Here is a 57,671-nt window from a genome sequence, read left to right as displayed (position 1 = left end):
AATTTAATAATTAGGGTTTATATTGTTAAATTTTAATAGTATTAATGGCTGAAATTCTCAACAGCTTTAGGATCGTGTTTATGTTTAAAAAACAAGGCAAATAGAATTGCAACAATCAATGCATATAATGCAAAGGAAAGCCATATTCCATGCCAATCTTTTCCAGTTGCTGAAGTATAATACTTATCAATAACAAAACCACTAATTTTACTACCCAAATAAGCTCCAAAACCATTGGTCATCATCATAAATAATCCTTGCGCACTCGATCTTATTGAGGGGTCAGTTGTGGTCTCAACAAACAAAGAACCAGATATATTGAAAAAATCAAACGCCATTCCATAAACAATACATGAAACAATAATCATCCAGAACCACTCTGGTGATGGATTGCCGTAAGCAAATAGCCCAAAACGCAACACCCAAGCTATCATACTAAATAGCATTACCTTTTTAATGCCAAAACGACTTAAGAAGAATGGTATGGTAAGAATAAATAACGTTTCGGATATTTGAGAAATGGACATTATAATAGTAGAATACTTTACTACAAAGGAGTTAGCATATTCGGGTATGAGACTAAAGTCATTTAGAAATGAATCTCCATACATATTTGTTAGCTGAAGCGCACCCCCAAGAAACATTGCAAAGATGAAGAATAAAGCCATTTTAAGGTTTGCAAATAATTTGAAAGCTTTAAGTCCAAGCATTTCCAGAATGGAAGCATCTTTTGAAATAGATTTCTGTGGTGGGCACTTTGGAAGTGTAAATGAATATATTCCAAGTCCAATTGCTATAACTGCTGCTATAATAAATTGGTTGGCATTTGCTTTACTTCCCGAAAGATTTGTTATCCACATTGCAACAATAAATCCGATTGTTCCCCAAACTCTGATGGGAGGAAAGACTGTAACTATATCAAAATTATTATTTTTTAAGATGTTATATGATATTGAATTTGATAGTGATATCGTTGGCATGTAGAATATCATAGCAAGAAAGATAACGTAATATAACGTGCCAGGATCATTTACCTGTGGTACAAATAAAAGAACTACACCGTAGAGAATATGTAGAATTCCATACAATCTCTCAGCGTTTATCCATTTATCAGCAATAATACCTGTAATTGCAGGCATAAATAGCGAAGAGAGTGCAAGCGTCGAAAATATGGCTCCGAATTGTGCACCAGACCAACCTTTAGCGTTAAAGCAGTAAGTACCTATTGTTATTAACCAAGCTCCCCATACAAAGAACTGCAAGAAGCTCATTGCTGTTAATCGTAACTTAATATTCATAAAGCTTTATGTTTTATTTTTCGAATAATTGAATTTCTAGTGGGTTTAAAAGTAGTAAGAAAAATAGATTCTAAAAGAGATTGCATTTTATTTTGTGAGAAAAAGCAAAATCAGATTATAGTAGGGTATAACAGCCTATTGACTATACGATTCAAATATATTTATGTAGAATTTTGTAATAAAAACCTAATTAGGATTTAAATTAATTTTACTTCAGATTTGAAAAGACCTGATTAAGCATTCTTGAGAGTTCTTTTATCTCTATTGGGCTTAATCCTTTTAGTTCATATTGGCTAAATTGAATTGCAGTTTCTGTGGCTTTTGATTTCAACTCATTTGCTTTACGGGTTAGGGCAATTTTTGAACTTCTTTTATCGCCAACAACAGAAAGTCTTTTTACCAGCCCTTTCTCTTCCATAATATCAAGTGTTCGGGACAGGGATGCTTTATCGCGACTAACCCTTTCAGCAAGGATATTGTGAGAGAGGTTATCTTCCTCCCAAAGAACAGTTAGAATAAACCAGAAATCAGCATTAAGATCTTCACCAAAAACCTGATTGAATTCTCTATTCAATTCATTTCTGAAAGCAATGGCACAGCGGTAGAGAACAAATGCAAATGAGGTGATATCCTTTTCGTGGTTAAACATTTCTTTGTGATTTATTGATATTTACTCAAACTCCATTATCTACAAAATTAAACAAAGAATTTTATGATGTTTCAGATTGAGGTGATTAAGTCCAAAAAGTAACGGGGTTAAGAATGCACTTGGCTCACCAATGAATAATGGTTATTCTGTTTTACTTGTAGATGTCTTAGAACTCCCAGTAGAAGGCTTAAGCCAAACGCCCATTGCAAATGCCCATTTAGCAGTAAACCTAGCTCACTACGGCTAGGTTTACTATTTGATGTTTGGTTTGTTTTAGCACGGATTATGCTTTGCTAACCGAGCGTTTTTTGCGAGTTGGATGAAGTTAAATCCGCGCTAGAAGGAGAAATGTCAAAACAGTTTGTTTATAATCAATTTTAAAAACAAAAAATCTAATAACTTGAGCAAAAGAACCCTAAATTTTCAAATCCACATTTGGAAGTAATCTTAAATTTTAACCAACAGATATTTAAAAAAACTTTTTGTTGAGTTAGCAAATGATTTTTTACCTTGTTTATTCACCTAATCCTGCTCTTAATCGGGCGGCTTTGCGGGCTGCCTCTTTCATTTTTTCTTCGACTTCCATGGCTTTTACAAGAAGCCTAGTTGCACGTACACTGTCTTTTTCATAATCTGCCAGACGCATTAGCACCCTAAGTTTGCTGGCTAGACTTGCTGCTAACTCTTCCAATTCAAATATTCTTTTCCCAATCTTTAATCCGAATCTTGCAATCAGAGCAAGTAATTTAAGTAATCTACCCATAATAATTATAGTTTAATATTTTACTTAGGAATTGATAATCCATGTTTTTTAAAAATCTCATCTTTCATTTCGCAATTCGATGAGTTGTACAAATCTTTAAGTGCTTGTTCGTACCTATCCGATTCTCTAGATAATCGATAAATTAAAATACCAATATCAGCTACAATTGTTACTACCCAAATTGCAAGTGCCCAAGGTCCAATTCTTTTTAAAAGTTGAGGAACTAAATCTTTGAGCCCTACCTCTTGTAGTAACTTTATTAACCACCATATAGCAGCAGCAATGTCTAAGTTTAGAAGAGCGTTTAAAATATCAGTCCATTCTGCACCACGAATTTTTGTAATCAAAATGTCGTAAAGCCAATCAAGATTGAGTAATCCCAATAAAAACCGAATGAAGATTTGTTTTTTAATTTCAGAATGTGCTCCAATTTCAATGGTCAAATCCTGATCTAATTCTGTGCATGGATCCATAGAAATATTATATAAATTTCGCCTACTCTTTATCGGATTTTCGGCTACCTCCGAATTCTTTTTTTGCATAATTTAACTCTTTTAGAGGTCTCTGAAAAACAACAGGCTTTAAAATTTTCATCGGAAGTCATTTTTTTGAATATTGTTATTTGGGAATATTGATGGAGCATGTACTACACTAGATTTTTTTAAAATTCTAATCTTTTAATACCGTAAAAATCTATAAGTTGTCTGCTATTATTTTGATTTGGTTGGAGTTGTGTAATTGTGCACAATAGATGACCTTTGACTAATGTGCGGTAGTTGTTAGTTATTTGGTAATTCAATAATGGTTATTCCATATTTCTTTGTGGATGTCTTAGTTTAAGGCTAACGCCTTAATGGCGGCATTGCAAATGCATATTTAGCATTAAACCTAGCTTATTACGGCTAGGTTTAATGTTAGATGTTTGGTTTGTTTTAGCAAGAAGGATTATTATTTTGAATTGGTGCGGTCAGGAGACCTCTGTTTAATTACGAAGTAGATACGCTTCGCTAACCGAGCGTTTTTTGCGAGTTCGCTGAAAGCAATCCGTGAACAGCAGAAGATTTAAGGCTAACGCCTTAATGGCGGCATTGCAAATGCCTATTTAGCAGTAAACCTAGCTCACTACGGCTAGGTTTAGTATTTGGTGCTTAGTTTGCCTTAGCACGGATTACGCTTTGCTAAATCCGCGCTATCAGGATATTATTCATTTTTTCTTGAAATAAGCATTGTGTTAAATTCTTCCACTTTCCAGTCATTTCCTTCCTTTATTAATGTTAATTTTGAGTATGCTTCACATTCGGAATCTCGATAATCTCCTTGTGCTAAGGGTTTGACATAAATTGGCTCAAGATTATTTTTTCTTCCAATTTCATCTATCAATGAAAATCTTTTAGAAACCAAATCTCTATATCTCAAAATCTTAAAACAATTATTTACATAGTTGGCTATTTCAATAGAGTCTTTTATTATATAGTGTTTTGGCAATTCTATTACAATGTCGTGCTTCAATTTCTTAATTTGTTCTGCAGATAATACATCTTCAATAGGTCTTGTAATTAGTGACTCAAATTCTGACAAAATTGGTCGAACATCAGAATATTCAAAATAAACAAAATACTCAACTTTTGAATCAGAAACATTAATAGGTATATATAATTTACTGCTGTATTTATTTAGCATACGATAATGATATTTTAAAAAATCTGGACCTGAGGGTGCTAAATAGTTTTGCATATAAGAACTGAATGTAGAATAAGCCTCAATCCATTTTTCGTTTTTTAAACTATTTCTATTTGATTCAAAAACTTTTATTGCAGGCGTGTTTTTTATTCTATTTTGTAAAGAAAGAAAATCATCATCGATCATCTCAATAGGATAATTATTCTTTTCAGATTTAAAAGTTAGTTTTGCATAGTATTGACCTAGTGAAAAAGAACCTATTAGGATACTGAGTAAAAATGATAATATAGATACTATACTTCCTAGAGAAAGATTTGTTATCCCTCGGATCAAATCTTTAACTTTTAATTTATCAATGTCCATATTTTACGTTTTTTAATTTTCTTTAATTCACTTAATATTTTCTGGCCGATTCATCAAAATAACTTAAAGTTCTACCTTTTATATTTTTATAAAAGTATAGTATTCTGTTTAAACTATCAAACAATTCATTTATCATTTTAAATTTTAAAACTCACACGTATCCAAGTTCATTCTCGCTTAATTGCTGCATATCATTTTGTGTGCTTTGTGACTGCTTTGTGTGTTTTGTGGAATATCTATTACACGAAGGTTCACAAAGTGTTACACGAAGTTGCACAAAGATTTAAGAACAAGGAACAACGAATGTTGATTTTAGAAGTTTGGTTAAGTGGACAAACTCTGATAAGTTCTTCGAACTCTATCAGGTTATGCTTCAACGCATGACCTTTCAGAGTCGATAGACCTGAAAGAGTCTAATATGGATTTACAATCCTAACTCTAAACATTAGAGTTTTATATATCTTTATTCCGAAACTTTAAGCCTTAGATTGAACATGAAAACCTCTCTGAAATTCCCTATAATACTGCTATTCACAAGCATCATTCTAAATAGTTGCACCAAATCTCCCGAGAACGGCGTGTCACTTCAGCTGGCAAAGGAGCGGAAGGAGTTGATTAGTGGCGTTAGCTACTCGCTGCACTTTTATATCCCTGCAAATAAAGCGGGAAAAGTTAAGGGTAAGGTGGATATAGCGTTTAACGCTAAGGAGAGGAAGGATATTGTGCTGGATTTTAGGGAGGATGAGTCGAATATCAAGGCGGTAAGTATTGATGGGGACGAGATAAGGTATGGTTTTGGGAATGGTCATATTATTATCCCGAAGGGGAGGGTGAAGCAGGGAGCGAACAGCGTATCCATTGATTTTACTGCTGGCGAGGGCTCTTTGAATCGGAAGGAGGATTTTCTGTATACCCTTTTTGTTCCCGATAGGGCTTCAACCGCTTTCCCGTGTTTCGATCAGCCCGATTTAAAGGCTATCTACCAGCTTTCGCTGGATATCCCTAAATCGTGGACAGCCGTAACGAACGGAGCATTGATGCAAACTACCACTAAGGATTCTACTAAAACCCTTCTATTCGGGGCAACAAGGCCATTAAGCACCTATCTTTTTGCTTTTGTTGCGGGTAGGTTCGATACCATTAGTAGCAAACAGGATGGAAGGTCTATCACTCTTTATCATCGCGAAAACGATAGCCTTAAAGTTCGACGTAACCTCGATGTAATCTTTAATTCGCATTTCCATTCGCTTGACTGGCTAAAGGATTACACGGGTATCGAATACCCTTTTGGGAAGTTGGATATCATCCTAATTCCCGATTTTCAGTACAGCGGAATGGAGCATCCTGGGGCTATATACTACCGCGATTCGCAGCTGTTTTTGGATGAGAATCCATCGGTGAATCAGAAATTGCGCCAAGCAAACCTTATTGCCCATGAGGTTTCGCATCAGTGGTTTGGCGATTTGGTCACCATGCGCTGGTTCAACGATGTTTGGCTAAAGGAGGTTTTTGCTGGTTTTATGGCCGATAAAATTGTGAATCCGCAGTACTCCAATATCAATCATCAGCTGAATTTTCTGCTATCGCACTACCCACAGGCGTATTCGGTTGATAGGACTGAGGGGGCAAACCCAATAAGGCAGAAGTTGGATAATCTCCTGTTTGCAGGATCGCTCTACGGCGATATTATCTACAACAAAGCACCAATTATGATGATGCAGCTTGAGTTACTGATGGGAGAGAAGCCATTCAGAAAAGGTCTTAGACAATATTTGCAGATGTACAGCATGGATAATGCGGATTGGGAGGATTTGGTATCGATTCTTGATCCGCTTACATCTCAGAATCTTGCGGAATGGAGCAAAGCGTGGGTAGATATGCCGGGAATGCCCCAAATTACTTCGAATGTTACCTTTGGCAGCAATGGGAATATCAACTGTTATAGCTTGATTCAATCGAAGGTGGGGAAGAAATCATCGAAAATGGGCATGAAACTTAGCGTTACCCAAAATGTTGGAAATGAAAGGCATGTGTACAATGTCGGTATGACGGGCGATACAGCGGTTGTTGAGCTTCTTAGCAATAAACCTCTAAACAGCTGGATTCTCCCTAATTCCGATGGTAAGGGGTATGGTACGTTTTATCCCGATTCGCTATCGCTGCAAATGCTGCTAAACGGGGCATCTACAATTAAGGATAATCTTACCCGCGCCTCGTGGTTCGTGATGCTCAACGAGCTCTTCCTAAACGGTAGGATTGATGCCAGTAAGTACTACACATACCTATTTTCGAGCCTGATGAGAGAGACTGAGCCGCAAACCCGCCAGTATCTGCTTAATACGCTTGAGGTGGTGTGGTGGAAGTTTTTTACGGAGGAGCAGCGGCAGAAGAATTGTACCCACTTGGAGGGCTGCTTTTTTTGGCTTTTGCATTCCAGCAATATCGGTGATGATGAGCGAAAGCCACTATTCAAAACCTTTACAAGGATTGCCCTAAGCGATGTGGCAAAGCGGCAGATTTTTAGGGTTTGGAATAACGAGATGCCGCTTAAGGGCGTTAAGCTTGATGAGCAGGATTATATGACGCTTGCCTATGAGCTGGCTGTTCGAGGTTTTGGAAATACGGATAGCATTCTTAATGCTCAGGAGCTGAGGATTAAGAACGCTGATCGTTTGGCTAAGTTCAGGTTTGTGAGGAATGCGGTTACACCTGATATCGCAAAATGCGATATATTTTTTAAAAGCCTAGCAAATGCTGCAAATAGGAGACCTGAGCCTTGGGTTATTGAGGCTCTTCATTACTTACATCACCCTTTAAGGGCTAGCTATTCAATAAAGTACATTAAGCCATCGCTTGATCTTTTGCCCGAGATACAGAGAACGGGTGATATCTTTTTCCCAAAATCGTGGCTTGAGGCTACCTTCTGGGGTTATAGCTCAAAGGAGTCTTACCAAATTGTTGATTTGTGGTTAAAGGATAATCAGGAACTGCAAAAAACCTTAAGGGATAAGGTTTTACAATCGGTTGATAATTTGAAAAGAGCCACTGGGATGTAGTTGGGAATATCGCAAAATGAAATATTGTATCGCAAAATGCGATTAATTGAGTTGAGATGCTAGTTTGGTGATTTACAGTATTTAATTTTACGAGGTAACATTTTGTATCAATCCAAATATCACATAAATAACAAGATGTCTTTTTAAACAGATAGCTTAAAGTGCTGCTGTTTAATATTTTCAATGGATTGTTATTTTTTTAACGACTGTAAATGATTTTTTATCTATCTTTATAAAGGATATTCTGGTGGGTTTAATTTACAAGCATGGTTAATATGAAGGTATTTAAGAGCGTAGTAATTACTACCACTTTCCTTATAATTTATACAAATTGTATCTCTCAGCCCAAGGGCTTTTTTGTTCCTATAAACATTCAGAAGGCTTACTCAAAGATGACCCGATCTTATGATGGTAAACCGGGTATTATTTACTGGCAAAACCGTTCGGATTATAAAATAAATGTAAGCTTTAATCCCAAATCATTACTAGTAAAGGGAGAGGAAACCATAACCTATTTGAATAATAGCCCCGATACGTTAAAGCGTATTATCTTCCATCTTTTCCCCAATATGTACAAAAAGGGAAATATGCGCGATTCTGATGTCGATCCTGCGGATGAATCGGAAGGGTTAATTATTGATAGAATGGCTGTTAACGGTAAAGAAGTCCCCATTAATCTTAACAGCGATTTTGTTTATATTGAGCATACGCTCCTTCGCTTAAGCTTAGCTACACCGCTAAAACCGCAAAAACAGGTTTCTATAGATATTAGTTGGCACTATACACTTAATAGAGGCTCTCATATAAGAACTGGAATGGTTGATTCTACAAGTTTTTTTGTAGCCTATTTTTTCCCCCGAATTGCAGTTTATGATGATATTGATGGTTGGAACTATTACAAGTACACAGGCGATTCGGAATTCTATAATGATTTTGGAAACTTTGATGTTTCTATATCAATGCCTAAAAACTATTTGGTTTGGGCTACAGGTATACTAAAGAACCCCGAGGAGGTGCTTAACGATAAATATCTTAATCGTTTTAAAGCAGCTAATCAATCCAATGTTATAATGCATATTGTGGATACTGCTGATTTGAAACTTCGTGATTTTACAAAATCAAACGATATTAATACTTGGAAGTTTAAAGCCGAAAATGTTACCGATTTTGCATTTGGAACAAGTGATCATTATTTGTGGGATGCCACTAGTCTTATTGTAGATAATAAAACAGGCAGGAAACTATTTCTTGATGTTGCCTACAATAAGGATTCCAAGGATTTTTATAGCGTTATTTCAATTGCCCGCCAAGCGGTGGAGCTGATGTGTAATTCATTCCCAGGAGTTCCATTTCCTTACCCAAAGGAGACTGTTTTCAATGGCTTAAGCGAAATGGAATACCCAATGATGGTTAATGATAGATCTTCTGAAGATATTCATAGTACAATTGATTTAACATCGCACGAAATTTTTCATTCATACTTTCCATTCTATTGTGGTTTTAACGAGGTTAATTATGCGTGGATGGATGAAGGGATAACCTCCTTTGCTACATATCAGATGCTTTCTACAATGGATTCTGGCTATGAGAAGGTTTGTTATATCGATGAATATCTATCCTATGTGGGTACAAATATTGATCTCCCAGTATTTACTAATTCAAATTCTATTAGGAGGCCTGCTTACGATTTTATATCATATCCTAAATCGGCATTATTCTTTATTTTTCTGAAGGATGTATTGGGGGCAGATCTATTTAATAAATCATTCCAAGAGTTTATTTCACGATGGAATGGAAAACATCCAACGCCCTACGATTTATTTAACACCATATCCAACGTTTCGGGTCAGGATATTAGCTGGCTAATTAAGCCTTGGATATTTGAGTTTGGATATGTTGATTTAGGGGTGAAAGATATCTTTGCAAGTAATGGTAAATATTTAATTACCATTGAACGAAAAGGTAGTTATCCTGCTCCAATAAATCTCGAAATTACATTTGATGATGATTTTGTGGAGAATATTCATCATTCAGCGACAGTATGGAAGAATGGGGAAGAAACCTATGCTATTGAAAGGCCAACTTATAAGAAGATTAAAAAAGTTGAACTTATTGATGAGTTTGGAATTGATGTAAATCAATTGAATAATTCATATACCTTAAACATGTGGAGATTGAGTGGTAAATGATATATATTACTCTCCGCTTTCTTACCTGAATTTATTATGCTCTGAAAAGGCAAACTATTATAGCCCATGGCAACGCCTTGGGTCAATTTGTCATGGTGTTTTGGCGGGCTGAAAGCCCAACTTAATCTTCCCTTTTAGGGCGAATGGAGAAATTTATGAACCCAATCCCAAGTCAACGCTTCGCTTGCCATTGAGCTAAGATAAACTAGGCTTACAGCCCGCTAAAACAGGTCCGAGAATATTCTCAAACTTGCTTTAATCTCTATTTACCTAACCAGAATCATTTTTTTAACCTGATGAATTTTTCGAGTATCAAGTATTATAAAATAGATTCCTTCATGCTCATTCTGAGGAGTCCAATCTATGGTATAATTTCCTGCGGGTTTAAATCCTTTAAACAGAGTTGTAATATTATTCCCAAGAACATCTTTAACCTGCAAAAGAACATCTGCATTTTCGTTTAAATTATACTTAATTGAAGTATACGAGTTAAAAGGGTTGGGTGAATTCTGCTCAAGTGCTTCGGCAAATTGAATATTAGGATTTTGCTCATCAGATGTTGTGGTAAGCGAAGGTTTTCCAGCTTGAACCCAAGCAGTATAGATTAGCTCAGTCAACGCGTGTGATGCATTCTTAAATAGTTTTGTTGTAAAGTCATTTGTTTCGTTCCATAATGCCAATGTGTAATTTGATTGGGTATTGGCATAGTTATCGGCAATTAAAACAGAATCTTTGTATTTGTAGTTTACATATATATAGTCGAAAACATACTGGTTAACGTTAGTAATAACGCTAATGTTTTCACCAGTATAGCTAATTTGGCTACTATATGTATTAATCATAGTTGATTCATAGCGAGAATGAATACCATTATTACCTGTTAGCTGCCCATCATAGTTTTTGGTAAGATGTAGTGGCATATAACCATCAGCCACATAATGTCCTAAATCGGCTGCAAATTGTTTTGCCTTATCAATATCGTGTCGTATTAAACAATTCCTTAGCGAGTCGAAGGCAGCAATTGTAGCCCAAGGTAGAATACCTTCGCTAGTTGATGGGTAATAGGTTTGGTTTATTTTTCCAGTAGTAGTGAATCCTGCAAAATTTTCAATATCAATATAATGCTTTGGAGCTTCAGTTGGATCATTTGGTTTTCTCGTATCTGCATCAGAAGCATGATCACGAAGGTAAGTTGTCCAAGAGCTAAATATGCTCATCTCAGAATTATATGAGAGAGATGCGTTGAAGTTGATCTTTCTATGCCCCGTTCCTCCCCAACTTACAAGAATAAGCGAAACGCCTAGAATTGCAGAAATCTTTAAGATTTGTTTTATCACAATATCACCCTTTAAGTAAAGAAAGCATTCAAGTTCACAAATATATATACTTAAACGAGCTAGAGGGGTACGGGTTTAATCTAATGACCAAACTTAGGAAAAAGAACTAATATTTTGACCCTTTTTGGATATTTGTTATGGAAATTATTATTTATTCATACTTTAACTACTTAACCTAAGTTGCTAGTTACTGGTTGCAAGTAGCTGGTTTTGTGATTTACAGTTTTTTAATTCTTTTGGCATTTAACTTAGTTTTAATGGATGAAGTTTGTATTCATTTGAATATAAGATAAATAACAAGATGTCAGCAACTAGCATCTAGCAACTTGATTAAATTTACATTCAATCTACACCTATTTCATCCTTTCAATAAATATGGAGCCTAAAACAGCCTTATCAATTTTTTCAATTTTAGTAACTCTATAGTAAAGGTCAATAATATTAGTGGAATTGTTTGAGGTTGTTTCCTTGAGTTGCTTTTGCTCTACAATATTTTTAATTAGCTCAGCATCTATGGATTTATCAATTGAAGTATAGATAGTAACACTCACTGGACAGCCAAATTCAGTGGTAAATCCATATATAAATTGATTGTGCTTTAATAGTTGAGTTAGGTAAAATGTATCATAAGGATCAAAAAAATTATCAACCTTTAAATTATAAACACTTATACTATCAGATGCAGATATGGTTGTATCAATGGGAACTTTAGCTGGAACAAAAATCGATTTTTGTATATTTAGTGTATCTATAATACTTGGGTTGAACCATATTTTTACCGAATGAGATCCTACAAAGGTAGTAACCCCTTCAATCCCTTTAACCCTTCTCATTTTGTTGGCAAAACTTATAGAACTACCGTAACACTTAATGTTTTTTAAACCAGATTTCTCATAAATACTCATCTGTTCTTTTGTAGCATTATCTCCCCAGTATTCAGCAATTGTAGGAACTTCGAACGATTGACCAATTATAAATCCTATAACGATTAGAATAATAAGTATAATAGTAGGTAACCATTTCTTCCCTTTTTGGTTAATGGCGAGGGTGTCCTTTTCAGGACATACATGTATACAGTCGCAACACATATTGCAATCAATATGCTTAATAGTTTTTTGAGAAGCAACATCAATGGCTTGTGGACAATTTTTGGTGCAAAATTTACAATTTGTACATGTGTTGATATTTCTTGTAATCTTCAGTAATGGAAATACTTTGTTGTTAATACTTAATAGCTCTAATATATACGCAGCAAGGCTGAGTATAGCAAGTAGCCAAACAAAGTTAAGATGAATGCCAAATAAAAGAATTACCAAATAAATCCCTATAATCCCTATAAACATTAAAAAGAACCTGAATATATTAGATAATGCACCAAGGGGACAGATATATTTACACCAAAATAGCCTTACATAAAATGAACCTATAATAACTAAAGCTATTGCAACAATTCCCATAATTATTGATACATCAGAGTCAAAACCTGTCACTGCGGCATAGTATGGATCAAATTTTTTACAGAAAAGTTCACTTGAGGAGATTGTAAAGTAAACTGTAATGAATAGTAATATGTACTTTAATGACCTGAATACTTTATCGGCGATACCAGTAATTGTGTATCGCATAGAAAATCTTTCACCCAATTTACCTAGCCATTCGGAAACGGTTCCAATGGGGCATATATATGAACAGAATAGTTTACTTACAATTATTATTAATGCAATTAATGCTAAACCCATTACTATCTGCAAACTTGTCATTGAGCATGCAAGAGTATTGTTTACAAAATAGCTTGAAAGAGCCTGAATTCCCCCAAATGGGCAGTAAGCCTCATAATCGGGGAAATAGTTTTTATCAACAAAATACCGAATACCCATATAGGCTAATAGAGCCAAAATGGCTAATTGAAAGAATAACCTGAAAGGATTTGTTTTTAACTTTTTCATCTGTTTAAATCAACCTAACTATTTGTTTTACAACAGTATTTATATTAAGTATTAACATAAAATTTATTGTTACCTCAGATGGAATGTCCATAATTTAATTATTTCTTTTGGTGTACTCTTGCTCATGGACATTTCATAATAAAATTTAATAAAAAACCCCAGCAAATAAATGCACTGGGGCTTTTTAACTTTAATTTAACCTAACTAACCTATTTTTTTTCGCACTTTTTCTTGCACTCTGATGATTGAGGACAAGTTTTAGTTTTGTCGCATTTTTTCATGTCTTTGTGCTCACAAGAACCAGCACATGATTTTTTTTCTTTACATTTTGATTGACATGTAGTAGATGTAGAATCTTTTGAATTGGTTGCGTCTAAGCATTTATTTGCCTCCACACACTTTGAATAGCTAGGGCACTGTTTGCATTTTTCAGGAACTTTTTTTTCTGTTTGCTCAGTGGTTGCATTCTTTGAATTTGGACCACTTTGAGCATGTATCCCAATAGCTACAATAAAAGCAAGTACAACTACGCTTGCTGAAACAATAAGTAATTTTCTTTTCATATAATTATCTTTAAGGATTTTCTAGGAACAAAAGTATCCTTATTAGAACTAAGATAATGTTATATTGGGGTTAATTCATGTTATAGAAATGTTAAATATTAGATTCAGAAATAAATCCTTTTTACTTTTGCTGTATGAAGAAAACTAAAATTCAGCTTGTATTACTTATCATTACTGTAGTTTGCCTCATTACTTTGGTGGGAATTCAAATTGCTTGGATTTTGAAAGAGGCAGAACGGCAGGAGAATCAGTTTAATCACAGTGTTGGAATGGCTTTAAAGCGTATTGAAGATAATCTTGCTAAATACATGAATTGTACTTATTCAGGTAAATGCACTTCGTGTGTACTATTAACAAATACGTTGAAGCAGGTTGCAAACCTCGATTCAATTATCAAAAGTGATTTAAGATATTATGGAATTGATTTAAACTATGAGTATGGTATTATTGATGTAAAGAAAGAAAACACTAATAATCCATCAAGAGGAACCTACTTTACAAATAGTTTAGCAGAAAAAATGCATCAGGCAGGTTATGAACTTAAGATAAATTTTCCTAAAAAAAGAGATTTTATTATTGCTCAAATAGGATTGATATTTATTTTTTCAATAGTACTAGTTGTGCTTGTTACGGTTTCATTCTTGCTAATTTATAGGTATTATAGTAGGGAAAAGCTTCTTTCGGATCAAATACGAGACTTTGTTAATAACATGACCCATGAATTTAAAACTCCTTTAACAAATATTGGGTTTGCAAATAGTATGCTTTCCAAGAATGCACTTATTGCAAATGATCCTAAGTTATTGTCATACACTTCAATAATAAGAACAGAGCATTACAGGTTGAAGGATAGGGTGGAGGAGTTGCTAAGGACTTCGCAGAGCGATTCTATTTTATCAGTCTACACGGAAATAGTGGATTTGTACAAGATTATTGAAGATGTTGTTGAGTCATATCAAGTTCAGATTCAAGAGTGTGATGGAACCGTTTCTTTAGGAAGGATTGGAGAGGATTTTAGCATTACAGCTAACGTTGACCAACTTTATATCATTATTGGAAACCTTATAGATAATGCCATTAAGTATTGTACCAAACAGATGATCATTAAGATTGTTGCAAAATCTTTTAATGATAAATTAATTATTGAAGTTACTGATAATGGCGTTGGAATTCCTAGCGAACACCTTCATGGTGTATTTGAAAAATTTTATCGCATACCCCAAGGCGACATGCATAATATTAAGGGTTTTGGGCTTGGACTATTTCATGTTAAGACTATTGTTGAGAGAATGGGTGGGAAAATTTCAGTTTCAAGTTCTGTGGGAAAAGGAAGCACTTTTACAATTGAATTTCACAAAAACAAAGTTTAATCAATGGATCATAAAACAAGAATATTGCTTGTTGAGGATGATGTAAACCTTGGCTTCCTTTTGGTTGATTATTTAGAATCGCAGGATTTTGATGTCAAAATTTATAATGATGGTATTTCAGGGTTAAAAGGTTTTCAGCTCAACCATTATGATTTGTGTATTGTAGATATTATGCTCCCTAAAATGGATGGGTTTACCTTAATTGAAAAAATAAAGGAGATTAATAAGAAGGTTCCAATAGTAATACTTTCTGCTCGTTCGATGAAGGAGGATAAGATTAAAGGCTTCTATATAGGTGTTGACGATTATATCACAAAGCCATTCGATGAAGAGGAACTACTTTACAGGATTAAGGCGATACTAAATAGGATTAAGCAAAATGATGATCAAGAAGAATCGGATGAAAAGAAAGTATTCTCATTAGGCACCTATGAATTTGATTTTGAATTACAGGTTTTAAGTCAAGGTGATAGCCATATTAGGTTAACTAACAAAGAGGCAAATATCCTTAGAATTCTTTGTCAACCCAAAGGACGGTTGGTTAAACGTGAGGCTCTGATGGTTGAAATTTGGGGTGATTCCGATTACTTTACAGGTCGAAGCCTAGATGTGTTTATCTCAAAACTTCGTAAATACCTAAAAAACGATCCAAACGTACGAATAACTAGTATTCAAACAGTGGGGTATATTCTTGAGGAGTTGAAGGATGGAAGATAGAGGACGGGAGTCCGAAGACGGAAGTGGGAAGATAAGGGATCTAAATTTGAAAATTCAAAGAAGAATTAATTATCAATTAAATCCCGTATTACAACTGAGGCAATAAAGCATCCGAATATTGGGGGCATATAGGAAATTGTTCCAACAGTAGTTTTCTTGTTGGGTTCTCCTTCGCAAGGTCTGGTTACCTCATCGGGTACTTCCTCTGCCGAGAAGACTACTTTAAATCCTTCTCTTATTCCTAGCCTATGAAGTCGTTTACGAAGAATCCGAGCCAGTGGACAGCTGTGCGATTCGGAGATATCGGTAATCTCAATTAGTGATGGATCAACCTTACCTCCAGCACCCATTGAGCTTACAACTCTATGACCATATTTAAGGCTATCGTGAATCAGAAAGATTTTTGGAGAAAGAGTATCAATTGCATCCACAACATAGCTATATGGTTTAGTTATAATCTCCCTCATTCGCTCATCGCGAATATACTCCTGAATAATATGTAGTTTAAGATCGGGATTGATATCGAGTAGTCTTTTACCCATAAAATCAGCTTTGGGTAAGCCAAGTGAACTTGTTAATGCAGGCAGTTGACGATTCTTATTTGTAATATGAATGTTATCACCATCAACAATTGTCATTTCCCCAACACCTGCACGGCATATCTGTTCAGCTGCATACGCTCCAACTCCACCAAGTCCAACGATAAGTACATGGCTGTTTTTTAATTTTTCAAGTTTATTCGCACCAAGAAGCAGTTCAGTACGCTCTAACCAATTCATATAATTGTTCGTTGATTGTATTCGGAAAGTATTTAATGTTTCATGAAAATAAAAAAAGATTAAGCGATTGTTTTATCGAGAGATGCGAAATTAATAGTGAGTTTTGTGTATTACAATCATGGAACACCCATATTTTATTCATCGCCTTTTGCATTAGCCTGTAACATGGGTGTTTCATCCGACAACTATAGGGACTCACTTGAAACTTTCCACTTTCCACTCTCCACCTTTCTAAAAAACTCTGCAAAATTAAAATTTATCTGCTCTTCGAGGTTGCGAAATTTTATCTTTTTTATTTTTGATACTGTAGTGTATAAATATTTCAATGAAACATCAGCTTCATCTGTCTCAATAAAAAAGCGGTTTAAGGGTACTGTTCTGATTGTTTCCTGTAATATATCCGATGCATTTAGAATTGCTGATCCAAACGAAATGTACATATCATTATCAATCAATTGCTTGGCTTGTTCAAATTGTCCACGAAAACCATGTATAGCCCAAGGCGTTGTTGGGTTTAATCGTTTTTTCGATTCAAGTAGTTCCACCCACGCTCTTACACAATGAATAACAACGGGTTTTTGGTATTTCTCTGCAATCTGAACCTGCTTTTCAAAAAGCTCAATTTGCTTTTCGAGAGAAGCTCCTCTTGATTTATCTAAACCGATTTCCCCAATAGCAACAACATTTGTTAATTTTGCGATTCTCTCAAGGTCTAAGAGTTGTTTTTTTATATCAATATCTGCACTATACCAAGGATGAATTCCAACACTAAAAACACCTTGTTCGGCTAGTTTATCGACTTCTGAGATTAGTAGGCTACGAATTGCGGGACCCATTTCACGAGGTGGAAGATGTGTGTGGAAATCTATCATTTTCTGTTATTTAAATTAGAATCAAAGGTACTACAATAAACCCCAAAAAGCTACTTTATGTTCAAAAATGATATAAAAAATAAAGAGCGGCTTTTAGGCCGCTCTTTATAACATGTAAAGGCTTTACTTCGAAGCGTAAAGTTCAATTATCTTAAGCATCACCTCCGATGCTTTTGCCATACTATCAACAGGGACAAATTCGTATTTACCGTGGAAGTTTAATCCACCCTCAAACAGATTTGGACATGGTAAACCCATATAGGATAAGCGTGCACCATCGGTACCTCCACGGATTGGTTTTACTAAAGGTTTTACACCAACCTGTTCCATTGCTTTAACGGCGGTATCAACAATATGGTAAACGGGTTCAACCATCTCACGCATATTGAAGTATTGATCTGTTAGTTCAAGTTTAATTGTACCTTCTCCATACTTAGAATTGATAAATCCAGCTACTTTCTCAATATAATCTTTTCTGTTCTGGAATTTTTCACGGGAATGATCGCGGATAATATACTGCAACGATGCATTCTCAACGCTACCTTCCATTTTAATTAGATGGTAGAATCCTTCGTAATCCTGTGTATATTCTGGGCGTTCGGTTGCAGGAAGAAGAGAGTTGAATTCCATTGCAATGTGCATTGCATTCTTCATCTTGTTTTTGGCATAACCAGGATGTACATTTCTACCCTGAATAAGAACCTTTGCCCCTGCGGCATTAAAATTCTCATATTCTAACTCGCCGATCATTCCTCCATCAAGGGTATAACCGAAATCAGCATTGAACTTCTTAACATCAAAATGGTCAACACCATGACCAATTTCCTCATCAACAGTAAAACTAATTCGTAATTTACCATGTTTAAACTCAGGATGGTTAACCATATATTCCAATGAGGTCATAATTTCGGCAATACCTGCTTTATCATCAGCACCAAGTAGGGTTGTACCATCGGTTACAATAAGAGTTTGCCCAATATAATCCTTAAGTTCAGGAAAATCCTTAACGCCAAGGATTACATTATTCTCTTTGTGTAAGATGATATCTTTTCCATCATAATTTTCTATGAATCGAGGATTTACATTGGTTCCACTCATATCAGGAGCAGTATCCATATGGGCTAAAAAACCAATTGTTGGTATAGGTTTGTCTGTATTAGCGGGTAATGTTGCCATTACATAACCCCACTCATCAAGGGAGATATCTTTTAATCCGAGCTCCTGCAACTCCTTAACAAGTAGATTCGCTAAATCGAACTGTTTCTTAGAGCTTGGAAAGGTAGTAGAACTATCATCGCTAGTAGTATCGATTTTAACGTATCTAATAAAGCGATCTATTAAGTTTTGTTTATTTATCATAGTTGTTCCTTTAATTCTGTTTACTAGTATTTGTTCACACTTAGATCTTCCAACTTCGATCTTCCGTCTTCTGACTTCTAACTTTAATCTTCCACCTTCGCTCTCATCGATTCCCAAATAATATATCCGCAGATAATTAAGAACATACCAAAACCAATAATACCAGCAGCATTGGATTCAAACCACTCCTGATTAATGAAGTTTATTCCTCCAAATTTGAGTAGTGCGCTGAAAACGCCCATCAATGAACCTCCAGCAATAAATCCCGATGCAATTAAAGTTCCACGCTCTCTGCGTGCTTTATTTACTTTAGCTTCTTTACTTCTTGTTGAAACAATATGAGCAATAATACCACCTACCAATAATGGAGCGGTTAGCTGGATTGGTAAAAACATACCTAATGCAAAAGCTAAAGCAGGAATACCTATCATGGTTAATGTAAGCGAAAGGAATGCTCCAGCTGTATAGAGTAACCAAGGAGCAGGTTTGCCCGACATCATTGGTTCAATTACAGCAGCCATTGCATTGGCTTGAGGTGCAACAAGAGCGTTATTTCCGGTAAAACCATAAGTTTTGTTGAGTAGAATTATAACTCCACCAACGGTGGCTGCCGAAACAAATGTTCCTACAAATTTCCAGGTTTGCTGTTTATAAGGTGATGTACCAAGCCAGTATCCAATTTTAAGGTCGGTGATGAATCCACCAGCCATTGAAAGAGCCGTACATACCACACCGCCTATTATAAGCGCAGCAACCATCCCCGAAGTACCCGAAAGACCAACAGAAGTAAGTATGATAGATGCGATTATGAGAGTCATAAGCGTCATTCCCGAAACTGGGTTAGTTCCAACTATTGCAATTGCATTGGCGGCAACAGTTGTAAATAGAAAAGAAATAACCATAACAATTGCAAGACCAACTAGAGCTTGAGTTAAGTTATGAAGAACGCCAAATTGGAAAAAGATAAAGATAACAACCATTGCAAGAAGTATACCACCTGCAATAATAGACATCGGCAAGTCCCTACGGGTACGAAGTTCTTCCTTAGTAATCGATTTGTTTTTACTGAAAATTTCGGTAACAGCCAAGCCAAATGCTTTCTTGATAATCCCCGAAGAGCGAATAATTCCAATAATACCTGCCATAGCAATACCGCCTATACCTATAGGGCGAACGTAGTTTGCAAAGATTTCTTCGGCTGACATGGCTGAAAGGATGCTAGTAGTATTGAAACCAACTGGGATTGTCATTCCAGGTGCTAAGTAGTTGATAATTGGTATCAGAACCAACCACGCTACAAATGAACCAGCGGCAATAATAGCGGTATACTGTAATCCGATGATATACCCAAGACCCATTACAGCGGCACCCACGTTTAGTTTAAATACAATCTTAGTTTTATCGGCAATTTGCGCTCCAACTGCTACAACCCTTGTAGTAACTACTTCACTCCACCATCCAAAGGTTGCAATGATAAAATCGTAGATACCTCCAATTAACATACTTACTACAAGAAGTTTTGCTTGATTTCCACCCTTTTCGCCAGAAACAAGAACCTCTGTTGTAGCAGTTGCCTCGGGAAATGGAAGTTTACCGTGCATATCGGATACAAAATATTTTCTGAAAGGGATAAGGAATAGAATACCCAAAACACCACCTAATAGCGAGGCAAGGAATACTTTGTAGAACTCAGCATCAAGTTTAAGGATATATAATGCGGGAAGAGTAAAAATAGCCCCTGCTACAATAACCCCAGAGCTCGCACCAATGCTCTGAATAATCACATTCTCACCAAGTGCTCCTTTACGTTTAAATACGGTAGATAGACCAACTGCAATAATCGCAATTGGGATTGCCGCTTCGAATACCTGACCAATTTTTAATCCAAGGTATGCTGCCGCAGCAGAGAATAGTATAGCCATAAAAAGACCTAATGTTACAGACCATACATTTATTTCTGGTACATTTTTGTGAGGCGACATTATAGGCTGGTACTCTTCACCCTCCTTTAATTCAGTATAGGCATTATCGGGTAGCCCTTTAATTTTTTCAACTGGTTCTTGAGACATATATTGGTTATTTGGTTTATTTTTAGGGTTTGATTGGTCTCAAATGTAGGAAATTTAGTTTATAGTGTTTAGTATTTAGTGTTTGGTTATTCGTTATTGAGTTATTTGTTATTAGGTTATTTGTTATTGAGTTATTAAATCTGTTCACTTTTTGCTGACCACTTGCCAATTTTCACTATTCTCTTTTCACTTCTCATTTTCCCCTGTTCACTTAATCATTATTGCTGCTCCAAATCGCCCCAAATCACCTGCACGTGCTGAGAAGAAGAATTTGTTATGACATTTTGTACAAAGGCCTGCAATTTCAATATTTTTGGGTTTAACGCCAGCCTCAATAAGAGTTCTACGATTAGCTTCCCAAAGATCAAAAACTGGCTTGACAAATTTATCATTAGGTAAAATAAGTCCTTCCGTTGAGCCAAAAGCATCATTTACCATCGATACAACTTCATCGCCAACCTCGTAGCAGCATGAGCCAATGGATGGACCAATTCCAACAACGATATCCGAAGGATTTGAGCCAAATTCTAAAGTAAATGCCTTAATCACCTCCGCAGGTATTTTGGCAACCGTGCCCTTCCAGCCTGCATGAGCAGCACCAATTGCCTTTTTTACAGGATCGAAGAAGAGAATTGGAACACAATCTGCCGCTTGGGTAACAAGACAAATCCCTTTCCGATTGGTTACCATAGCATCAACATCACACAGGTACGATGAGCGTTCAAAAGCACCCTTGCCTTTATCTTCTTCCTTAACAACAGCAACTATTTTACCATGCACCTGCGATGCAAAAACGTACGAATTGGGCGAGAACCCAAATTGCTCCGCAAGCTGTTTCCTGTTGCTGAGCACAATCTCATTATCAATAGGCCCATTTAAGCCAATAGTGAAATAGTTTTGGGTTGATGGTGGTAGGGATTGATTCCTTGTTGTAACAAAATGCTGAATTGAACTGTTAAACGCTTTTAAAACCTCGAATTGAGCAAAAGGAATGCCTTGTGAATTGTTAAAAATCATTTGGTTTTCTATTTGATATCTAAGAGACAAAGAAAGGAAAATGGTTTAAAAGTAATGGGCGAAATTTTGGAATGTTAATGGAAAGATGATAACTATTCAGAACCTTAAAAATGCTCATGATAAGTCATAAAGTCTCGAAATAAGATTTTATATAAGAGACTCACCCCCCGACCCCCTCTCTATTCTAGGTATTAACATTAAGCTTTTCTTATGCGAATGTTTTTTTTATTCACTATCTATCGAATAGAGAGGGGGAGATGGTGATCTAGTAAGATTTCTGGTAATTTCACTCTCCTCACTCTAGCTCAGAGACAGGAGTTGGAGGAGATTAAGTTTTGGGTAAAATTCATTAGGTATTCTAAAAGATATCGAATATAGAAATGAAGAAAAATGGTGAGTTATACCAAATTGAAATATATAATAGTCCAAAATGGGTTTGAAATAATGTAACTGTACGCTCCTATGCTCATGACCTCTTTTTTTGTTATCGAGCATGAAAGGTTGCAGAGGTAAGCATCCAGCTCATCAAGGGTTTTGAACAGCCGGTTGGTAAAGTCACGCTTAAGCTTAGCCCATACCTTTTCGGCTGGATTCAGCTCCGGGGAGTATGGAGGGAGGAAAATAGGAATGATGTTATCCGGGATTTAAGCTTCATGGCTTTGTGAAAGGCGCCATTATCCAAGACCATCAGCTTGAGTTCATCGGGGTCCTGCTGTGAGAACTCATCAAGGAATACCTGAAAAAGATCGGCGTTGCACGATGGTAGCTCCAGCATAAAGTAGTCCCCATTTACGGGCGAGAATGCGCCGTATAGGTAGAGGGACTTAAAAACCTGATGAAAGGGGCAGATGGGCTTGACGCCTTTGGCCGTCAACGCCTTACCATTCCTGGTGAATAGGCCAAAGCGACTTTCATCCTGGAAGAAAAGGTTCACCCTCTCGAACCGCCCCCCTTTGCTGGCAATCGCATGGCGGCAGGTTTTAGCGAAGTTTTTTTAAAAACCTCAACAGCCGCAGCATCCTTTCTGATATGGCTCTTGCGAGCAACCTTGACGGATGAGCCGAACTCGCGTACGCAGTATTTGTAGAGGGTATTGTAGCTAACGCTCCGATGAAACTCCTGCTCAAGCCAGCGCATCAGCTCCGTGTACCCCCGAATGCCGCTCTGTGGGTCTCTGAGCTTGCGATCAAGGGCTGCATGCTCCTGCTTTGAAATCTTGGTCGGCTTATAGCCCGTTTTCTTGTGAGTCATCAGAAGCGCTACCCCTCCTGACAGGTATAGATTCCGCCATGCTTGGATGCTGTTGTGATTTACGCCCACCAGCTCAGCCAGTGCCCGCTTAGACACACCCACATCCTGCGCCTTTTTCATCTCGATAAGCATCCTAACCCGCGGAGCCATAAAGGGGGTGGTCTTTTTTAAAAGACCCCTCAGGTATTGAAGGCTTTCGCCAATATGAACGACTTTGGGTGCTGACATATTTGAATTATATTATAGTCCAAATATACAAAAAAAAACGACATTAAATATATTGGACTATTTTATATTTCAAGATGGTATTAGAATGCTGCTGGTTACTTCACTCCCCTCTCTCTTGCCCAGAGAGAGAGGTTGGGGGTGAGTAAGTTAACCGAAAACCACTATTCTAACACATTACGAATCTTTTCTAATAATTGATCTAAATTGTCCACCTCCTCATTCTTGATACGAATTACCCAATAGCCTTTAGTTTCCATTATGAAATCCCTTTTTTGATCATGATCTTTTTGGTAATCGTGAATTTTACCATCCAGTTCAAGGATTAGCTGTTTTTCGGCACAATAGAAATCGGCAACAATAAAACCAGGGAGCGGGTTATTTTTGTCATAAACTATAGGGTGTTGTCGAAGGAATTTAAAACCACCCAACTTACGATTTCGTAAGGCTTGCCATAGTATTTCCTCTTCGGGAGTTTGATTTCTTCTTAATTCTCTTGCTATTTGAACAATGGTAGAAGGTATAAACATAATTAAGACATTTAAAATGCAAGATAATGAAAATATAAATAAAAAAAACTCACCCCTCGACCCCTCTCTATTCTTGAAGTTATGATTACGCATTTCTTGAGCGAATGTTTTTTTCATTTACAAACTATCGAATATAGAAATGAAGGAAAATGGTGAGTTAGAATGCTGCTGGTTACTTCACTCCCCTCTCTCTTGCTCAGAGAGAGGGGCTGGGGGAGAGTAAGTTTGGATAAAAGAGACTCACCCCCCGGCCCCCTCTCTATCCTCGAAAATAACATTATATATTTATTTGAGGTTTGTTAGTTACTATTTACTACTTGTAGGATAGAGAGGGGGAGGAAGATGGTGATCAAGAGAGTGTATCGTCCTAAAAAAAGTTGACAGAATTTTCTAACCCTAAGCTGAGTTGACAAAACATAATTTTCGGGTAATGATGAGCCGGAAGATAGTTTTGCTTCAGCCGGATGGGGCTGGGGGAGAGTAAGTTTGGGAAACAATTCATTAAATATTCTAAAAGTAATAGAATATAGAAATGGAGAAAAATGGAGAATTGGAATGCTGCTGGTTACTTCGTTCCCCTCTCTCTTGCCCAGAGAGAGGGGTCAGGGGTGAGTAAGATTTCTAACCAATAATCCCTAACTTTACCCTATAAAAATATAATAAACCATTTATGGAAAAAATACTAATTGCCTTGCTCATAGGCATTATAGCCGGGTTAATTGATGTTACACCCATGATTATTCAGAAATTAGATAAAACCGCTTGTTGGTCGGCCTTTGTTCATTGGGTTGTACTGGGATTGATAATTCCATTCGTTCACTGGGAAATTCAACCATGGCTAAAGGGCTTAATAATTGGCGAACTATCGGTAATACCAATTATGATTATAGTCTTGGCTAAAGATAAAAAAGCACTTATTCCAATGTCCATTTTTTCTGCAATTTTAGGCATTGGAGTGGCTGTTGCTGGTTCAATATTTATAGGATAGTCGATTCTCTTTATAAACTAAAACCATGGAATACTGGGAATCGCGATTTAAGAACGAAGGCGCAATGTGGAAATTTGAACCATCAGACTCCGCAATGGTTGCAGTGGATCTATTCAAATCAAACAAAATAAATAAGATATTAATACCCGGTTTTGGCTATGGTCGTAATGCCAAGCTATTCTGCGATAACGCATTTAGCGTAACAGGCATTGAACTATCGCATTCTGCTATAGTTTTAGCTAAAACCAATGGGATAAACTGTACAACACACCATGGCTCTGTAACATCCATGCCATTTGATAATGAGTTATACGAAGGAATTTTCTGCTATGCGCTAATCCATCTACTCAATAAAAATGAAAGGCGAAAATTTCTAGAATCATGCTGGAATCAATTGAAAGAGGGAGGGATTATGTTCTTTTTAGTTGCATCAAAGCAAATGAGCATGTATGGAGGTGGAAAGTACTTAAGTAAAGATCGATATGAGATTTCAAAGGGAGTTAAAGTATACTTTTATGATTCCGAATCGGTTTCAAAAGAATTTGCAGATTTTGGAATAGATGAATTTAAAGATATCGAAGAACCCGTAAAATTTATGGATGCCCAAGAACCAATTAAGCTTATACAGGTAATTTGCAGGAAGTAGATAATTAAAGTTCCTAGATACTTGTTGCTGATTTCTAGTTATTTATTTAATAATTATATTGAAATAAATCTTAATCTCTTTGAAACAGGGTGAAATCCATAATGAATAAGATGCTGTAAAACAATAAACTAGCAACTTGTCTCTAGCAACTAGCAACTTAAGTTAAATACCCCCCTCATTAAATTTGACAAAATCCCATTTGAAAAGGCAGCCATTTTGATTAAGTTTGCAGACTGAAAATGAAAATCTATAAATGAAAAGTTAAAAGCTATCGAAATAAATAGCTGAAAACTGTTAACTGTCAACTATTTCTACAAGATATGTTTGAGAATTTATCCGAAAAACTTGAAAGATCCTTTAAGCTATTAAAGGGTGAAGGAAAAATTTCTGAGATTAACGTAGCCGAAACCCTTAAGGAGGTACGTAAAGCCCTGCTCGATGCCGACGTTAACTACAAAATTGCCAAAACCTTTACCGATGAGGTAAAGCGCAAAGCATTAGGTCAAAACGTGCTTAACTCCGTTAAGCCGGGTCAAATGATGATTAAGATTGTACACGATGAGCTTACCGAGCTCATGGGTGGAAAAGCTACCGATATCAATTTAGGCGGTAGCCCAACAATCATCCTAATTGCAGGTTTACAAGGTTCGGGTAAAACAACATTCTCGGGTAAGCTTGCAACATACCTTAAAACCAAAAAGGGTAGAGCACCTTTGCTGGTTGCGGGCGACGTTTATCGTCCTGCGGCTATCGAACAGCTTATAGTTTTAGGAAATCAAATTGGAGTTCCTGTATTCACAGTAGCAGGAAGTACTGATCCTGTTGCAATTGCAAAAGATGCAGTTAAACAGGCCAAAGCATCGGGCAGAGACGTTGTAATTATCGATACCGCTGGTCGTTTAGCCGTTGATGAGGAGATGATGAAAGAGGTTGCTGCAATCAAAAAGGCAGTTGATCCTCAGGAAATACTCTTCGTTGTTGACTCAATGACAGGTCAGGATGCCGTTAATACAGCCAAGGAATTTAACGATAGGCTCAACTTCAACGGTGTTGTACTTACTAAGCTCGATGGTGATACCCGCGGTGGAGCAGCCCTTTCAATCCGTTCAGTTGTCGACAAACCCATTAAGTTTGTTAGCACTGGCGAGAAAATGGAAGCCTTGGACGTTTTCCACCCCGAACGTATGGCCGACCGTATCCTTGGCATGGGCGATATCGTTTCGTTGGTTGAACGTGCACAGGAACAGTATGATACTGAGCAAGCCCGTGAACTTCATAAAAAGATTGCAAAGGATAAATTCAACTATAACGACTTCCTCGATCAGATTGGACAAATTAAAAAAATGGGTAACCTTAAGGATCTTGCAGGGATGATTCCCGGTATGGGCAAAGCCATTAAGGATGTTGATATTGATGATAACGCATTTAAAAATATTGAAGCCATAATCCACTCCATGACACCTTTAGAAAGGGAAGATCCTTCGGTTATGAATGGTGGTCGTCGTAAGCGAATAGCCGATGGTAGCGGTACATCAATTCAGGAAGTCAACAAGCTTATAAAGCAATTTGACGATATGCGCAAGATGATGAAGATGGTATCGGGTAGTGGTGGCGGTAAGAATCTTTCTAGAATGATGGCGAATATGCCTAGGAGATAGGGGGAAGTTGGAAGACGGAAGTCCGATGACAGAAGACTGGAGTTCAAAGTCAAATTATCGCAGTTTGCGATTAAATTTAGGAACACTATTAGCAATAATAAGTGATAAGAGGAAAGTGAAAAGTTAAAAATTAAAGGAATTGTTTTACAAATTATTGCAATTTGCGATTAAATTCAAGAACACTTTTTGTATTATAAGAGAATCCATCCACTTTTCATTTTTCACTTTTAAATTTTCACTTTAATTATGATACTACTTGATGGAAAGGTAATCTCCGAGCAAATGAAGGCTGAGATTTCCCAAGAGGTTGAGAACATCAAAAAACAAGGAGGAAAAGTTCCCCATTTAGCGGCAATCCTAGTTGGACACGATGGTGGTAGCGAAACTTATGTTGGAAATAAGGAGAAATCCTGCAATCAGGTTGGTTTCCGTTCAACAGTACTTCGTTTCGAGGATACTATTACCGAAGCTCAATTACTGGAAGAGATAAACAAGCTCAATAATAACCCTGAAATCGATGGCTTTATTGTTCAAATGCCATTACCAAAGCATATCTCCGAGCAAAAGGTAACCGAAGCCATTGATCCTAAAAAAGATGTTGATGGCTTTCATCCCTTGAATGTTGGAAGAATGACCATTGGAATGCCAGCATACATCTCCGCTACACCCGATGGTATAGTTGAATTACTGCGTAGATATAAAATTGAAACATCCGGAAAACATTGCGTAGTGCTGGGCAGGAGCAATATTGTTGGTCGTCCTATATCAAACCTACTATCATTAAAAGGTTATCCGGGCGATTGCACAGTAACCGTTTGCCATAGCCGCACAAAGAATATCCCCGAAATTACCCGAACAGCCGATATCCTTATAGTTGCCCTTGGGCAAGCCGAATACGTTACAGCCGATATGGTTAAGGAAGGAGCCGTTGTTATTGATGTTGGTATCAACCGCTTTAAATCCGATAAAACCAAGAGCGGCTGGAAGCTACTAGGCGATGTTAAGTTCGATGAGGTTGCACCCAAGTGCAGCTACATCACACCCGTTCCTGGTGGTGTAGGGCTTTTAACAATAATATCGTTACTGAAGAATACCCTAAAAGCTGCAAAGAGGGAGATTTACGGGTAGAGAGGGTTTCACACAAAGAACGCTAAGGAGGAAACGCAAAGGCCGCAAAGTATTTTTACTTTGCGGCCTTTGTGTTTTAGTTGAGACGCTTTCAGGTCTATCGACTCTGGAAGGTCTTGCACCTTGGAAAACCCAGTAGAGTTCGAAGAACCTGCTGGCGTTTGGCTGGTACTTCCATACACTTTTATCCTTACCAGGCTCTTTCAGGTCTTTTAGACTCTGAAAGGTCATGCGCATTGGGAAACTCTGCCGGGTGGAGTGTTAAAAAATGATAGCCTATTCAAAAAAAATGTTCGTCCTTTTATAGCAACGTAGTTGCGTAATATTGGTAGAAAAGAACCACATTATGTATTTAAGCTCCGTAGGAGCGACATATAAATCAACGCATATGTCGCTCCTACGAAGCTTAGAATTATACATTATCTATTTTCTACAAATATTTCGTTCCTACGGAACTATTTATTGACGATAAATAGAATTAAAAAGTTTGAATTCATAACACCCCGCTTGATAAGGCTAATACCCTTCAAAGAAGGAAGTATCAAACCCTAAACCACAACCAAGTATACTATCGCAATTTGCGATAGGGGGTATATGTATGTGTACTGAGTTTATACATGCAATCAAAACAATTTATTCCATCTATATAAAATAATACTGAGTCCTAGGGAATATTATAATTTTACGGTTAAACCACTTCTAAACAAAAAAGACTGCTAATTAGCAGCCTCTTTTGTTTGATTTAAGGATGTTCTTAGAAATAGGTCACAAGCCCAGTTTCAAGGTGATATTTGGCACCTATAACTTTAACCTTGGATGTTTTTATAAGCTCCTCAATTAATTTGTCCTTCTCAAGAATTGAAACGTTTTCAAGAACATTTTGATCGATAACCTTATCGGTTATATCATCTTTTGCGCCTGTACCTTTAACTATCTCAATACTTGGTTCAATTCTTTTCCCTATTGCTGGCAATGAACCGGGTAGTTCACCCCCTTTAACTGCTGCGGCAACAGCTCCGCAACTTTCATGTCCAAGAATTACAACTAAAGGAACATGAAGATGCTCAACTGCATACTGAATGCTACCTATTCCCACAGAATCTAAAACATTACCAGCAACACGAATTACAAATAAATCGCCTAAACCTTGATCGAATAGAAGCTCGGGAGCGACCCGCGAGTCGGAGCAAGTAACAATTACTGCAAAAGGTTTTTGACCTTTACTCTTTAATAATTCTCGCTTAGTTTTACCAATATTATCATCAAATGCTGAATCTGATACAAAGCGATTATTACCCGCAATTAGAAGATTTAGTGCCGAATCGGCTTGGGTTACAATTTGAGTTCTGTCATAAATCGGATGTTGCTTTTTAGATTGATCAACAGAACATGAAATAGTTCCAATTGCATAGGCAATACTTACAAGAATGATGCTTTTAAAGTGTTTCATAGATTTAAAGTATACAAGTTAATGAATTAGATTTTTGACACGTTGTAAAAATAAAGTTTATCGCCATAAATAAATGTCCTATTATTATGATATTCATCACTCTATTGCTATCAAATAGTGTTGCGTTCTAAAAAATAAAGCGTTTCCAGATATTGCGGGACTTGCCATGCATACATCTTTCATCTCATTTTTTGCTAGCAGCTTAAATTCTACTCCTGCTTTAATAACATAGATAGATCCATTCTCCGATGAGTAGTATATTTTGCCATCAGCCGCAATGCCCGATGCGGTAAAGGCATCTTTTAGATTCTCTTTATATTTTAGCTCGCCAGTTTTTGCATTAAAGCAGGTAAGTTCGCCATTGTTGCGGAGATTGTATAGGTAATCGCCATAAATCAAAGGGCTAACCATATATGCACCGCCTCGTTTTATGCTCCATACAATGTAGCTGTTTTTGGTGCTATCTGGTGCAAGTGTAATATCGCCAGTAGCATCAGGTTTAACGGCATAAATAGGGGAGAATTTCCCATGGGCATTGCAAATGAAAATAAGATCGTGAGCAACAACGGGGGTTGTAGAAGGGACATCGCCACCGCCACTCATCTTCCAAATCTCTTTTCCTGTTTCCAGCTCATACCCACCCATGTACTTGTAGCCGTTAACGATTACCTGCGATTTACCATCCTTTGTATATATGGTAGGTGTTCCCCATGTTGAGACCTCATCGCGTGTGGTACGCCAAATCTCTTTTCCATTCTCAACATTGAATGCAGTGAGGTACGAATCAACATTTTTATCACATTGAATAATAACGTAGTTTTTAAAGATAATCGGTGAGCTTGCTTGTCCCCACTCAACACCCGGTTCACCTGGACCTGGATTCATTATCCCAAGGTCTTTTTGCCATAGCAAATTACCTTTCAAATCGTAGCAGTATAACCCCTCGGAGCCGAATAGCACAACCAGATGCTTTCCATCTGTTGAAGGTGTACAGTTAGCCTGAGATGATTTTGTATGTCGCTTCGATTTTGGAATGCCTTTATGGGTAATCCTTTCCCAGATAATCGATCCAGTATTTTTATCGAGGCAGTAAACCTTAAACTCCAGAACACCGTTATCATCTGCCATATCAATATCGCCATAGAGTCCAACTTTAAGCGACTCATTCTGCTTTTCGCTACTTGCCGTAGTTATAAAGATGTAATTATCCCAAATGGTAGGGCAGGAGTGACCTAATCCAGGGATTGGGGTCTTCCACTTGATATTCTTTGAACTATCAACACTCCATGTAGTTGGTGTTTTAGCATTTTCAATATACCCACATGCCCAAGGGCCTCGGAAACTTGGCCACTGCTGATTGTATTCAATTTGTGCAAAAAGTTTTTGCTGACCAAAACATAGGAAAGTACCTAATAGAATAAAATACAATGAGATTTTCTTCATAATTTTTACAAGTTTATACTGAATCGGATGCTAATTCATAACTAGTGTAATTGTAATAATCAAACTAAGTTGCTAGTTACTGGTTACAAGTTGCTAGTTTGGTAAATTAGAGTAATTTTTTTGCCTTGCGTTTAATTTCAAGTGAAATTTTATATCGATTATAATATCAAATGAAAGATAGGAAATCAGCAACTGATATATTAACAGACGGGTTAACCCGTCTGTTATATCTCTTATGTAACAACATTTTGATGAAGATATTTATTCGACCCAAGTTACGAATTTTTCAAATTCATAATCCTTACTTTCTTTCGCATGGTTATACGGGTAACCAACTACGCAACCGTCTAAAGCATAATCGCCTTTCTTTAACTTCAGAAGTTTAAGAAATTGTTTATTGTTTGCCATGTGCGGAATTGCTGTAATAAGCTGAAATTCTAACCCAAGATTAGTAGCAGTTAACCACATGTTTTGCAAAGCATGAGTTAATGATTCTTCGTTAACCATAGGAAATCCCTTTTTTTCTGCAATAACAATAAAAAATGGTGCTTCAAAAAGTAAAGGGATTCCTTTTGGTGAAAACACTCTAAGTCTATATGCAAAAGGTTTTGCCTTCTTTCTAAGAAATGGTAAAAATTTTAAAATAGCATAAATTTTTCTAGAATTTTTCTTTATTTCTGAAAGCAGAATATCTCTTGCAATTGTCATTGATTCAGTTCCTTGCTTGAAGATATAAATCTTTCTTACCTCATTAAGTGGCATTCCTAAGGCTCCAGCATATGGTGCATGAATACAGGATTTAACTATTTCATTTAATAAATCGATAGGTGGAATTTCATTTGAAAAATTTGGTAATGATCTTTTCGATTTTACAACTTGTTCAAATGTTTTATTATATGGAACAGACATTTTTATTATATTTAAAGGCGCATTTCAATTATTGGTTTTGAGTTAAAAAGCGAATTAACTTCAATTCCAATTTTTTATTTGATAATGAAACAATTATTATTTTTAATTCTCAAAAATATCAGTTTTCTATGAAAATAAATTTCTTTGTAATAACTTTATTAAATATTTTGAATTAAATTGGATGAAACATCCATTTTTGTAGACTAACTGAAAAAGTATTGAAATGAGTTTATGAACTCAAAAATTCTATTTTTTTTAGGTGATCCATAATATTAATATTAGTAACTATACTCTTTGATTTGTAACTTGCAATTTGTTAATTGTTTAATTTAATTTTACTCAAGTGAGAAAATATTTTAGCTTATTACTGCCAGCAGTATTTGTTCTGGTTATGTCCTGTTCCAACGATAAAAAACAGGATCTAAAAATAGAGTATGAAAAATACACTTTACCGAATGGTCTTGATGTAATCCTTCATACCGATAAATCGGATCCAATTGTAGCATTTGCTGTGCAATACCATGTTGGATCGAATCGTGAAAAAATGGGTCATACCGGATTTGCACATCTTTTTGAGCACATGATGTTTCAGCAATCGGAAAATGTGCCCGAAGACCAGTTTTTCAAAATAATACAAAACGCAGGTGGTGAATTGAACGGTGGTACTGGAAATGATGGAACAACCTACTTTGAGGTAGTACCCAAAAATGCCCTTGAAACAATTCTTTGGCTCGAATCCGATCGGATGGGCTATTTGACTAATACAGTTACCAAAAAGGCATTTGTTAATCAGCAAAATGTTGTTCAAAACGAAAAGCGAGAGAGGGTTGATAATCAACCATACGGACATACAGGTTGGGTGATTGGTAAAACCCTTTACCCCGAAGGACATCCCTATAATTGGCAGGTGATAGGCGAAATGCAGGATCTATTTAATGCTACTGTTGAGGATGTTAAAGAATTTCATAATAAATTTTACATACCGAATAATGCTACAATAGTATTAGCGGGTGATTTTGATGTTGTAGAGGCCAAAAAATTAATAGATAAGTATTTTGGTGAAATACCTAAGGGGAATGATTTAGAGAGCCCTAAACCTATGCCAGTAACGTTAGCTGAAACTAAGAAATTGTTCCATGAGGATAATTTTGCTAAAGCATCTCAGCTAACAATGGTTTGGCCAACAGTTCCTCAGTATAATAAGGATTCTTATGCCCTACAATACCTTGCACAGCTTCTCTCTGAGGGAAAAAAATCACCAATGTATAAGATTATAGTTAAGGAAAAACAGTTCGCTTCATCAACCCCAACTTATAACACTAGTCAGGAACTCGCGGGTGAATTTCAGGTTGCAATTACCGCATTCCCAAACATCAAGCTAGGAGATGTTGAAAAAGCTGTTTTTGAATCATTCGAAATGTTTGAAAAGGATGGAATTACGGATAATGATATTGAAAGGGTAAAAGCAAGCCTTGAGACCGATTTCTACAACGAAATTTCGAGTGTACTTGAGAAATCATTCAAATTAGCAATTTATAATGAATATACGAGTGATCCTTCATTCTATAAAGCCGATTTAAAAAACCTTAAATCTGTTTCAAAGGATGATATAATTAGGGTTTACAACACTTATATAAAAGGAAAACCTTTTGTTGAAACAAGTTTTGTTCCTAAAGGACAACCTGAGTTAGCCGTTGAAGGTTCGATAAAAGCCAGCGTTGTTGAAGAGGATATCACAAATGCAACTGAAGTAAAAGTTGCTGATACTACCGAAGAGAAAATAGAAAAAACCAAAACTAGCTTCGATCGTTCTGTAAGTCCCGCTTTTGGTGAGGATCCAAAACTCAATATTCCAACTATTTGGGATGGTAAACTTGCAAATGGGATGAAGGTTTATGGGATTGAACAGAACGAACTTCCTTTGGTACAATTTAATATCGTTGTTAATGGAGGCCACTATCTCGATAAACTCGAAAAATCAGGCTTAGCCTACGTATTGACAAAAGTTATTAATCAGGGCACAAAAAATAAAACACCAGAGCAGCTGGAGGAAGAGATTAAAATGCTTGGAGCTAGCATTTGGGTTAGTGTTGATTATACTAATATATCCATTAATGTTAATACTCTTTCAAGAAACTTTGAGAAGACATTGGCTATTGTTCAAGAAATGCTTCTTGAACCACGTTGGGATTCTGTGGAATTCAATTTAGCAAAAATCAATATTTTAAATAGGATAAAAAGGAATAAAGCGAATCCAAATTTCCTTGCAGCATTTGAGTTTGATAAGTTGATTTATGGATCTGGTAATATTCTTTCAATTCCAATAACTGGAACTGAATCATCAGTTTCCAGTATTACATTAGACGATTTAAAAGAGTACTACAATAGCTATTTTACCCCTTCTATTTCTAATTTCCATATTGTTGGTAGTATTAAACAGGATCAGGTTATGAATGCATTGGCTGATCTTGGGAATAAATGGCTTTCTAAAGATGTTAAGTTCCCTGAATACCAGTATCCCGCACAACTTGAAAAATCAAAGATTTATATTGTTGATATTCCAGGTGCATTCCAATCCGTAATTAACATTGGTAATCTTTCATTATCAGCAACAAACCCAGATTACTACCCCTTACAGGTTATGAACTATAAGTTGGGTGGTTCATTCAACGGAAAAGTGAACATGGTATTGCGCGAAGAGAAAGGTTTTACTTATGGTGCAAGAACTTATTTCAATGGGAATGAATTTACGGGATCATTTACTGCAAACGCAAGCGTTAGATCTTCTGCAACTGCTGAGTCTGTAGATATTTTTAAAGATATTATGACTAAATATCGTGATGGTATTACCGATGAAGAGCTTCAATTTACAAAGAATGCTCTTCTAAAATCGAATGCCCTTCGCTTTGAAACCTTATGGTCATTAATTGGCATGTTACAGGATATAAGCTCCTATAATAAACCAAAGGATTATGTAAAGCAGGAGGAGGAGATAATAACTGGCATGACAAATGATAAGCTAAAAGCGCTAGCCCAGAAATATCTTAACCCCGATAAGATGTACTATGTGATTGCTGGTGATGCAAAAACTCAAGTACCAGTTCTTAAGAAGCTAAAAATTGGAGAGATTGAAGTAGTTAAAGAGTAATTTCAATAATTTACATAAAACCCCTCTCTGATTTAATTAGAGAGGGGTTTTTTTATTAATTAACGTTAGTTCGAAACAAGGAGTTACATTGAAAAATGAGGGTTTAAAGTGCATTGTCGATTTTGCATTTATGCAGAATCAACAAACCTCAGCGTTCTCTCCCGATTTCATCGGGACAAGCAGTGCTTCTCAATATCAATAAACATTATTATGGCAAGTCTGTATCTTATTAAAACAACCATTTTGTTAGATCCAAAACTTAAAATCTCTGTGTTAAAAATTATATCGAAAACACGTTAATTATTGATTAAAAGTTTTATTCCAAACTTCCAATCTCCTTTTCAACTTCCTCTAGGATTTCACCTGTTTTTACAAGCTCTTTCATCGCATTATGATCTGGGTATAGAGGGCGGTCTATATCGAGGAATTTCACATGTTTACGAATAGTATCCTTTGCCTTTTGAGTTCCGATACCGTATTTGTAAGGTGTTTCAATTAATCCACGAAGATCGAGTGCCTGTGCAGCAGCCATAAACTCAATACCAAGAATACCATAAGCGTTATCAAGAATTTGGAAATTCTTAAGCGCAGTATTCATACCCATGGATACAAAATCTTCCTGATCCGCAGCGGCAGGGATTGATTGGATTGAAGCTGGCATACAAAGAATTCTTTGCTCTACAATCTGCATATCAGCAGTATATTGGCTTAGCATTAAACCCGAGAACATTCCAGGATCTTTGGTTAGGAATGGAGGTAAGCCAACGCTTAATGCTGGATTATTCAGGCGGTTCATCCTACGCTCAGATAGAACGCAAACCATTGTAACAGCAGCACCAACTAAGTCCATTGGTAATGAGATTGGTGAACCTTGGAAATTTGCTCCTGATAGAGCAAGATTCTCATCAGCAAAGAAAATAGGGTTATCGCCAACACCATTCAATTCGGTTTCCACCTGTTCACGGGCATATTTCAGCGCATCATGAGCAGCACCAATAACCTGTGGGGTCGAACGCATTGAATACGCATCCTGTACCTTGGTTTTTAGCTTACCTTCCGATAAATCGCCACCCTTTGTAACCTTACGGATTGCAGCTGCGCTACGCATACCACCTGGGAATCCTCTTACCTCAAGAATTTTTGGATGATAGGGTTTTAGGTTAGCCTTTAATGCCTCTAACGACATAGCGCAAGCAATCTCGGCATGTTTAAGTAATCGATTTGTATCGTAAACCATCAATGCGCTCATGGCTGTAAGTACATTTGAGCCATTAATAGCAGCAAGACCATCCCTTGCATGAAGCCCTGGAACAGTTATGCCAGCGCGCTTCATAGCCTCTTTACCCTCCAATTTTTCCCCTTTATAGAAAGCATGACCTTCGCCCATTAAAAGTAACGCAATTTGCGACATTGGAGCTAAATCGCCACAAGCACCCACTGAACCCTTTTCGCAAACATAAGGGGTAACCCCTTTATTAAGCATTTCAACCAATGTTTGGGTGATTTCAATGCGGCAACCTGAGTTCCCATGAGCATGAACATTGATTCTACCTAACATTGCTCCCCTTACATGATCCAATGGCATTGCATTTCCAATACCTGCAGCATGGTTATAAACCAGATATTTTTGAAAATCCTGAACCTGATCATCATTTAAAACAATCTCGGAGAATTCACCAATACCAGTATTAATACCGTACATAATCTCGTGTGCAGCAATCTTTTTATCGAGCATTGCACGGCACTTATTAATTTTCGCAACTGCCTCGGGGTGTAACTCCACCTTCTCGTTGAAACGAGCAACTCTTACAACATCCTCAATCTTGAGGTTTGCTCCATTGATAACTAATGTCATATTATGTTTATTTTAGATGATTATAGAATGTAATAATTGAATTATCGTATAAAACCAAACTGTTAAAATGCTTAACAGCGGGCATCAATAATGAAAAATGAAATTTAAAATATTGAAAATAGGGATATTGGGATAATATCCAATTAGCGAACGCAGAGGCAGGTGCGGTTAATTTTAATCTTAAATTTAAGCTGCCAACGATTCATACTTGAAGATTAGTTTCGTAAATATATGTAAATATTTAAAATAACGACACAGAGAAGCAAGAAAATTGGATGCTACAATAATTCCCAATCCAAACTGGAGAAATAATATAAAAGTGAATTATAGAATAGGACAATGGGTTGTTCTATAATTCTAAAGTATAGCCCAATGATAATTTATAAAAAGAGTTATATTTGATTATAAGGATTTCAATTATTGGATCTTTCCAATTTTGGGCATTCATGTTTTTTGCTAATTTTGTTATGGAAAACAGGGGATAAAACCCTATTAAGTTATGCGCAAGGCAATAAAACACTACCTTGATAAAAAGTAAAATATGATACGATACGGAATTATTCAATTGTCAGATTTGCAATTTGGAGCAAAACATCGTTTTGGAAATCCTTCTAAAATTTATGAATCGATTGCAAATGATATCAATTTTATGGCGGATAAATTTCAGTTTTTGCCAATTTATATTTTGTTAACAGGTGATATAACTGAAACTGCGCATGCAGATGAATTTTTAGACGCTGAGAATGTTATCAATAATTTAGCACGAAAAATATCTATTGACAAAGACTCTGTTTTAAGTGTACCAGGGAATCATGATATTAATTGGAAATTAGCAGAGATATCATCAGATGTTGGCGATGTTAATCTGAAGTATAGTAATTATAATAAGTTTGCATATAATACATGTAATAAATACTCTAGGATAAGTCCCGAGTTTTATAATCGGTTCTTTGATCATAGATTAGGAATTGAGTTTTTGTTCATAAACAGTTGTGAAAAGGAAGACCATTTAAATCATTGTGGATATGTAGATTCAGAGAAGCTTGTTAATAGTATTGTTAGGAAACTTGGCAATGGAAATGATGATTATACAAAAATATGTATATGTCATCATAGGATAGAGCAAAATGGAAAGGAATCAAATTCAATTATTAATAATTCTTACGAGATTGAGACTATTTTAATTGAAAATGGTTATAACATATTATTTACTGGTCATATCCATGAAAATAGGTGTCAAGAGGTTAAACATGATGGTAAAGTTATTATATATTCCGGTTCAGGGTCTGCTGGAGTTGATAGAAGTCAACGGACTGATGGAATTCAAAATCAATATACTATTCACATTTTGGATTCGCATAATAAAAAACTTGAATCATATTGGAGAGCTTATAGCCCTAATAAACGTGGCAAACTGGGTTTAGGAGCTTGGACTGAGGATAATTCACTTGAATTAAATCCAAGCGTATTTGATTTGCCTTACATCATTAATTTTGATACATTTTCTTCTAATAGTATGGAGGATTTGACTTTAATTGAAAAATTCAAAATTAAACGAAATCCCTTTACTTTTAATAATGCAGAAAAAATCTCAACAAATCAAATAATTCAGTTGTTTGTTTCTAGTGAGGGTAGAAATAAGGGTGCGGTTAGACCCACAGGTGATGCAATAATTAGAGGAAGTAGAGGTTCTGGCAAAACAATGCTATTAAGATATTTAAATGTATTTGGCAATTATACATTTGATATCAATGTAAAAGACAAAAAAGTTAGTGAATCATTTCCCGTACTTGTAAATTTCACATTAATTCATAGTTCTGAATGGAAAAGTGCAATAAGTACAATAATTGAATCTGCTGAAAAATTAATTTTTGAATCGACCTTATCTGCTTTAGAAATAAAAGATAAAGAATTAAAATCTGCAGAATTTAGAAATGCCTTATTTCGTGTCAAACAAAAGTTGAAAGTCTTATCAAATCAGGAAGGAAGTATTATCTGGAAGCTTGGTGTAGCACTGAAGGAAAATATGTCTAACTATTTTACTCATGTTTTATTATTAATTGATGAAGTTGCTCCTGTTTTTCCTAGAGAATTCTTTCATGATTCTGAAAGTGGTTTTTTGCGTTGGATGAATTCTATAAGAAATAGTGGTCCTTATTTTACTAGAATAGCTGTTTATCCTAATGATATTTCAGATATTCTAAATGAGGATAGGTTTGGCTCTATTGTTAACCTTGATTACAATGTAAAAACTAGTGATGATTATGAAGCTTATCGAAAGTATTGTATTGAGTTAGTTAATAATTACTTAAAAGTAGTATCAATTAACAAGATTGAACCAACTAAAATTTCTGATATAATTGAAATAAATGGAGGTTTAGAACATGACGCTTTGGAACAGCTGATTTATGCTTCAGATGGTTCCTCTCGTAGATTTGCAAGTCTAATGGATAAGTGTATTACTTCGACAAGTTATTCAAAAAATAGATTATATAATAAGAGTGATATTATTTGTATCATAAAAGATTTTTCACAAAATCTTTTGTCAAGTTATGATTTGTCGGAAAGAGAAATAGCTAATTCATTAGCAAAAGCATGTAAAAAACAAATAACTTACCGATTTAGATTACCAAATCTAACTAGTTTAGTTTCTTCTCTTCATGCTAAGAACGAAGAGTTTAATATTGTAAAATTAGCAGAAGTTGGTGCAGGAAGTAGAGGTTCAACATATGAATTTACATATCCTTTTTGTATATTAATGGATGTTCAAACTCATTATTTAAAGGATACTAGGAAAATCTGTACTAGTCGAGATAGGGAAACTGGGGAGTGGATATCTCAAGTGACAACAATTTCACGCAATCAACTTGATTTTTTAAACAAAGAATTAAGACTTGAGGGAATTGTTACAGATGTTGACAAAGATTTAGTAATTATTTCAGATTTAGTAACAAGAAATGAATATTTTTCTGAGTCTTTTGATTTATCCTTGAAAATTGGTGATAGAGTCACATTTATTCATATTAATGAGGTTGCATCAGATATATTAAAAATGATATAATGCCCCATCTATCCTCGTCAACTCGGACATATAAAATCCAAACGTTGAGCTGGATTAAAAATCCGACTCAACGCTAATATTAGGATTTTGAACCCCCGTTAGCGTCAAGCTAAAAAAACGACAAGACGATGCTTTTCCCTTCGAAAACATTTATATTTGCAGAAAGACTAAGGACATGAATATTCAAGCGAGAAAACTGATTCTAATTGAAGAATTCCTACGTATTAGTGACGAAAGTCTAATCACTAAAATTGAATCTTTCATTAAGCAGGAAAAGAAAGTTTCTCATGAAAAAAACTTAAAACCCATGTCGTTGAACGAATTCCATGAAATGATTGACCAAGCGAAATGTGATTGCGATACTGGTCGAGTTATCACTCACCAAGAACTTAAGAAGAAGGTGAAGACATGGAAATAAGGATTGAATGGTCTGAACTGTCTGAAAGGCAACTCAAAGACATATTTGATTACTATTCATTAGAGGTTAGTTCACGAATTGCAAGAAAGATAATAAATAGAATTCTTGACAAAGTTACCATCCTAGAAAGCAATCCATCAGCAGGCCCGAAAGAAGAACTTTTAAGCAACTACCCAGAAGAATTTAGATATCTGGTTGAAAGCAATTACAAAATCATTTATTGGAAGAAGGAAAATCTTATCACAATTGCATCAGTCTTTGATTGTAGACAGAACCCAGAGAAAATCAAGAAAATATAGCCTAGCACTGACAGCGTATTTATTGGCTCCGCCGAACTCGCACAAAACGCTCGGTTGTATTTGGGCTGTTGACTCATTAGGAACGCAAGAACAACAAAGTTAACTAGTTGCTGACTAAAGGAAATTAACCTTGATAATTAATAACAAGCAAAATGGATAATACAAAAATATTTAAAACCTCTTTTGCAAGTGTATACCCGTTGTATATACAAAAAACGGAGAAAAAGGGACGCACAAAAGCTGAGGTAGATGCCATTATTTTTTGGCTAACAGGATATGATCAACAAACATTGCAACAACAAATCGATAAGAATAATGATTTTGAAACCTTCTTCGCCCAAGCACCGCAGATTAATCCAAATGTTTCAAAAATCATGGGCGTAATTTGTGGTTATCGAGTTGAAGAAATTGAAGACGAGCTTATGCAAAAAATTCGTTACTTAGATAAGCTAGTTGATGAATTGGCTAAGGGAAAAGCAATGGATAAGATATTAAGGAGCCAAAAATCCTAAGATAAAATCAGAATCATTAAACTTGATAAAAAAGTGAAAATGCGCTCCAATAAAACACCATTGCATCTCAATAATCGCACTTTGCGATAGCCTTATCGTGCACCCCAACTCCAAAACCTTTTCACTTTCCCGTTAGCGTCAAGCTAAAAAAACGACAAGACGATGCTTTTCCCTTCGAAAACATTTATATTTGCAGAAAGACTAAGGACATGAATATTCAAGCGAGAAAACTGATTCTAATTGAAGAATTCCTACGTATTAGTGACGAAAGTCTAATCACTAAAATTGAATCTTTCATTAAGCAGGAAAAGAAAGTTTCTCATGAAAAAAACTTAAAACCCATGTCGTTGAACGAATTCCATGAAATGATTGACCAAGCGAAATGTGATTGCGATACTGGTCGAGTTATCACTCACCAAGAACTTAAGAAGAAGGTGAAGACATGGAAATAAGGATTGAATGGTCTGAACTGTCTGAAAGGCAACTCAAAGACATATTTGATTACTATTCATTAGAGGTTAGTTCACGAATTGCAAGAAAGATAATAAATAGAATTCTTGACAAAGTTACCATCCTAGAAAGCAATCCATCAGCAGGCCCGAAAGAAGAACTTTTAAGCAACTACCCAGAAGAATTTAGATATCTGGTTGAAAGCAATTACAAAATCATTTATTGGAAGAAGGAAAATCTTATCACAATTGCATCAGTCTTTGATTGTAGACAGAACCCAGAGAAAATCAAGAAAATATAGCCTAGCACTGACAGCGTATTTATTGGCTCCGCCGAACTCGCACAAAACGCTCGGTTGTATTTGGGCTGTTGACTCATTAGGAACGCAAGAACAACAAAGTTAACTAGTTGCTGACTAAAGGAAATTAACCTTGATAATTAATAACAAGCAAAATGGATAATACAAAAATATTTAAAACCTCTTTTGCAAGTGTATACCCGTTGTATATACAAAAAACGGAGAAAAAGGGACGCACAAAAGCTGAGGTAGATGCCATTATTTTTTGGCTAACAGGATATGATCAACAAACATTGCAACAACAAATCGATAAGAATAATGATTTTGAAACCTTCTTCGCCCAAGCACCGCAGATTAATCCAAATGTTTCAAAAATCATGGGCGTAATTTGTGGTTATCGAGTTGAAGAAATTGAAGACGAGCTTATGCAAAAAATTCGTTACCTAGATAAACTAGTTGATGAATTGGCAAAGGGTAAAGCAATGGATAAGATTTTAAGGAGCTAAAAATCCTAAGATAAAATCAGAATCATTAAACTTGATAAAAGGTAAAAACATGCTCAAATAAAATACCATTGCATCTCAATAATCGCACTTTGCGATAGCCTTATTGTGCATCCTAACTCCAAAACCTTATCACTTTCCATTTTTCCCTTTTCCCTTTCCATTTTTCCCTTTTCCCTTTTCATTTTTCCCTTTTCCCTTTCCCCTTTGATGAATCAAGCCCCATTACTAAACAACAATCCTAAATTGCACTGAAATAAAATACCATTGCATCTCAATAATCGCACTTTGCGATAGCCTTATCGTTTACCCAAACTCCAAAATCTTTTCATTTTTCACTAGTGTCCATAAAAGTATGAGATGATGAGTGTTTGGTAAGTACATCGCTTTTAAGTAGCTTTATAACGAAGGATAGAATGATGTTTTATATCTCAAAATACAATCATTTTTTAATATGTTAATTTGCTGCAAAACAAAACTTTATACTGAATAGAATGAAAAATATATTACATCTTGGATTATTAATACTTTTCGCTATTACTTTGGCAGGTTGCGAAAAAAACGAGGAGGATCACAGGAATAGTTTTATTCTTGCAGGTCAGAAAGATAATACCATGTTAGTTAAAGATTATGAACCTGATTTACATATAACGTTGGCAAATAATGATGTTAATGGAATACCATCAACAGGTTATTCTGGAACACTACTAATTGATGCTGATTTTAATGGGAGTAAAGATTTAGACTTCTATTCATTTTATGGAATGGGTCATCCTATCGGTTATGTTACCCCCACCGAAGGATGCAAAATTGAATGCATTTCTAGAGATAAAAAGATTGAAATATTTATGTCGCCAAAACATCTAAATGATACAATTGATAATAAACATATTTGGATTACTACATCACTTCAAACATACCTAAGTAGCTATGATCCAGATAATATTGGAATAAACAGTAATTTTTGGGATGCAGAAGATCTATACATGGGTTTTCGGATGATCCAATTACAGGACACAACTTACGGATGGATAAGCTTGCAAATAGCTGAGAATTATAAATTAGTAATAAAAGAAATAGGAATTCAAAAATAAAAATCTCAACTCGTAACAAAGTTATTGAGGAAAGGATAGCAATACGAATTATTTTGTACTTATATAAATTCAATAGTTCAATAAAGCATTATTATTGATTTGTAACATATTGTTTTTGTGATATTTTGTGTTTTCGTGTATTGGTGGCAATATAATAGCCACGAAATCACGAAATCACCAAAATACACCAAAAAAAGTACCGAACTATTGTAAATTATAACATGGGATAATAGATTTGGCGATTGATTCCCAATTATCAATAATTCACAAGCGTAGATGCTAAGTTTAAAAAAGATATATATCAGCGGAATTCTATTTTTATCATATTTAGCTGCATTCTCCCAGAAAGCGGATGATACTGCTATTTCAGCAATGAATGGTATTGAATACGGTTACTTCTTTAAACATCTCAAATATCTTGCAAGTGATGGGCTGAAAGGGCGTGATGTAGGCTCTGAGGGTTTAAATATGGCAGCAAATTATGTAGCCGAAGAATTTAAGAAAAACGGAATGCTTCCATTTGGCGATTCTGGCACTTATTTTCAGAAAATACTGTTTATAAAACCTTCCATAGTAGCCTCTTCTATTAAATTTCAGGTTGAAAATAATTCAAAATCGTTGAATGGAATTTATGGAAAAAATGTAAGTTTCTTGGTAGGTGCAAAATCTAACAATTTTAACCAAAAGCAAAGTCTTGTATTTGTTGGGTATGGGAATATCTTACCCGAAGATAAAATTAATGATTATGAGGGTGTTGATGTAAGAGGTAAAACGGTTATTGTAGCCGTTGGGGGGCCGAAATCAATCAAAAACAGAGCATTCGATGATATTTTGCTGAAAATTCACAATGCAGAAAAACAGGGAGCAAGCGGTATAATTCTCTTTTACCCAAAGGGAAGATTATTCCAAAACCTTATATTTAGGTATGTTCATGGGTATCTATCAAAAAGCACGCTTTACTATGCCGATACTTCAATCCATGGATCAATGTCAGATGTTGATCTGAACTTATGCGTATTTGCCAAAATATCTTTCATTAAAGATGTTTTTGATCTAAAAGGATTTCATTTTTCAAAAGAATTTAAAAGTATTGAAAACGGTAAGAATATGAGTAAGGAGTTGGGCATGACAATAAGCTGCTCATACACTGCAAATATCGAATGTGTTTATGGTAAAAATGTGGTTTCGATTATACCTGGCACCGATTCAATCCTAAAAAATGAATACGTTGTTATAGGTGCTCACCTTGATCATCTTGGAATAGGAAAGAAAATTAAAGGCGATTCAATATACAACGGTATGTTGGATAATGCCTCGGGCGTTGCAGCCACAATAACAATTGGAAAAGCCTTTAGTCAGTTACCCGTAAAACCAAAACGATCTACTATTTTTATTTGTTATACAGCCGAAGAGGAGGGCTTGCTTGGCTCTCATTACTATGCCAATAGAAATGAAATTAGAAACGGCAAAATAGTAGCAAACCTAAACCTGGATATGATTGCAAATCTGTTCGAAACCAAGGGCATTATTCCCATTGGTTATTTGCATTCAAACTTATCCGATGCAATTGATTACTCGGCAAGCAATCTGAATTTAACAATTGCAGCAAGCAAATCGCTTGAAGAGGATTATGTTGAAAGGGGAGACCAATTTTCATTCATCAAAAAAGGAATCCCTAGTATATTTATTATACCCGGAAACTCTGCCGTTGACCCCAGAATTAATGGGCTAAAGCGAACAAACAGGTGGTTGATGAAATATTATCATTCCCCTTTTGATGATTTAAACCAAAGTTATTCCGATAAAGCATTTTTGACGGCGATTAAATTAAACTTCTTAACGCTTTATTACATAACAAATAGTATGGGAGATATCAAGTGGAACAAGAGTTGGCTTCTTGATAAATATGTTTTAAAAGAAAAGAAATAAAAAACTATTTGGCAATAAAAAAATCTCACGCAAAGTCGCTAAGCCGCAAAGAATGTAAAATAGATGAAGAACAAAGTTAAACTCAACCGAAATACTAAGATTGGATCACACCAAATTGAATCTACGGATTCTGCGCAAAGAGAAAAACCTTTAGTTTTTTCTACCTTGGCGTGCTTTGCGACTTTGCGTGAACTCAGCAGGGCTTAACGAAAGGTGACTTAATCTATTCTTTCAAAAGAATGTTTGCTGAAATATAAACCCGAATAGTTACAATTGATCAAATATTACGTAAATCGAAACAATTATTTTCAATAAATCTAACCAGATAATTAGCTCAATATGAAGAAATGCCCCAAGTGCAATGCTGAAGTTGAAGACAATTTTGACCTATGCTGGAATTGCCAGTATAGTTTTGATGATGAAAGAGTTCTTGAAAGTAGCGATTTTAGGCAAATCTGTCCAGAGTGCAATCAGGAAATTGAATCATCTGCGGAGTTTTGCCCCAATTGTGGTAATAATCTCGCAATAGTTAAACAGGAGGCTGATGAAAAACCTTCAGGGTTAAAAAAGATCAATTGCTTAAGATGCAGCGTTTCATTAAACTTTAAAGGGAATTATAAATTTCACGAAGGAACGAGTATTCTTGCCTCGGGTGGCTTACTTGATCTGCTTTCGTATCGCGAATCCTTTGATTTGTACAGTTGCCCGAATTGTGGAAAGGTTGAATTCTTTTTGCCAGGATTTGATTGACAATTAAAGTACCTCACTTAATAACACTTAGATCAATAAAATAATAACTTATAGATATAAAAGTAAGTTAAACCGTCAACAATACGCTATGACTTTAATCGACATTTCAAATATTCGACTTATCAACCAACAAATCATAACAACAAAATTTACAACTGTTAAAGACATTGTTGGGTGGATGGGTGCAATGCAGGCTCAGGATTACGCTATGGTAAAATGGGCTATTGGAGCTCGGCTTTCCAATTCTACGAATGAAGTAATAGAAAAAGCTATTGATCAGGGAGAAATTATCCGAACACATTTACTAAGACCAACTTGGCATTTTGTTTCGGCAGAGGATATTTACTGGTTGCTTGAGCTAACAGCACCTAAAATAAAAGCATCGTTGAGATTGAGGCATCAAGGATTGGAACTTACCGAATCCCTTATTAATAAAAGCAATGAGTTGATTCAAAAAGCACTGTTGGGTGGAAACCATTTAACAAGGGAAGAGATAGTTGCTATACTTCAAAATGCTAAAATCGCTACTGACGAAAATAGAACGTCTCATATTTTGATGAGAGCTGAATTGGACGGTATAGTTTGTAGCGGAGCAATAAAGGATAAGAAGCAAACATACGCCCTGCTCAGTGAAAGAGTTCCGAAAACTAAAAGCCAGACAAGAGAAGAATCGCTAGAAAAAATAGCAAGTAGATATTTCACCAGTCGCTGCCCTGCTACATTACAAGATTTCGTTTGGTGGTCGGGCTTATCCGTTAGCGATGCAAGAAATGCTTTAGAAATGGTAAAGGCAGGTTTTATTTCGGAGAAAAAAGGCTCGGAAACATACTGGTTTACCAATTCGTTTTCTGTACCTCAAAGTGATAATAATTCTACATATCTATTACCTGCTTTTGATGAATTTTTAATCAGTTATAAGGACAGAAGTGCTTCGCTCCCTCTGGCAAATTTTAAAAAAGCTGTTTCCGATAATGGAATTTTCAGACCCATTATTGTGATTAATGGACAAGTTTTAGGCCTATGGAAACGAACAATAAAGAATGATAAAGTAATTGTAGAAACAGACTTTTTTCAACCACAAAACAAATCGATTAAAAATTTAGTTGAAGAAAAGGCTATAGCATTTGGAAACTTTTTGGGTAAAAAAACAGACGTAAAACATAGCATTGAGTGATTCAATAAATAATGAAAGCAGTATCAGATAATGTAATTATTCTAATAGGATTAATAATGCATTTGGCAAGTTCATTGCTTTTTGCTAGCTTTACTATTAGGTGACGAAACGGCACTGATTAACAGGCGTTGGCTACAATAGGTAACTCTGAAAACATTGAATAATCAAATACGGAATAGATAAACAAATTTAAAATCAACAAATTATGGAGAATTTCTTTTTAGCGTATTGGTGGATTTTTTTTATAGTCCTTTGTATTGTTTTTTCAAAAATAATTGCGCGATTATTATTTGGGATGGTAATAGTACCTGAGGATAGGATCGGTCTGGTTACCAAAAAATTTGTGTTATTTGGTAAATTTAAGGAATTGCCCGGAGGGCGGATAATTGCAACAAATGGAGAAGCTGGATTTCAGGCACGAACTCTTGCTCCAGGATTATATTTTGGGAAATGGGTATGGCAGTATGAAATTACCATGGAATCTTTCACAGTTATTCCAGAAGGTAAGATTGGTCTAGCATTATCAAAAGATGGTAATGAGATTCCAACAGGTAATATACTTGCTCAACGAGTAGATTGTGATAATTTTCAAGATGCTGAAAAATTTCTTACTACTGGCGGTCAGCGAGGAAGGCAAGCTTCATATATTACTGCTGGTTCTTATCGTATCAACACAATGCTCTTTCAGATTTCAATCACAGATATGATAAGAATTCAGGAAAGCATGGTAGGTATTGTAACAACCCTTGATGGGCTTCCAATTGAAAGAGGACAAATAGCTGGTAAATTAATCGAAGGGCATAATAATTTTCAGGACTTTGATGCTTTCATTAAAAATGGAGGTAATAGAGGTTTGCAACCGCAAGTGATCCTTGCAGGTTCATATAACCTTAATCCATGGGCAATTCAAATTGAAGAAACCCCAATGTCCGAAATACCAATTGGTTACGTAGGTGTTGTAATCTCTTACATTGGGCAAGATGGCAAGGATTTAACAGGTTCTGATTTTACTCATGGAAATATTGTTGAAAAAGGGTATAAAGGAGTTTGGCTCGAACCGCTTGGGCCAGGTAAATACCCAATTAACAAATACACAATGAAGGTTGAATTGGTTCCTACAACAAACCTTGTTTTAAACTGGGCAACTGCAAGGAGCGAAGCGCATAATCTCGATAAAAACCTTTCAACAATTACAGTTCGTTCAAAAGATGGTTTCCCATTTAACCTCGATGTAGCCCAAATTATTCACGTTCCATCAATTGAGGCTCCAAAAGTGATAGCTCGATTTGGAAATATGGTTAACCTCGTTTCACAAGTTTTAGAACCGACAATTGGTAACTACTTCAGAAACTCAGCACAGGATAGCGATGTTATTGCATTTTTAAGTACCCGTAAAGAACGTCAGGATTCAGCAAAAGCGCACATCAAAAAAGTATTAGATGAGTATAACGTAAATGCCGTAGATACTCTAATTGGTGATATTGTTCCTCCCGAAACGCTTATGAAAACATTAACGGATAGAAAAATTGCGGAAGAACAAAAAGTCACCTACGATACACAAAAGAGAGCGCAAGAAACCAGACAAGGCATGGAAAAGGAAACAGCCATTGCCGATATGCAAAAGGATATAGTTAAGGCGCAGCAAAGCGTTGAAATTGCAGAAAGAACAGCAAATGCAACAGTTAAAAAAGCGGAAGGTGATGCTAGTAGTGTTAAGTTAGCAGTAAGCGCAGAGGCCGAATCAACTAAAATGCGTGCTCATGCTGAGGCAGAATCAACAAGGGCTAGGGCTCAGGCAGAATCTGAAGCAATTAAATTAAAAGCATCAGCGCAAGCAGAACAGATTTCCTTAACAGGTAATGCAGAAGCAACAAAGATATTGGCTATTGGTAAATCAACAGCAGAGTCTTATGAACTTGCAGTTAAGGCAATTGGAGGCGATAATTTTACACGCTACAAAATAACAGAAGAACTTGCAAAGGGTAATGTTAAGTTGATACCTGATGTTTTAATTGGCGGTACAAATGCTAATGGAACGGCAGTAGAAGGAATTTTAGGTTTGAAATTATTGGAAATGCTAGATCCTAAAAATAAGGAAGAACAAAAAATTAAAAAGTAATTGCTGATATTTGATTAATGTTGTTTTTATGGAGTTTGCATTATGCAAACTCCATAATTGTAATAACTTCAGGAGTTAGCATTATTTTACAATGATTCGGTAATTTTTTTGGTGGATTTTTGTGACTTTGTGATTTAGTGGCTTTTAATATTTTTTAGCCACCAAAACTCAAAAGCACCAAATTACACCAAATCAGTAACTTAAAAATATCGGTTAAAAATTTACCGAATTATTGACTTTTAATATCAAACTTTTATTCATTTCAATGGCATACTTTTCCTATAATGAACCAGTTTTTCGCCCACCTGCCGAGGCTAATTCTGCAATAATACAAGCAACATTAGGATGTTCTTGGAATCGTTGTGCATTCTGCGAGATGTATACTTCCAAGAAATTTAAGATTCGTAGGCTCGATGAACTAAAACCTGAGATTGAGGAACTTTCAAAAATTTATTCGGGTGTTAAAAAGATTTTCCTTGCCGATGGTAATGCATTTGTGCTTTCGGCTAATATTCTAATGCCAATATTAGCTGAGATAAATAGACAATTTGGAAAAATACAACGTATCTCATCGTACGCTTTACCCAAAGATATTTTAAGTAAAACGGATGATGAGTTAAAGGAACTAAAAGGCTTGGGATTAAAATTACTCTATATTGGTATTGAAACTGGCGATGATGAGCTTCTAACGCTTATAAATAAAGGCGAGACATCAAGTTCAACAATAGAAGGTATACTCAAAGCTCATAATGCGGGTATTGATACATCTATAATGATTATAAATGGGTTAGGAGGAAAAAAATATTCTAACCAACATGCTGTTAATTCTGCGAAGGTTATCAATATGATTAACCCAAAATACCTTTCGACACTTACCTTAAGCTTACCCTACGGATTAAATCATTTTCAGAATCGGTTTAATGGTGAGTATATTCCCCTTTCAGTTGTAGAATTGTTTGAGGAACTTAAAACTTTCATATCTCTAACCGAGTTGAATAATGCAATATACAGGAGCAATCATGTATCAAATAACCTAATACTAAGTGGAACTCTATCAAGGGATATGGAGAATTTAATCCATCAAATTGATAATGCAATAAAGATAACTCCAAGAGATGTTTATCCTACATCACCTTTAATGCTTTAACTACAATGAATATTGGACTTCTTGTTTGCGATCATATTCAGGAAGAATTTCCCGGATATCCAGAACTTTTTAAAACCATATTACCTCAAAATCAATTTGAGATTTTTAATGTTTGTGATAGAGAATTCCCAAAATCACTTTCCTATTGTGATGCTTGGATAATTACTGGTTCCAAGTTTTCAGTTTATGATGATATCGATTGGATTATTCAACTGAAAAGTTTTGTACGAGATATTTCAATTGCAGATAAATACTGTATTGGTGTTTGCTTTGGTCACCAAATGCTTGGTGAAGCGATGGGAGGAAAGGTACAGAAATCAGAAAAGGGTTGGTGTGTTGGAGTTCACCAATTTGAAATTTTGAAAAGAGAGAATTGGATGACACCTTTTCTTCCTAATCTGAATTTACTGATGTCGTGTCAGGATCAGATTAAGGTTTTGCCTGAAAACAGCGTGATATTGGCCCAATCACCCATATGTCCAGTTGGGATCATTCAAATTGGAGATAAAATGCTTGGTATTCAGGGACATCCTGAATTTTCGGCAGAATATGTAAAATCATTGATGATGGATAGAACAAATAGAATAGGGAAAGAGTTAGTAAAAGTTGGTATTGAAAGTTTAAAGGCATCAACACAAAGTTTGGTTTTAGCCGAATGGATAAATAATTTTTTGAATCAATAGAGTTTCATTAAACTAAAAACACACCAGTTTTGGTGCGTTTTTAATAAAATAATGCCAACAATCATTTACCAGCATTATAGTAAAAACGTTCATGGATAATCAGATCGCCCTTCCAACGTTGAACGGCAACCTCCTCCATCTTCATCCTAGAGCCATCTTTAAATGTAATATCCATCCACGATTCAACCATTGTTACCCCATCGGTTTCATTAGATGTTATGGAATTTACTCCAGAACCATGCATCTCCTTGATTGAATCCAAGAAACTTATTTCAAACTCCCTATTAGTGTCTTTCCCGCTTCTGGCTTCACCAGTTGCTTCAACCATTACAACATCCTTATGGTAGTATTTTTCAAACGCTTCGAGCATTTTCTCTTGACCTAGCATATCGTAAATGTCTTTGGCCTTTTGATAAAAGTTCATATTTTTTTGATTTTAAATTTGACTTGATTGAATGGAATAAAAACAATTATTGATAGCAAATGTTTAACAGCTCGACCTCCAATTTTCTGTATTCACCTCCTTTTTTTCCTTACTTATCGATTCTTTATTTTCAACATTACATTCTAGGTATACATTTGCTATTAAATAAAGAAAATTATGTTAGTTCAGATGTCTATATGTAGATGGTTGTACAAATTGCTTTGCCCACTATCTTTTTTACATGTTATGGATAAAAAAATCCCGATAATTTGGGTTGAATCCTCAAAACTTACATCTTCTTACTATAAAGAATATCTAGGGTTCAGAATTATTACTTGGAAGTATAACCATCAGGGAATGGACATTTTACTAAAAAAACAAAATAACTTGATTTGGATTAAGCAATTAGATATTGAAAAACAGAAAAGTATTAGAATTTACCAAACTCAAAAAATCACCATTTTTTTGAGTAATTTTGAATCCGAATATAATAATCTATCACAAAGGGTAAAATTGATTAAACCCATCGATAAATTAAAAAATAAAAACACAACTTTTACAATTAGGGAATGTAATGGAATAGATATTGTATACACCCAGTCATAGAATCTCATAAGTCATAGTTTAATAGGAAACTTTTCGACATGTAAATGTTATAATGAATATAATTTAAACCTTTTTTAAAATTATAAAATGAAAGTATTACAAACACTGTTATTTACAGCATTAATTTTATTCTCTTTATCTGAAAAACTACATGCGAGTGATTCGCCAATTGCTAAATATACTATTAGCGGGTATGTAAAAGATGCTTCAAATGGAGAAGTACTGATTGGCTCAGCTGTTTTAGTAAAAGAAGAGGGAAAGGGTACAGCTACCAATGTTTACGGATTTTATTCAATAAGCCTTACCCCTGGCACATATACATTAGTATATTCCTTTATTGGATACAATTCAAAAGAACAAGTAGTTAAATTAACTTCAAATCAAGTTATTAATATTGAATTGAGCCTTGAGTCAAAGGTTCTTCAAGAAGTTGTTGTTCGAGGTGAGAAACTCAATTCAAATATTGTAAAACCTGAGATGAGTGTTTCTAAACTCGAAATGAAGAGTATTCGAAGAATACCTGCTTTAATGGGTGAAGTAGATGTGATTAAGGCGATTCAGATGTTGCCTGGTGTTCAAACAACCTCAGAGGGCTCCTCAGGATTTAGTGTAAGAGGTGGTGGAATAGATCAGAATCTCATCCTACTGGATGAAGCAACTGTTTATAATGCTTCACACCTCATGGGATTTTTCTCGGTTTTCAATAACGATGCCATTCGTGATGTGAAACTGTATAAGGGCGATATTCCAGCAAATTACGGGGGTAGACTTTCGTCGGTACTAGATGTTCGCATGAAAGAAGGCAACAACAAAAAATTTTCAGCAACAGGGGGAATAGGACTTATCTCGAGTCGACTTACCCTCGAAGGGCCTATTGGAAGTGAAAAAACATCTTTTCTTATTTCAGGACGAAGAACATATGCCGATATATTTTTTCCCTTGCTTACCGATACAAGCGCAAAGAAAGCTGTTATGTATTTTTATGATTTGAACCTTAAAATTAACCATCAAATAAATAATAATAACCGTTTATATTTATCGGCTTATTTGGGAAGGGATAAATTTGGACAAAAAGAACTTGCAGATATTGGGTTTGGGAACAAAACCTTTACCTTAAGATGGAATCACCTGTTTTCTCCTCAACTATTTTCCAACACTACTGCCATTATCTCAAAATATGATTATTCTTTAAAAATGAATCAGAGTAGTTCTAAATATATTTGGGAATCAAGTTTGCTGGATTATACATTAAAATTAGACTTCAACTACTTTCTAACACCTGAAAACGAAATAAAATTTGGGGTATCATCAACTTATCACGATATTAACCCTTGCAATGCTTGGATGGAAAACAATGGCAGTACTATAACTATTCCCTACCCTAAAAATTACGAACTCGAACATGTAGCATATATCTCGAATCAACAAAAAATAGGGGATAATATTACTTTAAAATATGGGATAAGGTATTCTATGTTTCAGAATGTCGGAAAAACAACTAGTTACAAATTTGATCAGAACTATAAAGTTATTGATACTATCGATTATCCAAGTGGGAAAATATTCCATACCTATTATGCTTTTGATCCCCGTTTAGGAATTGTTTATACTGTTAATGACAAATCGTCTGTAAAAGCTAGTTATTCTCACACAACTCAATTTATGCAGTTGGCATCGAATTCAAACGGTGGTATGCCCCTTGATGTCTGGTTTCCATCGTCTCCAAATATCAAACCACAGAAAGCGGATCAGTATGCAATAGGATATTTCAGAAACTTTTTCGATAATAACATTGAAACTTCTGCTGAAGTTTATTATAAAAATATGAATAATGTTATTGATTTTAAAGATCATGCTTTACTGCTAATGAATCCAAGAATGGAGGGCGAAATAAGAACTGGCAAAGCCAATGCATACGGAATAGAATTTTCTGTTAAAAAGAACGTAGGTAAGCTTACAGGTTGGGTCAGTTATACCCTTTCAAAGGTAAAGCGCAAAATACCGGAAATAAATGATGGTAAAGCATACCCAGCACCATATGATAAACCCAATAATATTAATATAATTTTAAATTACGAGTTCACTAAACGACTTATGGTATCAGCAAACTGGATTTATGCAACAGGCACACCTATGACTGCTCCAGTAGGTACATTTGAATATGGCAATACAGTTAATAAAATCTATTCAAGCCGAAATGGTTATAGGATGAGTGATTATCATAGACTCGATTTGTCAGTTACTTTGAAAGGTGTGGAAAGACCTAATAGATTTTGGCAAGGTGAATGGGTTTTTTCAATTTATAATGCTTATGGTAGACATAATGATTGGATTATTAACTTTGTTCAAGACAAGAATAATCCCAAAATATTAAATGCTCAAAGGATGTACCTTCCATTTGTGTTCTTTCCAGGCATTACCTACAATTTTAATTTTTAAAAAAAACGTAATTAATTTTAAGCACATGAAACTACATAGTAATTACCCGATAATTTATACCATAATATGTATAATAGCATTAGGCTCATGCACTGAAAATATCCCAATTGATTTGGGTAAAACTAATGCAAGGCTTGTAGTCGATGGAGCTATTACAACCGATACTATCAAGCATAAGGTTAGATTAACTAAATCAGGCGATGCATTATACCAGCAGCCCGTTCAGGTTATTTCGAATGCCCTTGTATCTATTTTAGATGGTAGTAATGAATTTGTGCTACTTGAAAATTCAGTCAATAAAGGGGTATATGAAACAGATCCGAGTGTTTATGGAATTCCTGGCAAAACTTACACATTACATATATCGCATGTAGATATTGACGGGGATGGCGTTTTTGAAGAATATTCGGCTCAATCATACCTTAAGAAAGAAAATCCTATCGATTCTATTAAAATAACATACGATGATCGTAACCCTGATTATAGTGGTTGGACCATAAATCTTTATGCTCATGAAATTGGTGGTGGTAGAAATTTTTATTTAATGAAAGCCTATAAAAATAATGTTCTGCTCACTGATAGTACCTCTGAATATGCTAATATGGGTGATAACACGGGATTCAATGGCGGATATTATGATGGATTTCCAGTATATATGTTGCAAAAGAAGAAACTCGATGAGAAGATTCAAAAAGGCGATAAAATTACCCTTGAAATGGATGGAATAACTGAAGAGTACTTTAATTTTATAACGGATTATATTCAGGAATACAATCCAAAGATGCCTATTTTTAGTGGACCTTCTGCCAACATTTCAACCAATATTGAACCTAATGATAAAGCAGTTGGATTCTTTGCAGCCTATTCAATTGCTAGGTGTTCTAGGGTATATTAGTTAATCAGAAACAGTATATATAGAAAGAGGATATCTCGAGTTTTTGAGATATCCTCTTTTACATAATATATTCATTTAATGGTTGTTTTGAAATTCAAAACTGGATATGAACTATCCAACTAATAATTCTATTATCTTTATCTAATAATTTGAATTAGCCTTAGTAGATTTTAATAACATAGATGGAAAAGTTAATTTCATGGAAAAGAGGCATTTTCAGTAGAACATATACGTTTTATTCAAATAGTTTGGAGATTGGTTTCCTTAAAATTGGTGCTTGGTCAAATAATGCTAAGGGGAGTATTAACGGGAAGGAATACGAGTTTATTACCAAGGGACTCTTTAAACAGGAAACATCAATAATTGATTGTAAAATTAGCTCAATTGTTGGTACAATCATTTATAATAGTTGGAAATCAAAAGCTATCATTAAGTTGGTTGATGGTACAGAGTATAATTGGCAGTATACAAATTTTTGGCATACCAAATGGAGTTTGAATAAAGAGCTTTACTTTATTAACTATAAAGGTTCATGTTTTAAAGGTGAAATTGTTTCGTATATATCTGATGAGTTATTAATTATATCGGGGCTATTCATCTCAAATTACTACTCCCAAAAAAATGCTGCCGCTGCTGTTACTTAATTAATATACCAAATCAGGTATGATAATGAACATATATTTATGCTAGTTTGTTTGATTAACTACCAGAGAGATATACATTAGACTAAACTCTCAAGCGAGAATCCAAAATAAATATTATAGTTTTAAAAGTTAAGTGTGATCATTTTCTCTAGGCTTAAGTTGAATATTTTTTTACTTTTATCAATTAAAATATTAGTTCTTGCTCAATCTAATTGTTGCATTTTAAAGTTTATATATACCATGTTTTAATGGATATAGGGATTTTTTATTAAATCTATTAATCAATGCCAGATATGAATTATTCGATTTTGAACTACCAGCACGAATCGGGAATTGGTATTTTAACAATTTCAAGACCCGAAGCCCTTAACGCTTTAAATAGCTTGTTTTTTAAAGAGTTTAATGATTTTCTAAACTCAATTCAATCCTCCAAGACTTTAAAGGTTCTCATAATTACAGGGGAGGGCAAGTCATTTGTCGCAGGAGCTGATATTAGTGAGATGCAAAAAATGAAAGTGCGTGAAGGGTTAGGTTTCTCAAAGACAGGACAAGAAACATTTGGTAAACTTGTAAACCTTGAGATTCCAGTTATTGCCGCCGTAAATGGATTTGCACTAGGAGGCGGTTGCGAATTAGCAATGGCTTGTGATTTCAGGATTGCAAGTTCAAAGGCAAAGTTCGGTATGCCCGAGGTAAGTTTAGGTCTGATTCCTGGATACGGAGGTACTCAGCGACTTTCCAGATTGGTAGGTCTTGGAGATGCTCTCTATCTTGTACTTACAGGCCAAATAATTGATTCATCTGAAGCCCTGCGTATTGGACTTGTTCAAAAAGTTGTTGAAGCTGAAGTATTGCTCCTTGAAGCAAAAAATATTGCTACTAAAATAGCAGCACAGAGTCCAGTTGCTATAAAAACGGCAAAAAAAGTAATTCGTAAGGGCTATAATGTCGAAATTGACAAAGGATTT

At 35.5% G+C, this 57,671-nt stretch carries 50 protein-coding genes (1 of these 50 cut by a window edge); 28 read left to right on the top strand and 22 right to left on the bottom strand.

Annotated features, from left to right (window positions below):
* Nucleotides 1-41: 41 nt before the first annotated feature.
* From HOO91_14320 to HOO91_14300, 5 genes are all read right to left on the bottom strand, one after another.
* Entirely contained in the window at nt 42-1,298 is a 1,257-nt protein-coding gene (locus HOO91_14320) for a nucleoside permease (protein ID NOU18729.1), read from the bottom strand.
* Nucleotides 1,299-1,506: 208 nt separating this feature from the next.
* Entirely contained in the window at nt 1,507-1,947 is a 441-nt protein-coding gene (locus tag HOO91_14315; GenBank protein NOU18728.1) for a MarR family transcriptional regulator, read from the bottom strand.
* 514 nt (nt 1,948-2,461) lie between these two features.
* On the bottom strand, nt 2,462-2,710 hold the full coding sequence (locus HOO91_14310) for a hypothetical protein (GenBank protein ID NOU18727.1): 249 nt from the start codon (nt 2,708-2,710) through the stop codon (nt 2,462-2,464).
* A 20-nt stretch (nt 2,711-2,730) separates the two neighbouring features.
* Nucleotides 2,731-3,252 carry a hypothetical protein gene (locus HOO91_14305; protein NOU18726.1) on the bottom strand — a complete coding sequence of 174 codons (522 nt, stop codon included), beginning with the start codon at nt 3,250-3,252 and terminating at the stop codon, nt 2,731-2,733.
* Between the two features lie 658 nt (nt 3,253-3,910).
* Nucleotides 3,911-4,753 carry a hypothetical protein gene (locus tag HOO91_14300; protein ID NOU18725.1) on the bottom strand — a complete coding sequence of 281 codons (843 nt, stop codon included), beginning with the start codon at nt 4,751-4,753 and terminating at the stop codon, nt 3,911-3,913.
* 494 nt (nt 4,754-5,247) lie between these two features.
* Here HOO91_14300 and HOO91_14295 point away from each other — a divergent pair, with 494 nt between their 5' ends.
* Complete coding sequence (locus HOO91_14295; protein NOU18724.1) at nt 5,248-7,809, top strand: peptidase M1; 2,562 nt, start codon at nt 5,248-5,250, stop codon at nt 7,807-7,809.
* A gap of 275 nt (nt 7,810-8,084) precedes the next feature.
* Complete coding sequence (locus tag HOO91_14290) at nt 8,085-9,998, top strand: M1 family metallopeptidase (protein ID NOU18723.1); 1,914 nt, start codon at nt 8,085-8,087, stop codon at nt 9,996-9,998.
* Between the two features lie 266 nt (nt 9,999-10,264).
* Here HOO91_14290 and HOO91_14285 read toward each other — a convergent pair whose 3' ends face one another.
* From HOO91_14285 to HOO91_14275, 3 genes are all read right to left on the bottom strand, one after another.
* Nucleotides 10,265-11,335 carry a hypothetical protein gene (locus HOO91_14285; GenBank protein ID NOU18722.1) on the bottom strand — a complete coding sequence of 357 codons (1,071 nt, stop codon included), beginning with the start codon at nt 11,333-11,335 and terminating at the stop codon, nt 10,265-10,267.
* 353 nt (nt 11,336-11,688) lie between these two features.
* Nucleotides 11,689-13,281 carry a 4Fe-4S binding protein gene (locus HOO91_14280; GenBank protein ID NOU18721.1) on the bottom strand — a complete coding sequence of 531 codons (1,593 nt, stop codon included), beginning with the start codon at nt 13,279-13,281 and terminating at the stop codon, nt 11,689-11,691.
* A 209-nt stretch (nt 13,282-13,490) separates the two neighbouring features.
* Nucleotides 13,491-13,844: a hypothetical protein gene (locus tag HOO91_14275; protein NOU18720.1), complete on the bottom strand. Its 354-nt coding sequence runs from the start codon at nt 13,842-13,844 to the stop codon at nt 13,491-13,493.
* A gap of 134 nt (nt 13,845-13,978) precedes the next feature.
* On the opposite strand from HOO91_14275, the gene HOO91_14270 reads away from it, so the two are divergent.
* Both HOO91_14270 and HOO91_14265 read left to right on the top strand, forming a co-directional pair.
* Nucleotides 13,979-15,214 (top strand): HAMP domain-containing histidine kinase, encoded by a 1,236-nt coding sequence (locus HOO91_14270; protein ID NOU18719.1) that lies wholly within the window; start codon nt 13,979-13,981, stop codon nt 15,212-15,214.
* Between the two features lie 3 nt (nt 15,215-15,217).
* Nucleotides 15,218-15,931, top strand: coding sequence for a response regulator transcription factor (locus HOO91_14265; GenBank protein ID NOU18718.1), 714 nt, complete (start codon nt 15,218-15,220; stop codon nt 15,929-15,931).
* Between the two features lie 65 nt (nt 15,932-15,996).
* On the opposite strand, the gene HOO91_14260 is transcribed toward HOO91_14265, so the two are convergent.
* From HOO91_14260 to HOO91_14220, 9 genes are all read right to left on the bottom strand, one after another.
* Nucleotides 15,997-16,710 (bottom strand): tRNA threonylcarbamoyladenosine dehydratase, encoded by a 714-nt coding sequence (locus HOO91_14260; GenBank protein NOU18717.1) that lies wholly within the window; start codon nt 16,708-16,710, stop codon nt 15,997-15,999.
* A 185-nt stretch (nt 16,711-16,895) separates the two neighbouring features.
* Nucleotides 16,896-17,582 carry a TatD family deoxyribonuclease gene (locus HOO91_14255; GenBank protein ID NOU18716.1) on the bottom strand — a complete coding sequence of 229 codons (687 nt, stop codon included), beginning with the start codon at nt 17,580-17,582 and terminating at the stop codon, nt 16,896-16,898.
* 123 nt (nt 17,583-17,705) lie between these two features.
* Nucleotides 17,706-18,941, bottom strand: a complete 1,236-nt coding sequence (gene pepT / locus HOO91_14250) for a peptidase T (protein ID NOU18715.1) — start codon at nt 18,939-18,941, stop codon at nt 17,706-17,708.
* 83 nt (nt 18,942-19,024) lie between these two features.
* On the bottom strand, nt 19,025-21,010 hold the full coding sequence (locus HOO91_14245; GenBank protein NOU18714.1) for an oligopeptide transporter, OPT family: 1,986 nt from the start codon (nt 21,008-21,010) through the stop codon (nt 19,025-19,027).
* A 207-nt stretch (nt 21,011-21,217) separates the two neighbouring features.
* Complete coding sequence (gene pgeF, locus HOO91_14240) at nt 21,218-22,027, bottom strand: peptidoglycan editing factor PgeF (protein NOU18713.1); 810 nt, start codon at nt 22,025-22,027, stop codon at nt 21,218-21,220.
* A 398-nt stretch (nt 22,028-22,425) separates the two neighbouring features.
* Nucleotides 22,426-22,671 carry a hypothetical protein gene (locus tag HOO91_14235; protein NOU18712.1) on the bottom strand — a complete coding sequence of 82 codons (246 nt, stop codon included), beginning with the start codon at nt 22,669-22,671 and terminating at the stop codon, nt 22,426-22,428.
* A complete protein-coding gene (locus HOO91_14230; GenBank protein NOU18711.1) occupies nt 22,620-22,961 on the bottom strand; it encodes a hypothetical protein in 342 nt (113 codons plus the stop codon). Before HOO91_14230 ends, HOO91_14235 begins: the two co-directional genes overlap by 52 nt.
* The gene (locus HOO91_14225) at nt 22,958-23,506 is read right to left on the bottom strand and encodes a hypothetical protein (GenBank protein NOU18710.1); all 549 of its coding nucleotides are present in this window, start codon (nt 23,504-23,506) and stop codon (nt 22,958-22,960) included. Before HOO91_14225 ends, HOO91_14230 begins: the two co-directional genes overlap by 4 nt.
* A gap of 161 nt (nt 23,507-23,667) precedes the next feature.
* Nucleotides 23,668-24,033, bottom strand: coding sequence for an endonuclease domain-containing protein (locus HOO91_14220; GenBank protein ID NOU18709.1), 366 nt, complete (start codon nt 24,031-24,033; stop codon nt 23,668-23,670).
* 670 nt (nt 24,034-24,703) lie between these two features.
* Here HOO91_14220 and HOO91_14215 point away from each other — a divergent pair.
* The 4 genes from HOO91_14215 to HOO91_14200 all read left to right on the top strand — a co-directional run bounded on the left by HOO91_14215 (nt 24,704) and on the right by HOO91_14200 (nt 28,453).
* Nucleotides 24,704-25,021: a hypothetical protein gene (locus HOO91_14215; GenBank protein NOU18708.1), complete on the top strand. Its 318-nt coding sequence runs from the start codon at nt 24,704-24,706 to the stop codon at nt 25,019-25,021.
* A gap of 25 nt (nt 25,022-25,046) precedes the next feature.
* Complete coding sequence (locus HOO91_14210) at nt 25,047-25,667, top strand: class I SAM-dependent methyltransferase (GenBank protein ID NOU18707.1); 621 nt, start codon at nt 25,047-25,049, stop codon at nt 25,665-25,667.
* 320 nt (nt 25,668-25,987) lie between these two features.
* On the top strand, nt 25,988-27,325 hold the full coding sequence (gene ffh, locus HOO91_14205; protein ID NOU18706.1) for a signal recognition particle protein: 1,338 nt from the start codon (nt 25,988-25,990) through the stop codon (nt 27,323-27,325).
* Between the two features lie 246 nt (nt 27,326-27,571).
* Nucleotides 27,572-28,453 carry a bifunctional 5,10-methylene-tetrahydrofolate dehydrogenase/5,10-methylene-tetrahydrofolate cyclohydrolase gene (locus HOO91_14200; protein NOU18705.1) on the top strand — a complete coding sequence of 294 codons (882 nt, stop codon included), beginning with the start codon at nt 27,572-27,574 and terminating at the stop codon, nt 28,451-28,453.
* A 754-nt stretch (nt 28,454-29,207) separates the two neighbouring features.
* Here HOO91_14200 and HOO91_14195 read toward each other — a convergent pair.
* The 3 genes from HOO91_14195 to HOO91_14185 form a co-directional block, all read right to left on the bottom strand.
* A complete protein-coding gene (locus HOO91_14195) occupies nt 29,208-29,903 on the bottom strand; it encodes a carbonic anhydrase (protein NOU18704.1) in 696 nt (231 codons plus the stop codon).
* Between the two features lie 96 nt (nt 29,904-29,999).
* On the bottom strand, nt 30,000-31,346 hold the full coding sequence (locus tag HOO91_14190) for a PQQ-binding-like beta-propeller repeat protein (GenBank protein ID NOU18703.1): 1,347 nt from the start codon (nt 31,344-31,346) through the stop codon (nt 30,000-30,002).
* Nucleotides 31,347-31,607: 261 nt separating this feature from the next.
* Nucleotides 31,608-32,255, bottom strand: coding sequence for a nitroreductase (locus HOO91_14185; protein NOU18702.1), 648 nt, complete (start codon nt 32,253-32,255; stop codon nt 31,608-31,610).
* A gap of 391 nt (nt 32,256-32,646) precedes the next feature.
* On the opposite strand from HOO91_14185, the gene HOO91_14180 reads away from it, so the two are divergent.
* Nucleotides 32,647-35,403, top strand: coding sequence for an insulinase family protein (locus tag HOO91_14180; protein NOU18701.1), 2,757 nt, complete (start codon nt 32,647-32,649; stop codon nt 35,401-35,403).
* 316 nt (nt 35,404-35,719) lie between these two features.
* On the opposite strand, the gene HOO91_14175 is transcribed toward HOO91_14180, so the two are convergent.
* Nucleotides 35,720-37,258 carry an aromatic amino acid lyase gene (locus HOO91_14175; GenBank protein ID NOU18700.1) on the bottom strand — a complete coding sequence of 513 codons (1,539 nt, stop codon included), beginning with the start codon at nt 37,256-37,258 and terminating at the stop codon, nt 35,720-35,722.
* 541 nt (nt 37,259-37,799) lie between these two features.
* On the opposite strand from HOO91_14175, the gene HOO91_14170 reads away from it, so the two are divergent.
* The 14 genes from HOO91_14170 to HOO91_14105 all read left to right on the top strand — a co-directional run bounded on the left by HOO91_14170 (nt 37,800) and on the right by HOO91_14105 (nt 51,695).
* Nucleotides 37,800-40,319 (top strand): metallophosphoesterase, encoded by a 2,520-nt coding sequence (locus HOO91_14170; protein NOU18699.1) that lies wholly within the window; start codon nt 37,800-37,802, stop codon nt 40,317-40,319.
* A gap of 175 nt (nt 40,320-40,494) precedes the next feature.
* Nucleotides 40,495-40,737 carry a hypothetical protein gene (locus HOO91_14165; GenBank protein ID NOU18698.1) on the top strand — a complete coding sequence of 81 codons (243 nt, stop codon included), beginning with the start codon at nt 40,495-40,497 and terminating at the stop codon, nt 40,735-40,737.
* A complete protein-coding gene (locus HOO91_14160; GenBank protein ID NOU18697.1) occupies nt 40,728-41,036 on the top strand; it encodes a type II toxin-antitoxin system RelE/ParE family toxin in 309 nt (102 codons plus the stop codon). The genes HOO91_14165 and HOO91_14160 overlap by 10 nt, the downstream gene beginning before the upstream one ends.
* A gap of 152 nt (nt 41,037-41,188) precedes the next feature.
* Entirely contained in the window at nt 41,189-41,548 is a 360-nt protein-coding gene (locus HOO91_14155) for a DUF2200 domain-containing protein (GenBank protein ID NOU18696.1), read from the top strand.
* 209 nt (nt 41,549-41,757) lie between these two features.
* Entirely contained in the window at nt 41,758-42,000 is a 243-nt protein-coding gene (locus HOO91_14150; GenBank protein NOU18695.1) for a hypothetical protein, read from the top strand.
* A complete protein-coding gene (locus HOO91_14145) occupies nt 41,991-42,299 on the top strand; it encodes a type II toxin-antitoxin system RelE/ParE family toxin (GenBank protein ID NOU18694.1) in 309 nt (102 codons plus the stop codon). The genes HOO91_14150 and HOO91_14145 overlap by 10 nt, the downstream gene beginning before the upstream one ends.
* Before the next feature lie 152 nt (nt 42,300-42,451).
* Nucleotides 42,452-42,802 carry a DUF2200 domain-containing protein gene (locus HOO91_14140; protein NOU18693.1) on the top strand — a complete coding sequence of 117 codons (351 nt, stop codon included), beginning with the start codon at nt 42,452-42,454 and terminating at the stop codon, nt 42,800-42,802.
* A 491-nt stretch (nt 42,803-43,293) separates the two neighbouring features.
* A complete protein-coding gene (locus HOO91_14135; GenBank protein ID NOU18692.1) occupies nt 43,294-43,893 on the top strand; it encodes a hypothetical protein in 600 nt (199 codons plus the stop codon).
* A gap of 276 nt (nt 43,894-44,169) precedes the next feature.
* Nucleotides 44,170-45,822, top strand: a complete 1,653-nt coding sequence (locus HOO91_14130; protein ID NOU18691.1) for a M28 family peptidase — start codon at nt 44,170-44,172, stop codon at nt 45,820-45,822.
* A 339-nt stretch (nt 45,823-46,161) separates the two neighbouring features.
* Nucleotides 46,162-46,572 carry a zinc-ribbon domain-containing protein gene (locus tag HOO91_14125; protein NOU18690.1) on the top strand — a complete coding sequence of 137 codons (411 nt, stop codon included), beginning with the start codon at nt 46,162-46,164 and terminating at the stop codon, nt 46,570-46,572.
* 88 nt (nt 46,573-46,660) lie between these two features.
* A complete protein-coding gene (locus HOO91_14120; GenBank protein NOU18689.1) occupies nt 46,661-47,746 on the top strand; it encodes a winged helix DNA-binding domain-containing protein in 1,086 nt (361 codons plus the stop codon).
* A gap of 205 nt (nt 47,747-47,951) precedes the next feature.
* Nucleotides 47,952-49,865 carry a flotillin family protein gene (locus tag HOO91_14115; GenBank protein NOU18688.1) on the top strand — a complete coding sequence of 638 codons (1,914 nt, stop codon included), beginning with the start codon at nt 47,952-47,954 and terminating at the stop codon, nt 49,863-49,865.
* A gap of 265 nt (nt 49,866-50,130) precedes the next feature.
* A complete protein-coding gene (locus HOO91_14110; GenBank protein ID NOU18687.1) occupies nt 50,131-51,012 on the top strand; it encodes a radical SAM protein in 882 nt (293 codons plus the stop codon).
* A 5-nt stretch (nt 51,013-51,017) separates the two neighbouring features.
* Nucleotides 51,018-51,695 carry an amidotransferase gene (locus HOO91_14105; GenBank protein NOU18686.1) on the top strand — a complete coding sequence of 226 codons (678 nt, stop codon included), beginning with the start codon at nt 51,018-51,020 and terminating at the stop codon, nt 51,693-51,695.
* Between the two features lie 61 nt (nt 51,696-51,756).
* On the opposite strand, the gene HOO91_14100 is transcribed toward HOO91_14105, so the two are convergent.
* Entirely contained in the window at nt 51,757-52,119 is a 363-nt protein-coding gene (locus HOO91_14100) for a nuclear transport factor 2 family protein (GenBank protein ID NOU18685.1), read from the bottom strand.
* Between the two features lie 246 nt (nt 52,120-52,365).
* On the opposite strand from HOO91_14100, the gene HOO91_14095 reads away from it, so the two are divergent.
* The 5 genes from HOO91_14095 to HOO91_14075 form a co-directional block, all read left to right on the top strand.
* Nucleotides 52,366-52,725: a hypothetical protein gene (locus HOO91_14095; protein ID NOU18684.1), complete on the top strand. Its 360-nt coding sequence runs from the start codon at nt 52,366-52,368 to the stop codon at nt 52,723-52,725.
* An 87-nt stretch (nt 52,726-52,812) separates the two neighbouring features.
* A complete protein-coding gene (locus HOO91_14090; GenBank protein ID NOU18683.1) occupies nt 52,813-55,164 on the top strand; it encodes a TonB-dependent receptor in 2,352 nt (783 codons plus the stop codon).
* A 25-nt stretch (nt 55,165-55,189) separates the two neighbouring features.
* Nucleotides 55,190-56,059, top strand: a complete 870-nt coding sequence (locus tag HOO91_14085; protein NOU18682.1) for a DUF4249 domain-containing protein — start codon at nt 55,190-55,192, stop codon at nt 56,057-56,059.
* Nucleotides 56,060-56,241: 182 nt separating this feature from the next.
* Nucleotides 56,242-56,703 carry a hypothetical protein gene (locus HOO91_14080; protein ID NOU18681.1) on the top strand — a complete coding sequence of 154 codons (462 nt, stop codon included), beginning with the start codon at nt 56,242-56,244 and terminating at the stop codon, nt 56,701-56,703.
* A 293-nt stretch (nt 56,704-56,996) separates the two neighbouring features.
* On the top strand, nt 56,997-57,671 hold the 5' portion of the coding sequence (locus HOO91_14075) for a crotonase (GenBank protein ID NOU18680.1). The gene runs 96 nt beyond the window's last position; the window shows 675 of its 771 coding nt (coding positions 1-675); its start codon is at nt 56,997-56,999; the stop codon falls past the right edge of the window.

It is taken from the genome of Bacteroidales bacterium (genome assembly GCA_013141385.1).
GTDB lineage: Bacteria > Bacteroidota > Bacteroidia > Bacteroidales > Tenuifilaceae > UBA8529.
The sequence above is the reverse complement of the archived record's forward strand: the minus strand, read 5'-3'. Positions and strand labels throughout refer to the sequence as shown.

What these genes read in the sequence shown, in the direction of transcription:
- HOO91_14320 (NOU18729.1), bottom strand. Translation starts at nt 1,298, where the DNA reads ATGAATATTAAGTTACGATTAACAGCAATGAGCTTCTTGCAGTTCTTT.
- HOO91_14315 (NOU18728.1), bottom strand. Translation starts at nt 1,947, where the DNA reads ATGTTTAACCACGAAAAGGATATCACCTCATTTGCATTTGTTCTCTAC.
- HOO91_14310 (NOU18727.1), bottom strand. Translation starts at nt 2,710, where the DNA reads ATGGGTAGATTACTTAAATTACTTGCTCTGATTGCAAGATTCGGATTA.
- HOO91_14305 (NOU18726.1), bottom strand. Translation starts at nt 3,252, where the DNA reads ATGCAAAAAAAGAATTCGGAGGTAGCCGAAAATCCGATAAAGAGTAGG.
- HOO91_14300 (NOU18725.1), bottom strand. Translation starts at nt 4,753, where the DNA reads ATGGACATTGATAAATTAAAAGTTAAAGATTTGATCCGAGGGATAACA.
- HOO91_14295 (NOU18724.1), top strand. Translation starts at nt 5,248, where the DNA reads ATGAAAACCTCTCTGAAATTCCCTATAATACTGCTATTCACAAGCATC.
- HOO91_14290 (NOU18723.1), top strand. Translation starts at nt 8,085, where the DNA reads ATGAAGGTATTTAAGAGCGTAGTAATTACTACCACTTTCCTTATAATT.
- HOO91_14280 (NOU18721.1), bottom strand. Translation starts at nt 13,281, where the DNA reads ATGAAAAAGTTAAAAACAAATCCTTTCAGGTTATTCTTTCAATTAGCC.
- HOO91_14275 (NOU18720.1), bottom strand. Translation starts at nt 13,844, where the DNA reads ATGAAAAGAAAATTACTTATTGTTTCAGCAAGCGTAGTTGTACTTGCT.
- HOO91_14270 (NOU18719.1), top strand. Translation starts at nt 13,979, where the DNA reads ATGAAGAAAACTAAAATTCAGCTTGTATTACTTATCATTACTGTAGTT.
- HOO91_14265 (NOU18718.1), top strand. Translation starts at nt 15,218, where the DNA reads ATGGATCATAAAACAAGAATATTGCTTGTTGAGGATGATGTAAACCTT.
- HOO91_14260 (NOU18717.1), bottom strand. Translation starts at nt 16,710, where the DNA reads ATGAATTGGTTAGAGCGTACTGAACTGCTTCTTGGTGCGAATAAACTT.
- HOO91_14255 (NOU18716.1), bottom strand. Translation starts at nt 17,582, where the DNA reads ATGATAGATTTCCACACACATCTTCCACCTCGTGAAATGGGTCCCGCA.
- pepT (NOU18715.1), bottom strand. Translation starts at nt 18,941, where the DNA reads ATGATAAATAAACAAAACTTAATAGATCGCTTTATTAGATACGTTAAA.
- HOO91_14245 (NOU18714.1), bottom strand. Translation starts at nt 21,010, where the DNA reads ATGTCTCAAGAACCAGTTGAAAAAATTAAAGGGCTACCCGATAATGCC.
- pgeF (NOU18713.1), bottom strand. Translation starts at nt 22,027, where the DNA reads ATGATTTTTAACAATTCACAAGGCATTCCTTTTGCTCAATTCGAGGTT.
- HOO91_14225 (NOU18710.1), bottom strand. Translation starts at nt 23,506, where the DNA reads ATGTCAGCACCCAAAGTCGTTCATATTGGCGAAAGCCTTCAATACCTG.
- HOO91_14220 (NOU18709.1), bottom strand. Translation starts at nt 24,033, where the DNA reads ATGTTTATACCTTCTACCATTGTTCAAATAGCAAGAGAATTAAGAAGA.
- HOO91_14215 (NOU18708.1), top strand. Translation starts at nt 24,704, where the DNA reads ATGGAAAAAATACTAATTGCCTTGCTCATAGGCATTATAGCCGGGTTA.
- HOO91_14210 (NOU18707.1), top strand. Translation starts at nt 25,047, where the DNA reads ATGGAATACTGGGAATCGCGATTTAAGAACGAAGGCGCAATGTGGAAA.
- ffh (NOU18706.1), top strand. Translation starts at nt 25,988, where the DNA reads ATGTTTGAGAATTTATCCGAAAAACTTGAAAGATCCTTTAAGCTATTA.
- HOO91_14200 (NOU18705.1), top strand. Translation starts at nt 27,572, where the DNA reads ATGATACTACTTGATGGAAAGGTAATCTCCGAGCAAATGAAGGCTGAG.
- HOO91_14195 (NOU18704.1), bottom strand. Translation starts at nt 29,903, where the DNA reads ATGAAACACTTTAAAAGCATCATTCTTGTAAGTATTGCCTATGCAATT.
- HOO91_14190 (NOU18703.1), bottom strand. Translation starts at nt 31,346, where the DNA reads ATGAAGAAAATCTCATTGTATTTTATTCTATTAGGTACTTTCCTATGT.
- HOO91_14185 (NOU18702.1), bottom strand. Translation starts at nt 32,255, where the DNA reads ATGTCTGTTCCATATAATAAAACATTTGAACAAGTTGTAAAATCGAAA.
- HOO91_14180 (NOU18701.1), top strand. Translation starts at nt 32,647, where the DNA reads ATGTCCTGTTCCAACGATAAAAAACAGGATCTAAAAATAGAGTATGAA.
- HOO91_14175 (NOU18700.1), bottom strand. Translation starts at nt 37,258, where the DNA reads ATGACATTAGTTATCAATGGAGCAAACCTCAAGATTGAGGATGTTGTA.
- HOO91_14170 (NOU18699.1), top strand. Translation starts at nt 37,800, where the DNA reads ATGATACGATACGGAATTATTCAATTGTCAGATTTGCAATTTGGAGCA.
- HOO91_14165 (NOU18698.1), top strand. Translation starts at nt 40,495, where the DNA reads ATGAATATTCAAGCGAGAAAACTGATTCTAATTGAAGAATTCCTACGT.
- HOO91_14160 (NOU18697.1), top strand. Translation starts at nt 40,728, where the DNA reads ATGGAAATAAGGATTGAATGGTCTGAACTGTCTGAAAGGCAACTCAAA.
- HOO91_14155 (NOU18696.1), top strand. Translation starts at nt 41,189, where the DNA reads ATGGATAATACAAAAATATTTAAAACCTCTTTTGCAAGTGTATACCCG.
- HOO91_14150 (NOU18695.1), top strand. Translation starts at nt 41,758, where the DNA reads ATGAATATTCAAGCGAGAAAACTGATTCTAATTGAAGAATTCCTACGT.
- HOO91_14145 (NOU18694.1), top strand. Translation starts at nt 41,991, where the DNA reads ATGGAAATAAGGATTGAATGGTCTGAACTGTCTGAAAGGCAACTCAAA.
- HOO91_14140 (NOU18693.1), top strand. Translation starts at nt 42,452, where the DNA reads ATGGATAATACAAAAATATTTAAAACCTCTTTTGCAAGTGTATACCCG.
- HOO91_14135 (NOU18692.1), top strand. Translation starts at nt 43,294, where the DNA reads ATGAAAAATATATTACATCTTGGATTATTAATACTTTTCGCTATTACT.
- HOO91_14130 (NOU18691.1), top strand. Translation starts at nt 44,170, where the DNA reads ATGCTAAGTTTAAAAAAGATATATATCAGCGGAATTCTATTTTTATCA.
- HOO91_14125 (NOU18690.1), top strand. Translation starts at nt 46,162, where the DNA reads ATGAAGAAATGCCCCAAGTGCAATGCTGAAGTTGAAGACAATTTTGAC.
- HOO91_14120 (NOU18689.1), top strand. Translation starts at nt 46,661, where the DNA reads ATGACTTTAATCGACATTTCAAATATTCGACTTATCAACCAACAAATC.
- HOO91_14115 (NOU18688.1), top strand. Translation starts at nt 47,952, where the DNA reads ATGGAGAATTTCTTTTTAGCGTATTGGTGGATTTTTTTTATAGTCCTT.
- HOO91_14110 (NOU18687.1), top strand. Translation starts at nt 50,131, where the DNA reads ATGGCATACTTTTCCTATAATGAACCAGTTTTTCGCCCACCTGCCGAG.
- HOO91_14105 (NOU18686.1), top strand. Translation starts at nt 51,018, where the DNA reads ATGAATATTGGACTTCTTGTTTGCGATCATATTCAGGAAGAATTTCCC.
- HOO91_14100 (NOU18685.1), bottom strand. Translation starts at nt 52,119, where the DNA reads ATGAACTTTTATCAAAAGGCCAAAGACATTTACGATATGCTAGGTCAA.
- HOO91_14095 (NOU18684.1), top strand. Translation starts at nt 52,366, where the DNA reads ATGGATAAAAAAATCCCGATAATTTGGGTTGAATCCTCAAAACTTACA.
- HOO91_14090 (NOU18683.1), top strand. Translation starts at nt 52,813, where the DNA reads ATGAAAGTATTACAAACACTGTTATTTACAGCATTAATTTTATTCTCT.
- HOO91_14085 (NOU18682.1), top strand. Translation starts at nt 55,190, where the DNA reads ATGAAACTACATAGTAATTACCCGATAATTTATACCATAATATGTATA.
- HOO91_14080 (NOU18681.1), top strand. Translation starts at nt 56,242, where the DNA reads ATGGAAAAGTTAATTTCATGGAAAAGAGGCATTTTCAGTAGAACATAT.